Genomic DNA, 57198 nt, shown 5'->3' on the forward strand with positions numbered 1-57198 from the left:
GAACAGCTCCGGGATCTCCTTGACGACGTCCCACGGCAGGTACGACGTCGCGGTCTCGACCGGCGTGCCGTTGCGGAAGTAGAGACGCCGGCGGGCGAGGACCTGAGTGCCAACGGGCACGCCCAGACGGCGGGCGGCATCCTCAGGGGCCTCCATCGGCCCGACGTAGAGGACGCTCACCTTGGCAGAGGCGCCGGACTGCTCGGACTCCGCGAGATACGCGGCCTTACCCCCCTGACGGAGAGAGCGCCGGAAGCGATCGGAGGAGCGGTGCCGCACGGGCGGCCGGTCCTTCACGATGGAGCCCTTGCCGTGCCGGGTCTCGACGAGGCCGCTCGCGCGCACCTCGACCATGGCCTTACGGATGGTGCCGCCAGAGACGCCGTAGCGGTCGACCAACTCGGACTCACTCGGCACCATGTCGCCAGGTTCGAGGACGCCTGCCCGGATCTGCTGAACGATCTCGTTCGCGATCTGCACGTACCGAGGTACGGCCTTGTCTCCTCCTACCGCGGTTCCCATAGTCCTTCTCTTCCTCCTATGCTCCTATACATGAGTCAATCACAGGAGGCAAGGCAGGCACCATCGCTGCACTCGGTATCCGTGGCCGGAGCCGTGGTGCGCGAGGACGGGCGCCTCCTGGCGATCCGCCGCGCCGACAACGGCACTTGGGAGCTCCCCGGCGGCGTACTCGAACTCGAAGAGACCCCTGAAGCGGGCGTCGCCCGCGAGGTCCTGGAGGAGACAGGCGTCCAGGTCGAGGTGGACGAACTCACCGGCGTCTACAAGAACACGACCCGAGGCATCGTGGCACTGGTCTTCCGCTGCAAGCCATCCGGCGGCGAGGAACGGACGTCCGACGAGTCGACGGCGGTTGCATGGCTCACGCCTGACGAGGTGGCGGAGCGCATGTCCGAGGTCTTCGCGATCAGGCTCTTGGATGCCTTGGACGGCAACGGACCCCACGTACGGAGCCACGACGGCCGGCACCTCATCACAGCGGGATAAGACTTTCTCTACTTCATCAAGCCCCGGCTGCGCTCCGCTCCGCCGGGCGCGCTTTCCGGCTCCGCTGCGGGCGACGCTCCTGCCTCCGGCCCGCTCCGCCCGCGCTGCGCCGACGCGCGCCCACACGTGGGTAGGACCGGTGGCCATGAGTCGATCACGGCACGGCGCGGCCACGGATAGAACGATGCCTCCGGCGGGGGATCGGCCGGCACCGGGATGGAGGGGCGCCGTTCGCGGCCGCGGGTCCGTAGGGGCGTGCGCGGGAGCTCCCATCCCGCACACCATCGACCCAGGCAGAGCCGAGCAGACGCGGCCCCTGGCGTCCAGGTCGTTCGTACAGTGGCGCGCTCCACCTGGACGCCAGGAACCACGCCTGCTCCACGGTGTGTGGGTCGACGGCGTACGGGATGGGAGCCGGGGAGAGTGGTGGGTGAGGTAGCAGCAGGTCCGCAGAGGATCTACGGGCGGGCGTACAGAGCCCATGCAGTCAGGTGTCCCGGGACCTTGAGTCTTCTCACAGCGAGGTAGGGTCCCACCACACTTCAGCAGATGGGGGCCCGGTGGCACAGACGATGGCATCTCCCCGGCGTCGGATACGCGCCGTGGTCGCTCTGGCCGGCGTGATGGCTGTTGGGGCTGTGCTGTGGGCGCGGCCCTTTGAGTGGTTTCGCACTCCGCCGCGGCCATTGCCCGAGGTACTGCACAGTTTTGGGCTCAAGATTCCCGAAGGTGCCCATGACGTGTCGTACAAGGACTTCGGTGCCTACCAGGGGGACGAAGCGATGTTCCGCTTCACCGTCACGAAGCAGCAGCTCACGCAGTTCACCTCAACGCTGCGGACTGGATCGGATGGGCCGGTCAAGCTCGAGGAGAAGGGATTTCGCTACATCGACACCGAAGTCGTGAAGAGGGCCGGGTGGCATCTTGACCAGCTGAGCAAGTACTCAAGCGCCTATGCGTATTCAGGTGAGAGTGGCAATTACTACGGCGGGCAGGTCTCGGTGCTCGTCGATGAGCGCGAAGGTCCCTCACGTCTGGTGGTCTACCTCTGGGCGCTCAAGTCGTCGTGAGCGTCTGACATCAACGGTTGACACCAACAGCGGCGAACGCAACCGCACGCAAGCGGCCCCCAACGGGCGATAAACCGTCGACAGGCCAGGAACCATCCACCCCCCAGGGCTCCGCGATCGACCTGATAAGGATGAGGCCAGACCTCAAAGCTTTGACCTCGTACGGGCGCCGTCCTCGCTGTTAGGCGACGCCCGTCGCCTTGACTCGGTCATTGAAACTCCAGCCCACAGCCGCTACACCGACCGGGCGGGCAGGCACCCTTGAAGGATGGCGTGAGCACCTGAAAGGGTCGTCGCTCTGTTGAACGTTCATGAATCGATCGGGAGACGCGCGTGGGGTCCGAACCCCTGGGTTCCGCCGTACCCGGTGAGACGGAGCGCGCACGCCCCAGAAGGAGTCCCACTGATGCGAGTCAGACTTTCTCTCCCACGTGACGCCGACATGCCGACGCGGCCGCGGTTGCTGCCGTTGTCCTCGGTGATGGTCATGGTCGTGGCCGTGCTGACGGCCGCCTGTTCAGCGCAGGGCGGTGGCGGGGAGGCCGAAGGGGATTGCGCGATCGTGGCCACGTATGGGGACCGTACCTATACGGAGGTGGCCAACGTCGACTTCCGGATAGGCGACGCACTCGGCACCGCCGAGTTCCCGCCCTGCAACGACACACCGAGCGTCGACGACGATACGGCAGGGCACGAAGCGACGGCCTATGCCGTCGACGGCTTGGATCCACGTATCGCCATCGCGATGCGGTACACCCCGGACGAGGTCATGCTGCTCGCCATCCAAGCCGGTGGCAGCCTTCCTCCGGAGGTCAAGAACCTGACCAGGCACTAGCCTCGCCGTCCCCAAGTGAAACGGCGAGGTTAGCCAGCCACTTTGGCGCGAGCCTCGAAGGTCATGGCCCCAACGTCGTGCTTTACCGGGCAGGTCCACAGACTGCCCGACGCGCCGGAAGCTTACGGGGCGATGATCACTCGCGCCAAAGCAGCTCCCGGCCAAAGTCGCTCCGCCGACCCTTGTGCGCACCACCGCTCTATTGAACTGAACGCTCTGAGCACTGCATTAAGCAACGCAACTTCACCAAGCGACTCCCTTGTCAAGATCATCAAGAGTGTCCTAAGATCCCGCCGGATACACGAACTAGGCCACATCGAAACTTCACTGGAGGGGGAATCGTGACAAACAGGCGTGCGGTAACGGCGATTACATCCGCAATTGCGGCAGTCGCTCTCGTGCCTCTCGCAGCGTCACCCGCTGAAGCTGCGACGAGTTCGGAATGCACCACCACGGGGGCTTATGGATACTGGTGGGGGGAATGGGCGGATCCGACGCGTATTGACCCGCTTGACCTCTACGTATGGGACCAGGCCGCGGATGGTCATCATGTCGGCGTGCGACTCCAGACCATTAATGGAAACGGAACGCTGAAGTCGTGGTCTTGGCATGAGATTTATGGCGGAAAAGGCGATGGTGGCGCCTGGCACACCTATGCGGATGACGCAAACTTGATCACGCAAGCACGTGTCCAGGTTGCTGTGATGGAAGGTGACGCCATCGTTCGGTCTTGCGTTGGTCCCTGGCGCAACTACTGAGCTAGAAGCAAAAGGGCGGAAAGCCCCGCTGCGGTCAGCAGTGAAGTACAGCAACTACCTCAACCGGCCTCGTCCGGTAGCGTCCTCACTCGGGCAAAGTGGGACGGGTGTGACCGTCAGTGACCGATACATCCAGAGCTACGGACCAGAAGGCTTCTGACATCCACGGCTGACATCAACGACGCCGGACGGGGGCGTACACCAACGTCTCCGTCCGGCCGTCGCACCAATCGCCGACAGCAGCCGGAGCAGGCTCGGATCGAACTCCTAAAGCGGGTGTCGCAGGTTCGAATCCTGCCGGGGGCACAGAGCAAAGGGCCAGCTCAGGAGGGTTTCCCTCCCAGGCTGGCCCTTCGTCGTGTTCGTGGTTGTGCCACACGCCTGCCACCACTGCCATGCGGTCGGCAGAGACGTCGAGCGGGTGCGACCTTTGGTCCAATTGCTCAGCTGCACCTTGTGCCAGGCGGCGGTGAGGGGCCTCAGCCACACGCTGGTGATCGCTTTGTTGGCACTTACGCGTTCATCAGATCCTTCGACTTCGCGCGGTGGCGACCCTTCGGTAGAGCCGTCTTGGCTGTCAGCCCTCGGGACTGCCACGCGTTGTCACGGAGCTTGAACAGGGCCCAGTAGCGGGTGGGGCACAGGAGCACGATGTTCATGAAGACGGCCGTCGGAGTTCCGACGAGCCACGAGCGCCACCGCTGGCGCGTGGTCATGTCCGGACGCATGAGTACGTACAGACCTGACTGGCCGTACCGGACCACGAGGTAGACCCCGAGGTAGACCAGGGCCACGCCGGGGTTGTGGTAGCGGCCGCCCAGGGTCATCAGCGTCATCACGAGAGTCCAGGCCAGCATCACGGGGGTGATGACAAGCTGGAGCAGACCAAAGGTTGGCGATATGAGTTGCTTCAGGGACAGCCGGGAGTAGACGAACGGCAGCATCCACCACCACGACCGAGCCCAGCGGAGACGCTGACGGTAGGTCTTCTTCAGCGTGGTCGGCATGTCGGTGATCACGCCGGCCTCGTTGACGGCCACGACCTCACCGCGCATGAGGGCTCGCAGCGCCAGCCAGCGATCGTCGCCCGTTCCGCACTCCACCTCGTAGGCGTCCAAGTGGTCGTAGAGCAGCTCGGCGCGGTAGAGAGCAAGTGCGCCCGAGGTGGTTTCCAGCGCTCCGAGCATGGAACGCGAGGACCGCATCATCACGCACGAGGTGCCGATGTCGATGTCTGCGGCCCTGGAGACCCAGGTCTCCTCGAAGTTGCGGATGTAGATCATCCCGGTGGTTGCCTGGATCTTCGGATTGCTCATGGCCCGCAGCTGCTGCTCCAGCGCATCCGGGAAGGGCTCGCCGTCCGAGTCGATGGTGAGAACGAAGTCGAAGTGCTTGCCCTGCGCCTGAAGATGGCGGAGCACCGTGACTTGCGCTCCACGCTTGCCCTTGTTCTCCTGCCGGTGCCAGAAGACCTGGGGGTGTTCGAAGGGCTCCACGGGGTATTGCTTGGAGCCGTCATCGATGACGTGGATCTCGTCGACCGGATGTGTCTGGGCCAGCAGCGACCACACCGTTCGGTGCAGGTTTTCCGTGGGCTCCTCGAAAGCGGGGATGATCGCCACCGTTCGGCCAGGAGCCACGGGCAGGTGCGTGAAGGACCGGCCTTTCAGGAACGAGACCAGGCAGAGCACGATCACCATCATGCCCAGCCACCAGTAGAACGTCAGGATCGGGCTCTTGGACTGGAGGTGCACCACCACGGTGGCAGCGGCCAGAGCCGCCACCACCACAGCGGTCACCACGGAGAATCTGGCCCGTGATGAAGTGCTCAAGCGGTCACCCGCTTACCGCGGGTCGCCAGGCGGAAGACCGCCACGCCGCCGATCACAAAGAGCATGGCCCCCAGCACGATCCACCCCAGAGCTGTGCCGCCCGTAGCGGCCAATGCTGCTCCCCCCGTGGCTGTACCGATCGCGGCACCCACACCGTTCTGTCCGTACATGTTTGCCTCTTTCCCGGGCGTCAGAGACGTCCGGCGTCGTCGCGGGCCGGCATGACACCGCGTATGTCCAGCACATGGGCCGCCTCGTCGGCGACCTTCGTGACGGCGAGTACGTCGTGGGCCGTCACCGGTCCCACGGCGTCCTGGTTCTCGACCGGGATGGGGTCTCGTTCCCTCATCCCCGTCTTCCGGATGGAGTCCGGGCGTTCGCGACGCCCTTCTGATTCCCCGGCGACGGCCGTAGCTGCCAGCCGTGAAGCTCGACGGCACGCCACTGTCCGTGCACACGCCTGGCTACGGCGTTGCTCTATGCGTGCTCTAGAGCCGCTCGACGTGCGGGGCGGCCGCCATGACGCCACGTGTGTCCAACACGTACGCCGCCTCGGCGGCGACCTGGGTGAGATCGAACTCGCCGTGCGGGGTGAGCAGGAGGACCGCATCGAAGTCGGCGACGCTCATGCCGTTCCCCGCGGTGGCAAAGGGAATCTCCCTGGAGCCGCCGTCCGGCAGGTAGGGGTCTACGACAGTGACGTCGGCTCCCATAGTGCGCAACCGGTCGATGACCTGGACGGCCGGCGACTGGCGGGCGTCCGCGGTGCCCGGCTTGTATGCGGCACCCAGGGCGAGGATGCGAGCGCCGTGCACGCTGCGGCGGAAGCGGCGGCTGAGCGAGTCCTGCAATCGGCGCACCACGTAGTCGGGCTGACTTTCGTTGATGTCCTGAGCCAGCTCAATGAGCCGGAAGGTCTGCCCGTGCCGTGCTTTGACGTGATGGCTGAGGTAGACAGGGTCGATGGGCAGGCAGTGCCCGCCGACGCCCGGTCCAGGCAGGAACTTGGTGAACCCGAACGGCTTGGTCGCGGCCAACTCCAGGGTGTGCCACACGTCCACGCCAAGTGTGTGAGCCATCCGGGAGAGCTCGTTGACCAGGGCGATGTTGACATGCCGGTAGGTGTTCTCGAACACCTTGGCCAGCTCAGCCTCTTCCAGCCCCGATGCCGGGACGGTGACTTCGGTGACCGAGTCGTAGAAGGCCTTCACCTGGCGCAGGCAGGCATCCGTGAGCCCGGCGACGATCTTGGGCGTGTTCTCCAACCGCCAGTCCGCGTTGCCGGGATCGATGCGCTCGGGGCTGAAGCCGACATGAAAGTCCTGCCCGGCGACCAGGCCCGAGCCCTCCTCCAGCAATGGGATGAGCACCTCGCGCGTGGTGCCTGGATGCGTGGTCGACTCAAGCACCACGGAGGCACCCGGCTCCAGCCACTCAGCCAGCACGCCGCCGGCCTCTCGTACGCAACTGAGGTCCGGCGCACGGTCGGTCAGCGGCGTCGGCACGGTGATGACCGCAACGTCGAAGCCCTTGAGGTCTTTCGGATCCGAGCTGGCGGTGTAGGCGCCCGAACGTTGCACTTGTCGCAGGCGGGTGGAGTCGATGTCCTCGATGTAGGACGATCCGGCGGCCAGCTTCTCGCAGCGCTTCCGGTCGGGTTCGTAGCCGGTCACGGTGTGTCCGGCCTCGGCGGCCCTCAGGGCCAGGGGCAGGCCGACGTAGCCCTGCCCGAGCACACAAACATGCATGGTGGTTTCCTCCCCTTGAAACCAGTCCACGGACATGCGCGAACTGGCTGACGGCGCCCCTGAATTGCGACCTGCCTGTCCCTGAAGCAGGCAGTCGCGGCGTCGGATACTGCATGAAGCGGTGTGGGAGCGTCGGACTGAACATCCGGTTGCAGCAAACGTCTGCGTCGACCATCACCGCGTCACCGACCTGCCCAGGCCCCCTGCCTGAACGTGCACAAACTATGGTCGGTGATCTTCACAAAACCCCCTAATTTGCGGATCTCAAGAGTTCAGCAACAACCCGCTAGGCGGAACCCTCTTTGCCGATTCAAAACCTGTGAATCGCCCCTGAGGCCACCCGACAGCGTGGTGCCGAGTCGTCAGAACGCTTCCATTGAAGGGACATCGCAGCGATTGCGATGCGACCCCGGCTCGCCCTGAGGCATCTCGACAGCCGTCAGCCGCCCACGGCTTTGCGGCTACTGGCACCCCGGACCACCTTGAAAGGATCTTCACACTTCCCCCCGTCCTTGCTTGGTCAAGACTTCAAGGAATCACCGCCAAGTGGAAGGCCTGTTTCCATATCGCGACATTGAGGCCGATGCACTCGCGAACAGCGCGCGCCTCTGCGCGCGCCCCCATACCACCGCTCACATCTTCGCGCCGGGCACCTGAGGTTTCCCCAAGTCCCGGACTTAGGGACGCCTATTGGGCTGTGCTGTGTGTGGGCTCGGGTTCCCCCGTCGGGTCCGTCTGGCAGCAGCGCAGTTTGCCGATTCTGGGGGAATGATCCCCAGCGAGGCGAGCGCACCATAACCGCACCAGATCCTGCGGGGAGTGCCTCGGGTGATCGCAGCTTCCCAAGCTGATGGCTCCGAAGCTGTCGGCACGGGCCTGCCCTGCGGCTTGCACTGGTCCGCGAGCACAACGGTCACGCATCTCAAGCTCATCGGGGCGTTGCGCACTAGTCTCCGACCATGGCGAGCACGACATGCGGATGGTGCGGACGGCTGGCTCACAGTGGCGAGTGCGAAGATCGCGATCCGTCAAATGAGGGGTAGCCGTGGGTACCTGGGACATCGGTCCGTTCGACAACGATACGGCCGCAGACTTCGCCAACGACCTGGACGACGCCGCTGAGGGAGAGCGCGAACGTCTCGTCCGCGGGGCGCTGATGCGCGCCGTCGACAACCATGACTATCTGGAGGCGCCCGACGCCGAGGAGGCCGTAGCCGCTGCCGCCTTGATCGCCGCCCAGTGTCCGGGCGGCGAACCGGTCAGCCTCCACTACGGCCCGGAAAAGCCCATACCGAGGATGTCGGCGGACGTCAGGCGATTGGCCGCCGAGGCCCTGGACCGAGTCCTCGCCGACAAGTCCGAGCTGTCCGACCTCTGGGGAGCGGAAGAGGGCGGACGCTGGCGCGGCAGCGTTGCGCACCTGCGCCGGCTGCTCGATCCGGCATCGGGGGCGCAGGGAGACGCGCTGTTCGAGGTGTGACGCGTTCCAGCTACGACCACGCGCTCGGCTCTGGCTGCTTCGCTCGACGGCAATGACGTCCACTGCTGACATCAGCGTGGCCGGACGGCCACGTATGAACGAGGTGCCCAGGCAGCTCCATATGTTCGGCCTCGGATCCGGAGCGCCGCCAGTTGCGCACCGGACTGCCCTCGCGACCTCGCCGCGGTTCTCACGTAGACGGACCCGGACACGGGCTGCCTGCCCTCGCTGCCGTACGCGGCGCCTCCTGGCGGCTCAGTCGTCGGAGTGCCGGTGCCCTCCCTTTCCTTCCTTGCCGTCGTCGTGCTTGCCTGGCTTTTCGCCGCCCTTGTCACCACCGTGCTCCGGCCCGGGTGCCGTCCTGGCGGACGGAACGGCAGGCGATGGGGTCGTGGCCGGGGGCCCATCGGCGGGGGTCGATGCGGTGCGCGTGGGTGAGGGGGAGGTCGGAGACGGAGGCGCCGTGGCTCCGGAATTCAGCGATGCTCCGAGGGCCGCGGCCCCGGCGAACAGCGCGAGGCCGGCGCCGGCGAGAACGGCTTTGGAGGCCGGCTTGCGGCGACCGCTGGGGCGGGAGTGCGTGCCGGCGCGGGAATCACCGGCGTGCGGGGGCAGCGGCGAGGGGACGGCCGAGGTGGGCATGAGGGTGGTGCCGTCGTGCTCGGCCGGTCGTGGTGTCCCGTCCCGCGCGGCGAGCCAGTCGGCCGCCTGCTCGGCGGTAGGCCGGTGGGCCGGGTCCTTCGCGAGCATCCGCAGCACGTAGTCGGAGAGCGGCCGCGGGATGCCGGGGCGCAGGTGGTCGGGCTGTGCCGGTGTGGCACTGACGTGCTGCTGGACCACGGCCAGTGACGTGGCTCCCCTGAACGGAGGCCGCCCGGTGAGCAGTTCGTACAGGACGCAGCCGAGGGAGTAGACGTCGGACGCCGGCTGCGCGGGACGGCCCAACGCGCGTTCCGGAGCCAGGTAGTCGGCGGTCCCGATGATCTTGCCCGTGGCGGTCAGGTTGCTGGCGGCCTCCTCGGCGAAGCGTGCGATGCCGAAGTCGGCGATCTTCACCGTGCGGTCGGTGGTCAGCATGACGTTGGCGGGTTTGACGTCCCGGTGGACCACTCCCTGGCGGTGTGCCGCGGAGAGGCCGGCGGCCGCCTGGGCCGCGATGGCTGCCGCCTCGGCCGGGGCCAGGGCGCCGCGCAGGGAGCGTTCCTGGGCCAGGTTCCAGCCGTCGACGAGTTCCATGACCAGATGGGGCTGGTCATGGTGCGAGCCGAAGTCGTACATGCCCACGACGTTGGGGTGGTTGAGCCGGGCCGCGATCCGCGCCTCCAGGCGGAACCGCTCGGCGTCCGTCCCTTCCTCGGCGTGCAGCAGTTTGACGGCCACGGGTCGCCCGAGGAGGTGGTCGCAGGCCCGCCACACCTCGCCCATCGCGCCGCGTCCCAGCAGCTCCTGCAACTCGTAGCGGTCCGCCAGCAGACCCTGCACACGTACCCCGATCATCGCGTTGCTCGTGGTTCCCCGAGGCCCAGATGGTTCGGTTCGAGGGCGTTCGGGTCCCGGTCGACCGGCCGACGCACTCTCGCTCGGACCGGGCGCCGGGGTGCGCAGGGGGCGGGCAGACGACGGGGGGTTCACCTGCCTGTCCCTCATTGCGCGACCACCCGCCCGGACTGGGGTGCGAGCAGGTGCCACGAGGCCCCTGGGTCCTGAGCCCACTTCTACAGCGATCCGGAGTCCCTGGCCGTCACACCCCGGGGGCGCCCGGTGCCACACGGCTCTCCTCGCGCGCGGGCAGGCAGGGGCAGGCCCGGCACGGGGGAACCGAACCTGCCCCCCCGCACGTCGGCGCCTCGTTGGTCGTCGTCAGCAGCCCGGGTACGGCCATGGACACCGTGTCACAAGGGTCGATCCCCTCCCCCGGAGAGGTGCCCGCCCCCCTCCGCTCGGATTCACGCGACGGACCTGCCCTCCGGCCGCGTAGAGCAGACGACGGACTCACCCGAGGAGGGGACGGCACAGTGACAGCGACTGCACTCAAGGGGGCACTGCGGGGTGCCAGGGGTACGGCGATCGCGGCGGCGGCGATGGCCGTGCTGACCGCGTCGCAGGCGCCGGGGGCGGTGTCGGCCGAGGCCGCGGAGCCCGCGCGGAGGGCGGCACCCGCCGAGTACGGGCTCGGTGTGTCCGGCGACACCCCGTACCGCACCGAGCTCCCCCCGCTGCGGACGCGGAAGAAGGGCTCGGAGCAGGGAGCGACGGACGGCGGCGCGCTGCCCGCGAGCGTGTTCGCCGCGTACCGGCGTGCCGAGGAGGAGCTGGCACGCAGCGCGCCGCGCTGCCGGCTGCGCTGGCAGCTGCTGGCCGCGATCGGCCAGGTGGAGTCCGGGCACGCACGGGGCGGCAGGGTGACCCGGGACGGTACGACCGTGACACCCGTCCTCGGCCCGCGGCTGGCCGGCGGCGCCTACGCCGTCGTACGGGACACCGACGGCGGCGCGTACGACGGGGACACGGTGTACGACCGCGCGGTGGGCCCGATGCAGTTCATCCCGTCCACCTGGGCCCGCTGGGGAGCGGACGGCAACGGCGACGGACGGGCGGACCCGGACAACGTCTACGACGCGGCGCTCGCCGCCGGCCGCTACCTGTGCGCCGGCGGCCGGGACCTGGCGAACCCGGCCGACCTGGACCGGGCGATCCTGGGCTACAACCACTCGGACGCCTATCTGAGCACCGTCAAGGCGTGGTACGCGTACTACCTGACCGGACACCGCGTGGTGCCGGACGTGTCCAGCGGATCTGGGTCGGGGCGGCCGAAGCCGTCCCGCTCGGAAAAGCCGAAGCCCTCGTCGCCGAAGTCGCCGAAGTCGCCGGACGACCGGAAGCCGGGCCCTGGTCCTTCGCACGCGTCGTCGCCGCCGCCTCCCTCGCCCTCCCCCAGCCCGTCCCCCGAGGCCGGCGTCCCCGAGGAGTCCGGGACGCCGCTCGTTCCCGTCCCCGAACCCACCCTCACACCGCCCGGCGTCGGCGTGCTGCGCGACGCGGGGCCGCTGACCACGGGCAACGACTGAGACATGAGGGGTGTCTCCCCCTCCACAACGGCCACTACCCGGGGGTAATGTCGCCACCCGCCGGATGCACAGGACCGGCGGGTGAGTGCGAAGGGGCCCTCATGGCGACGGACATGCCGGCGGACACAGCGGCCGCCGACGAGCGTTGGCAGCACATGTGGAGCCACCGTGAGCAGCTGCTCAAGGTGGCCCGGCGGCGGTCCATGAGCCAGGAGGACGCCGAGGACGCCGTCCACGAGGCGATGCTGCGGGCCGCGGAGCGCCCGGAGCTCGACGACGAGCGGCTCGGCGCCTGGCTGACGACGGTGACGATGCGGCTGTGCGTCGACCGGCACCGGCAGGTCAGCCGGGAGGCCGAGGTGGGGACCCGCCCCACACTCGTCGCGCCTGGCCCGGTACCCGTCGAGGAGGCGGTGTGCGACCGGGCTGAGGCGAAGTGGCTCGCCGTGCGCAGCGGTGAGCTGCCGGCCCGGCAGGCGGAGGCACTTCGGCTCAGGTCCCAGGACCTGGACGTGAGCCAGGTCGCGGTGCGGATGGGGCTCAGCTACCGGACCGTCGAGTCGCTGCTCGCCCGGGCCCGGCGGACGCTGCGCGCCTCGCTGGCCGGGACGCTCGGGCTGGTGTTGTTCCTGATCGGGCGCGGGCGGCTGCGCGGGGGCGTCAACGCGCAGGCGGTCGTGGTCACTTCGACGGCGGTGACCCTGGCGGTGGCGGGGTTCGTGCTGCCGTACGCACTCGACGCGGGCGGAAGCGGGAACGGTCCGACGCCACGCCCGGCCCTGCCCGGCGACGTGCAGATCGTGGGCAGCGAAGCCGCGGGCCGGGGGCGTGCCGCGAGAACGCCCACCCCCTCGCCCTCCGTGCCCGGGGTCTGGGGCGGGACGCCCTCGCCCACCGGGTCCCTGCCGGTGCCGTCCCTGCCGGACGTGTCCGCGTCCCTGCTCCCGGAGCTGTCGGCGCCGCAGGTACCCGAGGTCCCGAAGGTGCTCGAGGTGCCGCAGGTACCGGGGGTGCCGGCGGTCCCGAAGGTGCCCGACGTGCCCGACGTGCCCACCGTGCCGAAGGTGCCCGACGTGCCCACGGTGCCGAAGGTGCCCGAGGTCCCGAAGGTCCCGGGCCTGTCGACCGCCGTGCCGGACCTGCCCACGACGTCGGCCGCCTCGTCGGTCCCGTCGCTTCCCCCGGCCACGGCCGTACCGGCCGCTCCGCTCTCCGTCCCCGCTCCGGGAACGCCTTCGCCACAGCTGCCGTAGCCCCCTTAGGCCCCGTACGCCCCGTACGCCCCGTACACGCGTCCGCAAAAAATCCTTCGTCCGCCGCGACGGACACCCGTCCCCTCCCCGTAGAGCAGATGTCGGAGCTGCTCCACGGACGAAGGGTGGACACGGATGGGTGTCGAGATCTGTGTGGAAGGGCTCACCAAGTCCTTCGGCCACCAGGTCATCTGGCAGGACGTCTCGCTGACGCTGCCCGCCGGGGAGATCTCGGTGATGCTCGGCCCCTCGGGGACGGGAAAGTCGGTGTTCCTCAAGACGCTCGTGGGGTTGCTGAAGCCCGAGCGGGGCTCCGTGAAGGTCGCGGGCCGGGACATCACCCGCTTGCGCGAGCGCGACCTGTACGAGGTGCGACGGCTGTTCGGCGTGCTGTTCCAGGACGGCGCGCTCTTCGGCTCGATGAACCTCTACGACAACATCGCCTTCCCGCTGCGCGAGCACACCCGCAAGTCCGAGAGCGAGATCAAGCGGATCGTCCTCGAAAAGATGGACATGGTCGGACTGATCGGCGCCGAGGAGAAGCTGCCCGGCGAGATCTCCGGCGGTATGCGCAAACGGGCCGGGCTCGCCCGTGCCCTGGTCCTCGACCCGGAGATCATCCTGTTCGACGAGCCGGACTCGGGCCTCGACCCGGTCCGCGTGGCCTACCTCAACCAGCTCATCGTCGACCTGAACGCACAGATCGACGCGACCTTCCTGATCGTCACCCACGACATCGCCTCGGCCGGCCAGGTCCCGGACAACATCGGGCTGCTGTTCCGGCGCGAGCTCGTGATGTTCGGGCCCCGCGAGAAGTTGCTGGCCAGTGACGAGCCCGTCGTACGGCAGTTCCTGAACGGCCGGATGCAGGGGCCGATCGGCATGGCGGAGGAGAAGGACGCGGCCCAGGTCGAGCAGGAGCTGGCCCGGCTCGACGACGGCGGCCCGGCCGACGCGCCGGCCCCCCGACTGCTCCCCGGCCCCGGCATCGTCCGCCCGCCTCGCTGGGAGGCGATCGCGAGACGCGAGGCACAACTGCACGGGACGGAGGTGAGAGGCGCATGAGGCTCTCCCCGACGGGCGCGCTCCGGCAGTCGGGCAACCTCTTCGCGATGGCGCTGGACGTCGTGCGGACCCTCCCCCGGCGGCCCTTCCAGACGCGGGAGTTCATCCAGCAGGCGTGGTTCGTCGCGAGCGTCACGATCCTGCCGACGGCTCTGGTCTCGATCCCCTTCGGGGCGGTCATCGCGCTGCAGATCGGCAGCCTGACCCGGCAGTTGGGCGCGCAGTCCTTCTCCGGTGCCGCGTCCGTGCTCGCCGTGCTCCGGGAGGCCTCGCCGATCGTCACCGCGCTGCTGATCGCGGGCGCGGGCGGCACGGCGATCTGCGCGGACCTCGGGGCGCGCAAGATCCGGGACGAGATCGACGCGATGCAGGTGCTCGGCATCGACCCGATCCACCGGCTCGTCGTACCGCGGGTGCTGGCATCGATGGTCGTGGCCGTTCTGCTCAACGGCCTGGTCTCGGTGGTCGGTGTCGCGGGCGGCTACTTCTTCAACGTCGTCCTCCAGGGCGGGACGCCGGGCGCCTACCTGGCGTCCTTCACCACCCTCGCCCAGCTGTCCGACCTGTGGGCGGCCGAGCTGAAGGCGCTGGTGTTCGGGGCGATCGCCGCGATCGTCGCCTCCTACAAGGGGCTGACCGCGCGGGGCGGGCCGAAGGGCGTGGGCGACGCGGTCAACCAGTCGGTGGTGATCACCTTCATGTTGCTGTTCGTGACCAACTTCGTGATGACCGCGGTGTACTTCCAAGTCGTCCCGCAGAGGGGTTAGCCCATGCGACTTCTCAGCCGTCCACTGAACGCTCTCGAAGAGCTCGGGTCCCAGCTCTCCTTCTACGGTCGTTCCTTGGCCTGGACGGGCCGCACCGTGCGCCGCTACAAGAAGGAGATCCTGCGGCTGCTCGCCGAGGTGAGCTTCGGCCGGGGCGCCCTCGCCGTCGTCGGCGGCACGGTCGGGGTGATCGCCTTCCTCTCCTTCTTCACCGGGACCGAGGTCGGCCTGCAGGGCTACGCGGCCCTCAACCAGCTCGGCACCTCGAACTTCGTGGCGTTCCTTTCGGCGTACTTCAACACCCGGGAGATCGCCCCGCTGGTGGCCGGACTCGCCCTGTCCGCGACGGTCGGCGCAGGGTTCACCGCGCAGCTCGGTGCGATGCGGATCAGCGAGGAGACCGACGCGCTGGAGGTGATGGGGGTCCCGTCGCTGCCGTTCCTGGTGACGACGCGGATGATCGCCGGCTTCGTCGCGGTGATCCCGCTGTACGTGGTCGGGCTGCTGTCCTCGTACCTCGCCGCCCGCACCATCACGACCGTCTACTACGGGCAGTCGACGGGCACGTACGACCACTACTTCCACCAGTACCTGCCACCGGTCGACGTCTTCTGGTCCTTCGGCAAGGTGATCGTCTTCGCCGTCCTGATCATCCTGGTGCACTGCTACTACGGCTACCACGCGACCGGCGGCCCGGCGGGCGTCGGCGTCGCCGTCGGCCGGGCGGTGCGGACCTCGATCGTCGCCATCAACGTCCTGGACTTCTTCCTGAGCCTCGCGATCTGGGGCGCCAACACGACCGTACGGATCGCGGGGTGAGGCCGATGAGAGCACTGAGACTCAGGTTGTACGGCGTCGCGTTCCTCGTCGTGCTCGCGCTGCTGCTGTCGCTCGCCGTGGCCGTCTACGAGCAGGCGTTCACGCCGGTCGTGCGCATCACGCTGCGGGCCGACACGCTCGGCAACCAGCTCGAGCCGCGCGCCGACGTCAAGCTGCGCGGGCTGCTGGTCGGCGAGGTCCGGGCGACGCACGCGGACGGGACGAGGGCCACGCTCGACATCGCGCTCAAGCCGGAGTACGTCGCGCACATCCCCTCGGACGTGCACGCCCGGCTGCTGCCCAAGACCCTCTTCGGCGAGAAGTACGTCGACCTGGTGCCGCCCGCCGGGCCGGCGGCTCGGCCCATCCGCGCCGGGGACGTCATCACGCAGGACCGCACCACGGTCGGCATCGAGGTACAGCAGCTGATGAACGACCTGCTGCCGCTGCTTCGGACGGTCCAGCCGGGCGAACTCAACGCCACGCTCTCGGCGTTCGCCACCGCTCTGGAGGGCCGCGGCGACCGGATCGGCGACAACCTCACCCGGGTCGACGGCTATCTGCGCCGCCTCAACCCGCACATGCCCTCCCTCAAGGAGGACATCGCGCGGTTCGCGGACGTCGCCGAGGTGTACGGCGACGCCGCGCCCGACCTGATGCGGATCCTGCGCAACACGGTCACCACCAGCCGGACGATCGTCGAGAAGAGGGACCGGCTGGCCGCGGCTCTGCGAACGACCGCGTCCGTGGCGGGCACGGCGAACGGCTTCCTGTCCGAGAACGGCGACCGGCTGATCACCCTGGGCCGGGTCTCCCGCCCCACGCTGGCGCTGTTCGCCCGCTACTCCCCGGAGTACCCGTGCCTGTTCCAGGGCCTGGTCCGGCAGGGGAAGGCGTCGGAGGACGCGTTCCGGGGCGGCGAGATGCGGATCACCCTGGAGGTCGTCCGGCCGCAGGGGGCGTACCGGCCCGGTGAGGAGCCGGTGTACGGCGAACGGTCCGGCCCGAACTGCCGCGGCCTGCCGCATCCGCCGGTGCCCGGGCCGAAGCCCCGTCTCGACGACGGTACGTCGGCCGGAGGTTCCGGCGGCGACGCAACCCCCGGAGGTGTCGACGTGTCCGCCACCCGGGCCGAGCAGCGGGCCGTCGGCTCGCTCGTGGCCCCCGCCCTGGGCGTCCCCGCGGACCAGGTGCCGTCCGTGGCGACCCTGCTGTTCGGGCCGCTCGCACGCGGAACGGCGGTGAGTGTCGCATGAGCAGGTCGGGAGCCCGGCAGACCGCCGCCCCGCTGGTCAAGTTCAGCCTCTTCGCGCTGGTCACGATCGCGGCGACGGCGCTGCTCGCCGCCACCATCGTCAACTTCTCCTTCACCGCCAAGGAGACCTATCACGCGGTGTTCACCGACGTCACCGGGCTGGAGACCGGCGACGACATCCGGGTGGCCGGAGTGCGGGTGGGAGAGGTCGACGGCATCCGCATCAAGGACCGGACCCTGGCGGAGGTCACGTTCACCGTCAGCGCGGACCGGCCGCTGCACGCCGGGACCCACGCGGTCGTCCGCTACCGCAACCTGGTCGGGCAGCGGTACATCGCGCTGACCGAGGGCACGGGTGACGTCACCGCCCGGCTGCGGCCGGGCGGCACCATCCCGCTGTCCCGGACCCAGCCGGCACTGGACCTCAACGACCTGCTCAACGGCTTCAAGCCGCTGTTCGCCGCACTCAGCCCGAGCGACGTCAACCAGCTCGCCACCGAGATCGTCCGGACCCTCCAGGGCGAGGGCGGCACGGTGAACAGCCTGCTCGCGCACACCGCCTCGCTCACCAGCACCCTCGCCGACCGCGACGAGCTGATCGGATCGGTGATCGACAACCTCAACACCGTCCTGGAGACGCTCGACAAACGCGGCTCCCGCTTCTCCGGGCTGCTCACGCAGCTGCGCCGGGTGGTCTCGGGGCTGTCGGCCGACCGCAGGCCCATCGGGGAGTCGCTGGTGAGCATCGGCGACCTCACGGACGTCACGTCGGGGCTGCTGAAGGACGCGCGTCCTCCGCTGAAGGACGACATCGCCGAGCTCGGCGATCTCACCGGAACGCTGAACAAGAACGAGAACACCGTGGAGGGCGTCCTGAAGCGGCTGCCGAACAAGCTCGAGAAGCTGACGGGGACCGCCTCGTACGGCTCGTGGTTCAACTTCTACCTCTGCGACTTCGACGGCCGGATCGTGCTGCCGAGGACCAACCAGGTGATCAGCCCGGAGCTGCATGTGGCGCAGGCGAGGTGTGGCGGATGAGCATGCGCATCGGGCGGCGCGACGTCCGCCGCCCCGAGCCGCTGGTGAAGGTCAAGGTCCTGCCGCCGAGGCTGCCGGGACTCCCCCGACTGCTGCCCAAGCGCAAACCGCCCCGCCCCGAACCCCTCGTGAAGGTCAAGGTCCTGCCGCCGAGGCTGCCCGGGATCCGGCTCAGGCGCCCCCACCTGAAGCCCTTCCGCGAGCGGAATCCGGTCGGTGTGGGCGCCGTCGGCCTCACCGTTCTCGCGCTGCTCACCGTTGCCGCCTTCAACGCCGACAGCCTGCCGCTGATCGGCGGCGGCGACACCTACAGCGCGGCCTTCTCCGAGGCCGGCGGGCTCAAGCCGGGCGACGAGGTACGGATCGCCGGGGTCAAGGTCGGCAAGGTCGAGGACGTCGACCTGGACGGCGACCACGTCAAGGTGACCTTCAAGGTGAAGGGCCGTCCGGCGTTCGGTACCGACACGGGTGCGTCGATCCGGGTCAAGACGATCCTCGGCGCGAAGTACCTGGCCCTGCACCCGAAGGGGCCCGGCCAGTTGCAGCCGGGCCGCGAGATCCCCCTCCGGCGGACCGTGTCGGCGTACGACGTCGTCCAGGCCTTCAGCGACCTGACGACCACCACCGAGGAGGTCGACACGGACCGGCTCGCGAAGGCACTGGACACGATCTCCGTCACCTTCGAGGACTCCCCCGCGGAAGTGCGGGCGTCGATCAAGGGGCTGTCCCGGATCTCCCGGACCGTCGCCACCCGTGACCAGGCCCTGCGCGGGCTCCTCGACCACGCGAACGGAGTCACCGAGGTGCTGGCCGCTCACACGAAGGACTTCTCCGCGCTGGTGAAGGACGGTGACGCCCTGTTCAAGGAGATCGGCAAGCGGCGCGCGGCGATCCACAAGCTGCTCAAGAGCTCCGCTCTGCTCGGCATCGAGCTGTCCGGCCTGGTCGACGACAACAGCAAGGAGATCGGGCCCGCGCTGAAGAACCTCAACACCTTCGTGACGATGCTCGAACGCAACCAGACGAGTCTCGACCGCAGCGTCCGGCTGCTCGCCCCCTATGTACGGCTCTTCACCAACACCCTCGGCAACGGCCGCTGGTTCGACTCCTACATCCAGAACCTGGTCGCCGCCCCGGTCACCCCACGGGCGGGAGGCACCCGATGACCCGCAGAACCCTGGCCCTGTTCACCGCGCTCGCGATCGTCGTCGGCCTCGCCGTCGTCCTCTGGCCGCGGCCCGGCCCCGTCCACGTGACGGCGTACTTCCCGCGCACCGTCGGCATCTATCCCGGCTCCGACGTCCGGGTCCTCGGCGTCCGCATCGGCGAGGTCAAGGAGATCACGCCGGAGGGCGACCGGGTACGGGTGGAGCTGGCATACGACCGGGGCCGCAAGGTCCCTGCGGACGCACAGGCCGCCATCGTCAACTCATCGGTGGTGAGCGACCGTTACGTGCAGCTGCTGCCTGTGTACCGCAAGGGCGCGGTGCTGCGGGACGGAGCCGTCATCCCCGAGTCCCGTACGGCCGTCCCCGTCGAGCTGGACCGGATGTTCGACAGCCTGCACACCACCGCGGAGGCGCTCGGCCCGAACGGCGCCAACGAGAAGGGCTCGCTGTCCCGGCTCCTCGGGGTGAGCGCGGACAACCTCCACGGGCAGGGCGGGAACCTCAACCAGACGGTGGAGAACCTGTCCCAGGCGGTCACCACGCTGTCCGACGGGCGGGGCGACCTGTTCGGGACCGTGCGGAACCTTCAGGTGTTCACGGCCGCACTGGCGGCGGACGACGCCGGCGTCCGGTCGTTCAACACCGACCTCGCCGACGTGGCCGAGCAGCTCGCCGGGGAGCGCAAGGATCTCGCGGCCGCGCTGAAGTACCTGGCCGCCGCGCTCGGCGACGTGTCCGGCTTCGTGAAGGGCAACAAGAAGGCCCTGACCGCGGACGTGAAGAGCCTGGCCAAGGTCACCAAAGTCCTCGTCACCCAGCGGGACGCTCTGGAGGAGCTGTTGACCGTCGCCCCCACGGGTCTGTCGAACCTGCAGAACGCCTACAACCCCGCCGCAGGCACCCTCGACACCCGCAACAACCCGCAAGGCCCGCAGGATCCGTCATCCCTTCTCTGCTCGATCCTGAGGACGACCGGCGAGGACCACGACAACTGTGCCGGGCTGAAGAAGCTCCTCGACTCCCTGCCCGAGGTCCCGTCGGCCCCGGCGTCGACGGGCACGGTCGACAGGACCCTCGGCGGAATCCTGGGGGCACCGGCATGAGCGTGCGGCGCAAGGGGCGGGTGGCCGCCTGGACGGCGGTCGGCACGCTGCTGCTGACCGGCTGCGAGTTCAACGGCTGGTACGACGTCCCGCTTCCCGGCGGTGCCGCCTCGGACGGTCACGCCTACCACGTCACCGTCGACTTCCGGGACGTCCTGGACCTGGTGCCGCAGTCGGCGGTCAAGGTCGACAACGTCACCGTCGGCGCCGTCGAGAAGGTCGAACTGGACGGCTGGCACGCCCGCGTGCGGCTCAGGATCGCCGACTCGGTGAAGCTGCCCGGCAACGCGGTCGCCGATCTGCGGCAGACCAGCATGCTCGGCGAGAAGTACGTCGCGCTGTCCCCGCCGGCCGGGACGCGGCCCGTCGGACGGCTCCGCGACGGCGACCGCATCCCGCTGTCCCGCAGCGGCCGCAACCCGGAGGTCGAGGAGGTGCTGTCGGCCCTCTCGGCGCTGCTCAACGGCGGCGGGGTGGCCCAGCTCAAGACGATCACCGTCGAGCTGAACAAGGCCCTCGACGGCCGCGAGGACCGGGTCAGGTCCCTGCTGAAGCAGCTCGACACCTTCCTCGGCGGCCTCGACGACCAGCGGGCGGAGATCGTGCGCGCGCTGAACGGCGTCGACCGGCTCGCCAAGCGGCTGAAGAAGGAGAGGAAGACGATCGCCCTGGCCGTCGACACCCTGCCGCCCGCCCTGAAGATCCTCGCCGACCAGCGCAAGGACCTGACGAAGATGCTCACCGCCCTGTCGACACTCGGCAAGACCGGCACCAGGGTGGTGAACGCCTCCCGCGACGACACCGTCGCCAACCTGAAGAAGCTCCGGCCCATCCTGCGGCAGCTGAACGAGGCGGGCGACGACCTGCCCGACTCCCTGGAGATCCTGACCACCTACCCGTTCCCGCGCAACGCGACCGACGCGGTGAAGGGCGACTACGTCAACTTGAAGATCACTGCCGACCTCGACCTGGCGGACCTGTACGGCAACGCCACCGGCAAGCCGGGCGACGACGGGAAGTCCCCGGCCCCCGACACCCCGCCCCTTCCCGACGTCCCCACCCCCACCCCGCTCCCGTCCGTCCCGTCCCTGCCGGGCACCCCGTCCGTGCCCCCCGTGCCTCCCGCGCCCTCCGCGCCCTCCGTGCCCTCGACACCCTCCGACGGCAGCACCCTGCTGTGCCCGCCGGTGTGCACCGCTGCCTACGGCACCGGGGACGGCTCGCGGCGCCTCCCGCCGGGGGTCGATCTCGGCCTCGCCGAGCTGATGCTGAAGGGGATACTGCCGTGATCACACGTACGGTCAGGGCCCAGCTGCTCGCCTTCGCGACCGTCACCGCCCTCGGGGTGTCGTTCGTCGGCGCCCGGTACACGGGCCTGGTGGACGACGTCCTGCACCGCGGCTACACCGTGCGTGCCGACTTCGCCGAGTCCGGGGGTGTCTTCTCCGGCGCCGAGGTCACCTACCGGGGCGTACCGGTGGGCCGCGTGGGCGAGCTGCGGCCGACCGGGTCCGGGGTCTCGATGGCGCTGAAGATCGAGGACGGCGCCCCGGGGATCCCGGCCGACACGCTCGCGGTGGTCGCCAACCGCTCGGCGGTGGGCGAGCAGTACGTCGACCTCCAGCCACGGCGCTCGGGCGGGCCGTACCTCACGGACGGCAGCCCGATCCCGCGCAGCCGCACCCGGACCCCGCTGCCGGTCACCGACCTGGTCCTCAGCCTCGACCGGCTGGTCAACTCCGTCCGCAAGGACGATCTGCGGGTCACCGTGGACGAGTTGGGCAAGGCGTTCGCCGGCACCGGACCGAACCTGAGCCGGCTGGTGGACTCCGGCAATGCGCTGGTGGAGTCGGCATCCGAGTCGCTCCCCCAGACGATCTCGCTGATCGAGGACTCGCGGAAGGTGCTCAGGACACAGGCCGACCAGGGCTCGGCCATCAAGTCGTTCTCCCGCGACCTGGCCGCGCTCACCGAGCAGCTCAAGTCGAGCGACGGCGATCTGCGCAGGCTGATCGGCAACACCCCGCCCGCCGCCCGGCAGGTGAACTCCCTGCTGAGGTCCACCCGGCCGCACGTGCCGGTCCTGCTGACCAACCTCATCAGCGGCGGCCGGATCACCGTGGCCCGGCTGCCCGGCGTCGAACAGGCCCTGGTCACGCTCCCGCTCACTGTCGCGGGCAGCTACACGGTCATCCCCGGCGACGGCACCACCCACTTCGGGATGGTCGTGAACGCCGACGACCCTCCCGCCTGCACCCAGGGCTACGGCACCCAGCGGCGCGACCCCGCCGACACCGGCACGCGCCCGCCGAACACCGACGCGCGCTGCACGGCACCGCGCGGCAGCAAGACCTCGGTGCGCGGAGCGCAGAACGCGCCCGGCGCGACGACCGGTCGGCACAGCTCCGACCAGGCCGCGTTCGTGGCCCCCTACGACCCGGAGACCGGCACCTCCCCCAAGCTCTCGGCTGCGCTCGAGCAGGGAGGGACCCCCATCGGCCCGGACGGAACGCCCTTCGAGATCGGCTCGACGGGCGGGGAACAGACCGTGTTCGGAAAGGAGTCGTGGCAATGGCTGCTCGTGGGACCGATGGTGTGAGAGGCGGAGGCATGAGGCTGCTCTCCGCGGGGCTCGTCGCCGCGACCGTGGTGACGGTCGTGCCGTGTGTCTGGCTGGGCCTGAAGCTGTCCGACCAGCGCGCGGCGGAACAGCGCCGGCAGGACATCCTGGCGGCGGCCCGCCAGTCCGCGCTGAGCTTCACGTCGCTCGACTACCGCCACTACGACCGGGACAGCGGCAATGTGCTGAAGGGTGCCACCGGCGCGTTCAAGAAGGAGTTCGCCGCGCAGACCGAAGAGCTGACGAAGCTGGTGGCGCAGAACAAGTCGGTGTCCGAGGGCCAGGTCCTGGAAGCGGGCATCGTGCGGTCCGACGCCCGCTCGGCCCGGGTCCTGGTCGTGGCCGACAGCAAGGTGACCAACACCGCCGCGCCCGAGGGCCAGGCGCGCACCTACCGGCTCCAGCTCGACCTGACGCGCGTGGCAGGCCGCTGGCTGACCTCCGACGTCGCGTTCGTCGGCTGACCCACCCGTGAGGCCATCGATGAGAAGAGACACCGTGGCGAACCCGACCTCCCGCACCCGCGGCACCGGCTCACCGGCCCGCCGCACCATGACCGCGGCCGCCCGCGCGGCGGCCAAACGCGCCGGGCGGCCCGCGCGCGCCGAGCACGTCGCCCGCCAGGAGGAGCGGACTGCCTCCGGGCGCACCCTGCTCGTGGAGCCCCCGGCCCACGGCTGGGAGGACCCGCCGGAGCCCGGGTCGCTCGAGTCCTTCGACTCCTTCGAATCGTTCGGGGAGGAGCCGGAGGACGGCGCGCCCCCGCGCAAGGCCGGGCGGAGCGTCCTCATCGCGGTGCTGGGCGTCGTCCTCGTGGCGGCCCTGGTCGCGGCCGCCGTACTCGGGTGGCAGTACCGGCAGGGGCGGCAGGCGGAACAGGCTCGCGGCGAGGCCGTCGCGGCCGCGCGGAAGGCGGCGCCGGTGGTGCTGTCGTACGACTACCGGCATCTGGACCGGGACTTCTCCCGGGCCCGCGCCCTGCTGACCGGGCACTTCCGCGACCAGTACGGCAAGACCACGAAGGCGGTGGTCGCGCCGACCGCGACGAAGTACCACGGTGTGGTGAAGGCGACCGTGGCCACACCCGCCGACGGCGGCGCCCCGGCGGTCTCCATCGTGTCGGCCACACCGGACCGGGCCGTCGTCCTGCTCTTCGTCAACCAGCTCACCCGGAGCACCCAGGTTCCGGCGCCCCGGCTGGACCTGAACCGGGTGCGCATGACGCTCACCCGCACCTCCGACGGCTGGAAGGTGAGCGGCGTCGACGCCCTCTGACCGGTGACAGGGCCACGGACCAGGACGAGGCTGCCACCGGATCCCGCCCCGTCGGGCTTCGGCCCGGACTCGTCCAGGCAGGTCCACCAGGGCCGCCCGGCTTGACCTGTCAGGCCGAGACAGTCGCTCAGGGCTGCGGCTACGGTCGGGGGGAAGAGCGGATTGCCACCGGAGGAGGAACGACGATGGCCGGCACCGAAACGCTCGACCGCAGCACCTGGGAGACCACGCTCAACCAGATGACCGAGGAACACCAGGGGGAGTTCGTCACCATCGAGGTACTGGACCCCGAGGTCGGGCACCAGTACGAAGCCAACCGGCTGCCCTTCGCCAGCATCGTGTACGACCCGAAGGACGACGTGGTGGCCGTCTCGGTCGGCGGGCAGTCGCCGGGCTACCCCGTCGTCCTGCGGCACCTCGTGTGGCACCCCACGGAGATCGACGTGGCCACGCAGGACATTCCCGAGCCGGCGGTCCGGGTGGTCGACAAGGACGGCACCGCCACGCTGATCACCTTCTTCTCCAAGGAGTCCGGCACGGAGTCCTGACCCCTGGGGCGCACCCGCCGCGGGCAGCCGTCACGGCACCTCGTAGCGGGCTGTCCGGCAGGCGGTCAGGGAAGCAGAAAGTGCCTCTGAGCAGCGAGAACGGGAATTGCCGAGGTCCTGTTCCTGCCACCGCCGGAGGCACTTTCACCCTTGTTCGGGTCCAGGACGACGGCCGCTGATGTGTCGCGCGGCCTCGACCGTGCACCCTTCAACGAGCCAGGGACGCGCAGCGCACGCAGGTCTTCGCCGCCGGGCGGACTTCGAGGCGCTCCGTCGGGATCTGCTCACCGCACTGCTCGCAGCGTCCGTAGTCGCCTCTCTCCAGCCGCTCCAGGGCGTGGTCGAGATCGTTCAGATGCTCGCGCGTTTGGGACAGCAGGGCGGCGACGTGCGCCCGCTCGAAGGCCGTGCTCGCCCCTTCCGGGTCGTGCTCGTCGTCGATGGCCACCAGGGCGTTCGCCTGGACGATCCCTTCGTATTCACGGGTCAGAGCGGATATCTGCCGCAGCGTGCCGTCACGGTCGGCCGCGAGCAGCGCACGCATCGACTCGCTCTGAGATGCGGGAAAAACGGCATTACTGCCTCGATCGCTCATAACGGAGGAAACCTCCGCGTCGTGCGTCACATTCCCGGGTCCCCGGGCGACGGCAGCCTCAGGAACGACGCGGGCGGCCCCGCTGGTACTGCTTCGGCCACGGGACGTCGTCCCCCAGCACGCGGGCCGCGCGGAGCGGCCAGGTCGGATTGCGCAGCAGTTCGCGCGCGAGCATGATCGCGTCGGCCGAACGGTCCACGAGGATCTGGTCGGCCTGCTCCGGTGCGGTGATCAGGCCCACCGCGGAGACGGGCAGGGCCGCGCCCTCGCGGACGGTCCGGGCGAAGGGCACCTGGTAGCCGGGCTCCACTTCGATACGGGCGTTGTGGACGAGCCCGCCGCTGGTGATGTCCACCAGATCGACGCCATGGGCCACCAGGTGCCGCGACAGTTCGACCGTCTCCTCCGGAGTCCAGCCGCCGTCGGCCCAGTCCGTGGCCGAGAAGCGCACGAACAGCGGGCGGTCCTCCGGCCACTGCGCCCGTACGGCGTCGGTTACCTGGACGAGGAAACGGCTGCGCCCGTCGAGATCGCCTCCGTACTCGTCGCCGCGATGATTGGACAGGGGTGACAGGAACTGGTGCAGCAGATAGCCGTGCGCGGCGTGGATCTCCAGGACGTCGAAGCCGGCGGACAGCGCCCGCGTGGCGGCCTCACCGAAAGCCCGGACCAGAGCGCGGATGTCGTCCACGCCGAGCTCCCGCGGGGCCGGCCAGTCGCCGAACGGCAGCGGTGACGGTGCCACCGTCTGCCATCCTCCGGCCTCCGGTTCGACGTACACGTCACCCACCCAGGGCGGTGCCGTCGACGCCTTGCGGCCGGCATGGGAGATCTGGATGCCGGCGACGGCTCCCTGCCCGCGGACGAAGTCGGTGATCCGCTTGTACGCGGCGGCGTGCCCGTCATCCCAGATGCCGGCGTCGGAAGGGGTGATCCGGCCCTCGGGTACCACTGCCGTGGCCTCTTGCATGACCAGGCCGGACCCGCCGCGTGCCAGGGAGCCGAGATGGACCAGATGCCAGTCCTGCGGATAGCCGTCGACCGAGCTGTACTGGCACATGGGGGCCACCCAGGACCGGTTCGGGAAGGTCGTGCCGCGCAGGGTGAGCGGTGAGAAGAGACGGCTCATGGGAGGCCTCGCAGGGATGGGGGAGGACGGGTGCCCCGCAGCCGTCGAGCCGTGACGGCCTGGGCTCCTGCGGAGCGCCCCTCACGGTGGGTGCGTCCGAGTACCCGGCCGCTCGTGACCACACACCACACACCACACACCACCGGTCAGCGTGTCCCCCAGGCGGTGTCCCGGCGCGTGGCGGTCCCGGGCCGTGGTGGTGGGGCCGTGGTGGTGGGGCGCAGCACCGGCGACGACGTCGGCGCGCGGCGCCGCGGGATCGCCGCCGTCGTCGTCGGGCCGTCCGTCGGCGTGATCACCAGCAGATCCGGTCGATGAGTTCCCGCAGGTCAGCGCGTCCGTCCTCGGAGGGGAAGACCTGCCGGTTGCTGCCGCATGACCGGCGGGGTCCACTGGGGTAGAGGGCCTCATCCGGAAAGGGGCTGTTCCATGGAACGGCAGGCAAAGGACATCAGGACGCATGTGACTGCCCGCGGCCGAGCACTCCCGGCGGTGATGTCGTGACCGCCCGGGTCGAGTGCGTGGTGACGATCGGCGTCGTGCCGGGGCCGGACGCCGACACCACGCCGATGAGGAACAATGTGTGGATCGTCGGCGACGACGAGCAGGTGATGGTGGTCGACGCCGCACACGAGCCGGACGTCATCGCCACGGCGCTCGGCGACCGCCGCGTGGCGGCGATCGCGTGCACCCACGCACACAGCGGCCACGTCGACGCGGCGGTGGCTCTGTCGGACCGCACCGGGGCTCCGATCATGCTGCACCCGGACGACCTGGAGCTGTGGCGTCGCAGCTATCCCAGCCGTGTCCCCGACGAGGAACTCGTCGACGGCCGGGTGATCGACGTCGCCGGAACCGCTCTGACGGTGCGTCACACTCCAGGGCACACGCCGGGATCCGTAAGTCTGTACGATCCGGCCCTGCACAGCGTCTTCACCGGGGACATGCTGTTCTCGCGCGGCCCTGGAACCATCGGGCCGGAGGACTCCGACTTCCAGGCGATGATCCACTCGATCCGCGAGCGCCTCGTCACCCTGCCCCCCGACACGGTGGTGTGCCCAGGGCACGGCGACATCACCACGGTCGGCGAGGTGGGCGAGCGCGTGGAGGACTGGCTCCGCGGCATCACGTGAGAGCGGGAGCTGGGCCGACGACGTGGTGAAGCCCCTGGATGGATGGGTTCTCCACCAAGAGAACCTTCTCCACCAGAGGCTTCACGTGCCCGTTGCGTCCGTCCGGCGTCGACGTGGCAAGGGCGCCCGGTCTTCAGAGCCGGCCCCGGGCCCTCGGGCCCGTCCGATCCGGCTCTGCTTGTCGCCGTGCTCCCGGACCGCTGCGGGATCCCCGCCCTTCGCCGTCATTCGGACGGCGCGGACATCGGACCCCGCGGCCGTCCGACTCAGGCGTTGGGGCGCTTGCCGTGATTGGCCTTCTTCTTCTTACGGCCACGTCGCTTGTTGCCTCGTTTGGCCACGGTGCACATCTCCCTCATTCGGAACTTTCTACGCGCTGGTCAGTCTAGATCCGGCCCGTAATGTCCGCATCAGCGCTGCCGCGGGCGGGTTCTTCCTCTCCGGTACCGCCTGCCTCGTACTCGGCGCGCTGGGCGTCCTCGGCCCCTGACGACAGGCTCGGCGAGAGCCACGCCGGCTTCAGGGCCGCAAGCCGGACTCGGCCGGGCAGGCGTCCGTCACGGTGCGGTGAACAATGCGGGGAAACCGGGCGCGAGCCAGGGCCTGCGCCCCCAGGCGAGGACCTTGCCGCGGGCGATGGCACCGGTGGCACTGCGCCGGCCCAGCGCGAGCAGGAAGAACGTGACCGGTTCGATCATGATCGTGCAGTCGGGACGGCGCGGGGGCTCGGCGTGCACGGTCACCGTGCCGTTGGTGAACGCCACGGTGAGCCGGGAGAGGCCGCGCACCCTCAGCTCGTAACAGGCACTGTGCCCGGCAGCCGCTCGTGCGTCGACGACACGGGGCATCGCGGTGATCAGGAACGGCATCGCCAGATCGACCCTGTCGCGGTCGATCATGTGGGGTCGGCCGAGTGCCGCCGCGATGTCGTAGCCGTGCCCGAGCATGTGGGTCAGCAGGTAGGAGCTCAGGGTCTCCAGGTCCATGGGCCCCAGCGGTGTCACCGTCGGTGTGTCCGCCGACCGCAGGCCGGCCGCCTCGGTGAAGGCCCGCGCATGCCGGACGATGCCGTCCGCCAGGACGGAGGTGTCGCGTTCGGGGAAGGAGACCAGCGAGGCGGCGTTGGCCGCCGCGAGTCCCCCTGGTGTGCCGTCGCCATATTCCTGCTCATGCCCGGCGGCGAGGGCAGCCATCAATTCGTTGGCCAGGACCAGATGCGCCGCAGCCTCTCCAACCGTCCACTCGGCACCGGGAATGAGCACCGTGGCATCGGTACACGACCGGAGCAACCGGGCTATCTCGTCGGCTACGGCACATATGGCTTCGGACAGCCGCGATCGCGCGGCGGCCTCACGCTGAGGGATGGTCATGGGAGTGAAGGGTGGACCAGCCCTCCGCATCTGTCCATCGTCCAGTTGTCCAGGCACACCGGTCGACCTGCGAGGCAGTCAGGATGAGGGCGGCCGCTTGACGACCGGCTGCCGCCCCTTCAGGAACGAGTGGGCCGACGTGTTCGGTGCGGACGTGTCCAGGGTGCGGTCACTGCCGCGGTCAGGGAGACGGCGGAGAGGAGCGCGAACAGGTGGACGTAGCCGCCGAGGGGCGCGGAGAGCGCGGCTCCGGCGAGCGGGGCCAGGGCGGCGGCGGTGGTCACGGGGGCGGCCATCAGCCCTGACAGGCGGCCGTAGTGGGTGGTGCCCCATCTGTCGGTGACGGCGGTCGCTTGCAACAGGGTGAGGTTTCCGCGGACCATGCCGGCCGCGACCGATACGGCTGCGACCAGTGCGTAGGGGCCGGGGATCGCGGCGAAGCCCGCGGTGGTGAGGCCGCCGAGCGCGATCAGGATCGCCGTGCGCGCCGTGGTGCCGGTGCGGCGGGCGAACGTGGCGTACAGAGTGCGCCCGAGGGTCTGTCCGGCACCGCCCAGGCCGAGCGCCCAGGCGGCCTCGGCCGTGGTGTATCCCCGCTCGAGAAGCAGCGGCACCAACGCGACGACGACCGCGTACATCGCCAGTGAGGACAGGGTGAACGCGGCCGAGAGCATCCAGAACGATCTGCCGCGTGCCACGGTGGCGGCGTCCCCGACGGTGCCGCCGGCTGCCGACGGGGCCTCCGGCCACGGAGCGCGCAGCGCCGACGCGTGGGCGGGAACGGTGATCAGGGCGAGGATCCCGGCCAGCACGAGGTAGGTGCCGCGCCAGGTGAGGTGGTCGGCGAGGAGGGCCGTCAGTGGCGCGAAGATCGTGGACGCGAGGCCGCCGGCGAGGGTGACCGTGGTGAGGGCGCGTATGTGGTCGGGAGCCCACCAGCGGGTGAGCGCGGCGAAGGCCGGCTGGTAGAAGGTCGAGGCCATCGCGAGCCCGGCCAGTGCCCAACCGGCGGCGAAGGCCCACTGGTTCGGGGCGCTGGCGATGACGACGAGGCTGGTGGTGCCGAGCACCGATCCGGCGGTCATGACCGTGCGCGGGCCGCGCCGGTCGAGCGCGCGGCCGACGGGGATTCCAGCGAGCGCGGAGACGATCAGGGCGAGGGAGAAGGCCGCCGTGGTCGCGCTGGTGGGCCAGCCGGTGTCCGCGTTGATCTGCGGGTTCAGGACGGGGAAGGCGTAGTAGACGATGCCCCAGCTGGCGATCTGGGTGACGCAGAGGGCGGGCAGGACCGCGCGGGGCCGCGACCGGTCCCCTGTTCCGGTCGCGGCCCCGCCGCCGCGGGCGTGGAGGCTGGTCACGAGCCGCAGCAGCCGCCCGCCGGGGCCTCATCGGCAGGGGCCTTCACGCCGAGCTGGACCAGTCGCGGCGCCGGGGCGCAGCAACCGCCGTCGCCCTGGTCCGCTTCGGGGGCGTCGAACAGCCCCGCTCCACCGCACACCCCGGTTTCCGGGAGGGTGAGTTCGACGCGGTCGGCCGAGTCGATGTCACCGGCGATGGCGGCCGCGACGGAGCGGACCTGCTCATAGCCGGTCATCGCCAGGAACGTCGGTGCGCGGCCGTAGGACTTCATGCCGACCAGGTAGATGCCCTGCTCCGGGTGGGCCAGTTCACGGTGGCCGTGCGGGTAGACGGTGCCACAGGAGTGCTGGTTGGGGTCGATCAGCGGAGCCAGCGCGACCGGGGCCTGGAGCCGCTCGTCCAGGCCGAGCCGGATCTCCGAGAGGAACGACAGGTCCGGCCGGAAGCCGGTCAGCACGATCACCTCGTCCACCGGCTCCAGACGGCGGCCGTCCTCGGCGACCAGGACCAGACGGCCGTCGCTGTCGCGCTCGATCGCCTCGGTGCGGAAGCCGGTGACCGCGTCCGCGTGACCGTCGTCCACGGCGGCCTTCGCCGCGAGCCCGAGCGCGCCGCGGGCCGGGAGCTGATCGGCGGTGCCGCCACCGAAGGTCGAGCCGGAGATGCCGCGACGCAGGATCCACACCGCGTGGGTGCCGGTGCCGTCGTCGGCCTCGGCCAGGCCGGCGAGGTAGGCCAGTGCGGTGAAGGCGGAGGCGCCGGAGCCGATGACGGCGGTGCGCCTGCCCGCGTAGCGGGCCCGTACGGCCGGGTCCTGGAGGGCGGGCACTCGGTAGGTGATCCTGTCGGCGGCCGCGCGCTCGCCCAGTGCGGGCAGTCCGCTGCCGCCGGCCGGGCCGGGGATCGTCCAGGTGCCGGAGGCGTCGATGACCGCCCGGGCGAACACCTTCTCTTCCCGGCCGTCGGCATGGGCGACGTGGACGACGAAGGGCTGCGCCGCGCGGTCGGCGTCGACCATCCGGTCACGACCGGTGCGGGAGACGCCGGTCACCCGGACGCCGGTGCGCACGCGGTCCCCCAGGACATCGGCGAGCGGCTGCAGGTACAGGTCGGCCCACTCGCCACCGGAGGGACAGGAGGCCGGGTCGGGCTTGACCCAACCGGTCGGGGCGAGCAGCTTCTCGGCGGCGGGGTCCGTGAGCTCGCTCCACGTGGAGAACAGCCGGACGTGGCTCCACTCGCGTACGGCGCTGCCCGCGGCGGTGCCGGCTTCCAGCACGAGCGGTCGGATGCCACGCGCGACCAGGTGAGCGGCGGCTGCCAGGCCGGCCGGTCCGGCTCCGATGACGACGACGGGCAGGTTCTGCGTTTCCATGACGGCTGTTCCTCGGTGTCGTTGCGGCGCGTGCGGGTCAGCGGAGGGGGGCGTGGGCGGCGAGCGCGAGCTGGGCGCCGGCCGCCTGCCGAGCGGTGGAGCGGGCCAGGACGCCCCGGATCCAGGCGACATGCGAACTGCCTGTTTCGATTGTTGTCGATGCCCTGCGCGATCAGGATGGCACCTGTATCGATGAACGTCAACATAGACGCTTGTCGAATTCAGACCACGTCGCCCGCCACCCGTCGGCCCACCTCGGGCGCCGACGGGCCTGGCCCGCCTGGTTCGACATGTGTCAACATAGACATATGTCGAATACCGAGGCGCTGCCGCTGCTCGAACCCGACGGCCGGAGCGCGGCGCCATGCTGCCCGCCGCTGACCGAGCGGCCCCTGGACGCCGCGGAGGCCGAGACGGCCGCCCGCATGTTCAAGGCGCTCGGCGACCCGGTACGGCTCCGGCTGTTCTCCTCGGTCGCCTCGCACGAGGGCGGCGAGGCGTGCGTATGCGACATCTCCGACGTCGGCGTCTCCCAGCCGACCGTCTCCCACCACCTGAAGAAGCTCAAGGAGGCCGGTCTCCTGACCTCCGAGCGACGCGGTACGTGGGTCTACTACCGGGTGGAGCCGTCCGTCCTGGCCGCCATGGGGCAGTTGCTGGTCAAGGCGTCGACCGCAGTCTGACCCGGCGGTCCTGGCGGTAGCGGATGCGGCGAGGGGTCGCGGCGTACTGGCCGTATGCGTCGAGGTAGCCGTCGAGGAGTTCGCGCAACGTGCCGGCCTCCGAAGGGAGCACCGCCGAGAAGGCGTCCCATCCGGTGAAGGTGAGTTCGGGCGGCAGTTCGACGAGGCCGGTGATCGCGTCCCAGAAGGCGTCCCAGTTCCGGCCGTAGAAATCGGGGAACATCAGTTCCCGCTGAAGGAGCCGCTGGAGGCCCTCGGCGTCCCGTACCTCGGACAGGTCGACGACCAGTGAGTCGGGGACCGTGGGCTCCGCCTCGTTCGTTCCGTCCGCCTCGTCCGCCATCGTGGCCCGGCCTTTCAGTAGGTGCCGACGAAATGGAGCAGTCGCGCTCCCGGCCGCATGCACCGCTTGATGGTATTGGTCGCGCCGACATGGGCCTCGTGCCGTCCAGGTCTCCCGGAACGTCCCGGCCCGTGTCCGCCAGGTCGGGTGGGACGCGTCGATGTCGAGAGGGGGGCCGGTGCGACGCGGGGGCGGCGTTCGAACAATATCTGTGGTGGCCGCATGAGAAATTGATGTAGGGGGCGGGACAGGATTTCTTACCCTTCCGCCGGTTCCAGGATATTGACACCGCACCGGCCGCTTCGGCGTGCTACTGTCGTTATCAGTTGCAGGTGTGGTTGCCAGAGGAATTGTTTTCCGACGGGGTGATCATCACGGCGACATGGAATGCGCACACGGCGTTTTCCTGCCACCGCCTCCGAAGGAGAAACAAAATGGCTACCGGTACCGTGAAGTGGTTCAACGCGGAAAAGGGCTTCGGCTTCATCGAGCAGGACGGCGGCGGCGCCGACGTCTTCGCCCACTACTCCAACATCGCCAGCCAGGGCTTCCGCGAGCTGCAGGAGGGCCAGAAGGTGTCGTTCGACATCGCGCAGGGCCAGAAGGGCCCGACGGCGGAGAACATCGTCACCGCCTGACGTCGGCCACCGACGCGTACTTCGCAGCTGGGGCCCGCACCTCTGGGGTGCGGGCCCCAGCTCGCCGTTTTCCCGTAGTTTTTTTCTCATCTCGCTTTTCGGCGACCGCCGTTCGATGGGCCCGTATTGCGCCCGTCCGGCTCGCCCTCTCGACTTTCGGCTCGTTTCGAGATTCTCTGCGCCGCTCCTCTGCTGCGGGAATTCCTTGCTGCGTGCCCCGATGGAAGGTTCCGCATGCAGCGTGCCCGCACGTCCAGCACACCCCGCACATCCCGCACCCCCGACCGTTTCCGGCGTGGCTCCGGTTCCCGGCGCCCCACCGGGCGTCCGCACGGCGAGTTCGCGGTGCCGGTGACGAAGACGCCCGCCCTGCCCGCCGTCACGTCGTTCGGCGACCTCGACATGCCCGGACAGCTGGTGGCCACGCTCAGCCGCGAGGGGGTGTCCGTGCCGTTCCCGATCCAGGCGGCCACCCTGCCGAACTCCCTCGCCGGTCGTGACGTCCTCGGCCGGGGCCGCACCGGCTCCGGCAAGACGCTCGCGTTCGGACTCGCCCTCCTGGCCCGCACGGCCGGACGGCGGGCCGAGCCGCGGCGGCCGCTCGCCCTGGTCCTCGTCCCCACCCGTGAGCTCGCCCAGCAGGTCACGGACGCCCTCGCCCCGTACGCCCGCTCCGTGGGCCTGCGCCTGGCGGCGGTCGTCGGCGGGATGTCCATCGGCCGGCAGGCCGGCGCGCTGCGCAGCGGCGCCGAGGTCGTCGTCGCGACGCCCGGACGGCTCAAGGACCTCATCGACCGGGGTGCCTGCCGCCTGGACGACGTCGGCATCACGGTCCTCGATGAAGCCGACCAGATGGCGGACATGGGCTTCATGCCCCAGGTCACCGCACTGCTCGACCAGGTGCGCCCGGACGGGCAGCGGCTGCTGTTCTCGGCCACCCTGGACCGCAACGTCGATCTGCTGGTCCGCCGCTATCTGAGCGACCCCGTCGTCCACTCCGTCGACCCGTCCGCCGGCGCGGTCACCACGATGGAGCACCACGTCCTCCATGTGCACGACGCGGACAAGCACCGGACGACCACGGAGATCGCGGCACGCGACGGCCGCGTCATCATGTTCCTCGACACCAAGCACGCCGTGGACAAGCTGACACGGCACCTGCTGAGCAGCGGTGTGCGTGCCGCGGCGCTGCACGGCGGCAAGTCCCAGCCGCAGCGCACCCGGACCCTGGCCCAGTTCAAGAACGGGCAGGTGACCGTGCTGGTCGCGACCAACGTCGCGGCGCGCGGCATCCACGTGGACAACCTCGACCTGGTCGTCAACGTCGATCCGCCCAGCGACCACAAGGACTATCTGCACCGCGGCGGACGTACGGCCCGTGCCGGCGAGTCCGGCAGCGTCGTCACCCTGGTGACGCCCGGCCAGCGCCGGAGCATGAGCCGGCTGATGGACGCGGCGGGCATCAGCCCCCGGATCGCGCAGGTGCGCTCGGGCGAGGCGGAGCTGAGCCGGATCACCGGGGCGCAGGCGCCTTCGGGTGTCCCCGTCGTCATCGCCGCGCCCGAAGCGTCGCGCCCGCGCGGTGCGTCCCCCTCGTCCCGCGGCCGACGGGGCCGTACCGGTCGGGGCGGGCCGGTGCGGGGCGAGGCCGTGCGCCGGGCGGCCTAGGTTCAGTCGCGGGAAAGGGCCCGGCGGGGCATCACCCAGCCCTGCCCGGCCAGCACCGCCTCAGCGCCCGGCGCCGTGACCGTCCGCCCGCCCCCCTCACCCGCAGGAGCAGCAATGACGACGGCCCAGCAGCAGTACCGGACAGCGCACCGCTCCCCCGTGACCGGGGCCGACCGGCGGGACACCGCCGGCCCCCGGGTCCGTGACGACATGACGGTCGAGGTCGCGCTGTCCCTCTTGGCCGGCGCCCGCGTCGACCACCTCGTCCTGTGCGACGCGGACGACCAGAGCACGGGCCTCGTCACCCTGGCCCGGCTCGCCGTCCTGCGGCGCAGCCCCGCCTACACGGACCAGGTCCGGCTGCGGGACGTCCTGGACACGCCGGTCGCCGCGTACGGACGGAGTCGTCGGGACCTCGGCGTCCTCGCGCCCTGACCCGTACGACCCGTACGCGGAGATCACCACCCCGGACCCGGTGAGGGCCTGCCGACGCGCGTCGGCAGGCCCTCACCGTCACGTCCCGGCACCGCCCCGCGGAAGGGTGGCGGAGCACCGGGGCGGGCCCATGGTGTTACATGTGTGCGGGGCCCTGGTGCCGGTCGGCGCCGGGCCCCGCGACGCGTTGCACATCGAGGTGACATGGCAGATATCCCGCTCAGCGACCGGCTGGACGACGACGACTACCCCGCGTACACCATGGGCCGGGCCGCCGAGATGCTCGGCACCACACCGGGTTTCCTGCGCGCGCTCGGCGAGGCGCGGCTGATCACTCCGCTGCGCTCGGAGGGCGGGCACCGCCGGTACTCGCGCTACCAGTTGCGGATCGCGGCCCGCGCCCGTGAACTCGTCGACCAGGGGACGCCGATCGAGGCCGCGTGCCGCATCATCATCCTCGAGGACCAGCTCGAGGAGGCGCAGCGCATCAACGCCGAGTACCGGCGCGCCGCCGAGGAGGAGTCCGGCGGCTCCGAGGCCTGACGCCCGGAAAAGGGGCGGTCAGCCCAGCGGGTTCGTCGTGGCGCGCAGGGTGGACAGGACCGGGCCGTACATACGGGCCTTGATGGTGCCGACGGTGTCGCCCGCCTTGTTCACCTGGGCCTGGGCGAGTTCGATGGCCGTGGAGCGTACGGCGTCCTCGGCGACCGCATGGTCGACGATGCCGGCCGCCGTCGCGTCGGCGCCTCCGTAGCGGCGGGCGGTGATCATCGCCTCGTGTGCCGTCCGGGGCGTGAGCCGGGACTGGATGAGGGCGGACATGCCGGGCGTGAAGGGGATGTTGATGTCCGCCTCGGGCAGGCACCAGAAGCCGCGGTCGGAGCGCATCACCCGGAAGTCGTGTGCGAGGGAGAGCATCGCGCCGGCGGCGAAGGTGTGGCCCTGGAGGGCGGCCACGGTCACCAGGGGCAGGGACAGCACGCGCGCGAACAGCTGGTGCACGGAGGCGACGTAGTCCTGGTGCTCGTCGGGGTGCGCGGTGAGCCACTCCAGGTCGAGCCCGTTGGACCAGAACTTGCCCGTGGCGGCGGTGACCAGGGCGCGCGGTCCGTCCGCCTTCTCCACCTCGTCGAGGGCGGTGCCCACGGCGGCGATCCATTCGGGGTGGAAGCGGTTCTCGCCGTCCCCGAGGTCGAGGACGAAGACGTTTTCCTGGCGGTCGAGCGACGGCATGGCGGCTCTCCTTCGAGGCGAGCGGGCGGGGTGAGAAAGGAACGACGACACGTGAGCGACCGCTTAGTAACTTATGACGGGCGGCATAGCGCGCGCAAGGGGCGAGACCCCGCACCGCCGACAGGCTCCGCAAGACCGCCGGCCCCCGAAGAACCGACCAGGGGCCCGGTCCGCTCGCGCGGGTCGGGCCCCTGGTCGGTTCTTCGGGGGTGGTCGTGGAGCTGGTCGGCCGCGGGCGCTGTCACGCCCTCTCGGCTGAACCGGCGCTGGGCCGGATGTTCCTCACGGCCGCGCTCCACCGGCCGGTCTCACCCCGGGGCGCCGGGACGCCTCCCTGTCGACGGGTGTCCCGTCCGGGTGGGCGCCGAGCGACCTGAGGCATGGCGCGGAACGCCGCTCCTGCGGGCGGACCTCAGAACGCGCTGTTGTCGCAGCCCATGGACGAGCCGAGGTGGGTCGCCTGCGCGCCCGGGTCGCCCTCGCCGTTGAGCGCGCTGCCCAGGGCGCCGTTCAGGATGCCGACCTCACCGAGGACGTCGACGTTCAGGTCGTGCGACCGGCAGTTGGAGCTCTGCAGGACGCTGACCTTGTCCCCGCCCTTCTTGCCGCCGTGCCCGTCGAGACCCTGGGCGGTGGCCGTGCCGCTGGCGAGGATTCCGGCGCTGCCGAGGGCGACGACCAGGACGGCAGCCTTGCGAAGCTTGTGCATGTCATCTCCAGAGAGGTGAGGAGGTGCGATCCACGAAAGATCGACTGCGTACAGTGACGAAGCTAATGTGAAGAAATTGGACATGTCAGTACGACTCGCCGATGATCGTCATGTTTCACACCGCCCGCCCGCTACTGGTCCAGATACGCCAGCACGGCCAGCACCCTGCGGTTGTCCCCGTCCGTCGGCAGGAGACCGAGCTTGGTGAAGATGTTGCCGATGTGCTTGGCGACGGCCTTCTCGGAGATGAACAGGCCCTGGGCGATCCCCGCGTTCGAGCGGCCCTGGGCCACCCATTCCAGGACCTCGCGCTCACGCTCGGAGAGGCTGCCCACGGCCTCGTCGCGCTCCTTGCGGACCAGGAGCTTGGAGATCACCTCGGGGTCCATCGCGGTGCCGCCCTCCGCCACCCGGCGGATGGAGTCGAGGAAGTGCCCGCCGTTGGTGACGCGGTCCTTCAGCATGTAGCCGACGCCCCGGCCGCCGCCGGCCAGCAACTCGCGCGCGTACAGCGGCTCGACGTACTGGGAGAGGAGCAGGACCGGCAGGTCCGGGATGCGTTCGCGGGCGGCCAGCACCGCGCGCAGGCCCTCGTCCGTGAACGTCGGCGGCAGCCGGACGTCGACGACCGCGACGTCCGGCTGCCGCTCGATGAGCGCGTCCAGCAGTTCCGTCCCGTTGTCCACGGCGGCGACGACCTCGTGGCCGTGGGCGCCGAGGAGACGGATCAGCCCGTCCCTCAGGAGGAAGTGGTCTTCGGCGAGGGCAATACGCACGGAAGCTCCATCGTCACCATGGTCGGGCCGTTCACGGGGCTGTTGACGGCGAGGACGCCGTCGAAGGTGGCGAGCCGGCGCTCGATGCCCCGCAGACCGGTTCCGCGCGAGACGTCCGCACCGCCCTGGCCGTCGTCCGTGACGGTGATGCGCAGCATCCCGCGATCGTAACGGATGTCGATCCAGGCCCGGTCGGCGCCGGAGTGCTTGGCGACGTTGGTCAGGATCTCGGAGATCGCGAAATAGGCCGCGGACTCGACGGGCATCTCGGGGCGGCCCGGCAGGTCGACGTGGACCTCGGTGCGGACCGGGCAGACCATCGCCAACGCCCTTACGGCGTCCGCGAGTCCACGGTCGGCGAGGACCGGAGGGTGGATGCCGCGCACGAGGTCGCGCAGCTCCTCCAGCGCCTTGGAGGAGGACTCACGGGCCTCGATGAGCAGGGCGCGCACGGCCTCCGGGTTGGTCTCCAGGAGGTGTTCGGCGGCGTCCAGGGTCATGCCCATCGCGACCAGGCGGGCCTGGGCGCCGTCGTGCAGGTCGCGTTCGATACGGCGGATCTCGGCCATCTGCGTGTCGACGGCGTCGGAGCGCGTGGTGGACAGGTGCTGGATGCGGCTGGCCATCAGCTCGCTCTCGCTGGGGGCGAGCATGGAGCGGGTGTACAGGGCGTGCCGGCGGACGGCGCGCGGTGCGACCCACAGGGCGAGCGGCAGTTGGAGGACGCCGAGGACACCGGCGAGGACGGCGGTGGCCTGGCCCTCGATCGGGATGAACTGGTACCACAGGCCGTCCCATTCGACGGACAGCGGGACCCCGAAGAAGGCGAGGAAGACGCCCCAGACGCCGCTGAGGATCAGGGCGAGCGGGAAGAACGCGAAGAACGCGCCGGCCAGCGGGTCGACGAGCACCCAGACCCACTCCCGGCGGGTCTGCGGATCGCTCATGATCCACCGGTAGCGGGCGGCGGCCCCGGAGGCTCCCTCGGGTGCGGGGGGCAGCGGGCCGGGCGGGCCGGGGATCTCGACCCCGGACCAGCGCAGGGCCAGCTCGCGCTGGCGGGCGGCGAGGTTGCGCACGCCCTCCATGGCGCGCGGCACCACGCCGAGGCCGGGCCCCACCAGCCAGATCGCCCCGGACACCGCCAGGGACCGGCCGAAGGCCGCCGACGCCATCCAGCACAGGGTCATCACCCTGCGCAGCCCGACCAGTCCGGCCGCGACCGAGAATCCCCTGATCTCGTCGGGCGCGCGGTTCACCCCGAGCTGCATCGTGCGGTCCATACGGCTCGCTCCTCTCTGCTGCCTGTGCGGTACGTGGGCCGAAGCGCCCGTGTCCTCATCATTCTGGCCACGGCCGGGGTGACGGCGCGGTGGGGAAAACTCCCCTCTTCGGCGGCTGGAAAGGGGTGTTGTCTCCACCCGCCGGGCCGATCAGGGGCCGATGAAGAGCGACAGGGTGTCCGCGACGCAGGCCGATCGCGGGCGTCCCTCGTCCTCCACCTCGACCGTCATCCGGACGGCCGCGAGGTGGCCGGCGGGGGTCTCGCGCACGCCGGTCAGCCGGGCGCCGCCGCGGACGCGGGAGCCCACCGGTACGGGCCGGGGGAAACGCACCTTGTCCAGGCCGAAGTTGACGCCCATCTCGATCTTCTCGATGTCGAAGATGGCGCGCATCATCTCGGGCAGCAGGGCCAGGGTCATATAGCCGTGCAGGATGGTCCCGCCGAAGGGGCTGCGCGCCGCCCGTGCGGGGTCCACGTGGATCCACTGGAGGTCGCCGGTGGCCTCGGCGAACCGGTCGACCCGGTCCTGGGTGACCCGCTGCCACTCGCTGTACCCCAGGTGTTCGCCGGTGGCGGCGGCAAAGTCGGCCAGACTGGCGAAAGATCTCATGACATCGATTCTGTTGGGCCGTTCGGGACAGGGACAAGGCGCGCCCCGGCCAGGAAGCCCCGGCCGTCAGCGCGCCGTCAGTCGTTCGTCAGCGGTGGCTCAGCCGTACCGCTTGAGCTCGTGGAAGAACCCGGGCACGGTGTGCAGCTCCCCGGCGGCTGCGACCCGGTCGTAGACGTGCTTGGCGACGGCCAGGTCCAGGACGCCGAGGCCGAACGGGGAGAAGATCACCGTGCGGTCGGAGGGCGGGGTGAGCTCCCCGGTGAGCACGTCGTACAGGGCCCCGGCCACGAAGTCCCGGTTGCCCAGGCGCTGTTCGGCCAGGTGCGGGGAGGTGCCGGCCTTCAGGCAGTGCTCGACGTCGTCGACGGCGTTCCAGGAGTCGAGGACGATCTCGGGCGACAGGTCGCGCAGGGAGACGTGCAGCACCAGCGGATGGTGGGTGAACCACTGCGGGTCCGTGACGTGGGGTTCCCCGGCGACGGTGGCGAAGACGACGAGGTCGCTGGAGCGGATCAGGTCCTCGGCCTTGTCGTGGACGGTGATCTCCACTCCGTCGCCCTCGGCGCGCCGCAGATAGCCCCGGAAGCCCTCGGCGTGCTCGGCGGACAGGTCGTGCACGCCGATCGCCTCGAAGTCGAAGCCGCTCGCGGCGAGGTAGGTGTGCAGGTAGCGGGCGATCAGGCCGACGCCGACGAAGCCGACCCGGGTGGGCCGGGTGCCGCGGGCCGTGCCGAGCCGGTCGGCGGCCAGCGCCGCCGAGGCGGCGGTGCGGGCGGCGCTGATGATGGAGCTCTCCAGGCAGGCGAACGGGTAGCCGGTCTCGGCGTCGTTGAGGATCAGCACCGCCGAGGCACGCGGGATGCCCGCGGCGACGTTCTCCGGGAAGCTGGAGATCCACTTGATGCCGTGCACGCCGACGTCGCCCTTGACGGAGGCGGGCAGCGCGATGATCCGGGACGACGGACGGTCCGGGAACCGCAGGAAGTACGAGTCCGGGTTGACCGTCTGTCCCTCGCCGTGCAGCCGGTAGGCGGCCTCGACGGCCGCGACCACCTCGTTCTCGTGCCCGTCGAGCGCCTGGTGCACCTGGGCGCCGGAGACGACGGCGAAGGGGGGGACCTGAGTCATGGGGATGCTGCTCCTGAGAGGTGGAAGGGTCGTACGGGGGCGGGGGCCGGGTCAGCCGATCCGGGCGAGGCCCTTGGCGTCCTGCCGGGCCCGGCCCCGGGACACCAGCAGCGGGTCCCAGTCCGGATGCCGGTCGGGCAGCCGGGCGGGGTCGCCGAGGACCGTGCCGCCGTACACCTCGGCCAGCAGGGGGCGGCCGAGGATCTGGGAGGCCACGGCCATGCCACCGGTGGCGACGCCGCCGACGCCGCTGCCGTAGCGGACGTTCTGACCGACGACGTAGAGGCCTTCGACGTCCGTGCGCACGTCCGGGCGGCGGCCGTCGGAGCCCCAGCTGGCCATGCCGTACGGGGTGCCGCCGCTGGCGCGGATGTAGCGCTCGTTGGTGAGCGGGGTCGCGGTCTCCACGTGGGTGATGCGGTCCCGGACGGGCCCGAGGACGCGTTCGGCAGCGTCCAGGATCAGCTCGGTCACCTCGCGTTTGCGGGCCAGGTAGGCGGGGTTGCGGCGGTACGGTTCGCCGTCCGCGGGGCCGCCGCGCACCCCCCAGAAGGCGTGGCCGGGCGGACAGCCGGTCATGAGCTGGAAGTTGCTGTGCCCGGGCGGGCAGACCGCCTTCGATCCCCGGTCCTTCACGGAGGCGAAGGAGAACGCGAGTTGGGGGATCCGGTCGAAGACGCCGTCACGCTCGTAGCGGTCGAGCACGTCGGCGTGGGCGGCCTCCATGTCGTCGCTGTCGTGCCACCAGATGTTGGCGTTGGGCAGTCCGTCCAGCTCGGTGTCGAGGGCGACGTACACGGCGACGACCGCGCTGCGCATCGTCGCCGCGCGGGTGCGGGCGACCAGGTCGGCGGGGAAGGACTCCTCGCCGCCGCACAGGTCGAGGACGGTGCGCCGGTAGTCGGCGTTGGAGACGACCAGGGGCGCGAACACGCTCTGCCCGTCGGCGAGTTCCACGCCGGTGGCGCGTCCGCCGTCGATCAGGACGCGGCGCACCTCGGTGCGGGTGCGCAGCTCGCCGCCGTAGGACTCCAGGGCCTCCACGAAGGCGGCGACGAGGGTCTGGCCACCGCCCTCGGGGTAGTACGCGCCGCGCAGGTAGTGGTCCATGATGTTGACGTGCTCGGCGAAGCCGATGCCGTCGGGCATGGCGCCGTAGTTGCCGGCCTGCGCGGCGAGCAGGGTGCGGCCCTTCGGGGACAGTCCGCAGTGGTCGAGCGCCCTGCCGAGGGTGCGGCGGGTCCAGCGCATCGTCTGCGGGGAGCGGCGGAACAGCTCGACCATCGGCTCGCCCATCAGCCCGGCGCGGCTGGCGCCGGCCACGGCGACGGCGAGGTCGACGAACCGGTCGACCCGGTCGGCCTCGGCGGGCAGGGCCTGCTTGAGGCGGGCCCGGTACCGCTCCCAGCCGGCCGGCACGTCCACGGTGGCCGTGGGCGTCATGATCCGGTCGAAGCCGCCCTCGTTGTCCATGGGCCGGAACCGCACGCGGTCGCGCACGCCCAGGCCGGACAGCACGGCGGGCAGCAGTCCGCCCTCGCCGCAGTCGCCGAGGTAGTGGGTGCCGACGTCGAACTCGTACTTGCGGCGGCGCCGGAAGACGTGCGCGTTGCCGCCGGCCACGTCGTGCTGTTCCAGGACGAGGACCCGGCGGCCGTCGGCGGCCAGGTATCCGGCGCCGACGAGGCCGCCGATGCCGCTGCCGACGACGATCGCGTCGTAGTGCCGGCCGTCGAGGTCGCGGGCGCCGCGCTGCTGGGGTCGGGTTCCGCCGCTCATCAGAAGGTGCCGCCGCCGTGGATCTCGAGGACCGAGCCGGTGATGTACGCGGCCCGCTCGGACACCAGGAAGGAGACCAGGTCGGCGACCTCCTCGGGGCGGCCGAGGCGGCCCAGCGCCACGTTCCTCAGCTGTCGCTGCAGGACGGTCTCCGGCATGCCGCCGACCATGTCGGTCTCGATGAGGCCGGGCGCGACCACGTTGGCGCGGACCCCGCGGGGCCCGCACTCCTTGGCGAGGGACTTGGTGAACCCGATGATCCCGGCCTTGGAGGCGGCGTAGTTGGCCTGCCCGCTGTTGCCGTACACGCCGGCGACCGACGACAGGTTGACGATGGCGCCGGTCCGGCGCTTGCTCATGGAGAACGCGGCGGCCCGGCACACGTGGTAGACGCCGTCGAGGTTGGTGCGCAGCACCTGGTTCCAGTCCTCCTCGGGCATCAGCACCAGCGGCCGGTCCCGGGTGATGCCGGCGGAGGTGACGGCGGCGTCGACGGGGCCGAGCTCGCGCTCGGTGCGGGCGTACCAGTCGCGTACGCCGTCGGCGTCGGCGACGTCGCAGCGGGTGGCGGTGACCCGGGTGCCGTGCTCGGCGGCCTCCTTGGTGAGGCGTTCGGCGGCGTCCTCGTCGGAGCGGTAGCAGAAGGCGACGTCGTACCCGTCCTGGGCCAGGCGCGTCACGATCGCCCTGCCGATTCCCCGGGAGCCGCCGCTGACCAGTGCGATCACCGCTGCTCCCCCATCAGGCGCAGGACGGCCGCGGCCACCGCGCCGTCGCGGTCGACGGCGGTGACCAGGGCGGCATGGCCCCGGGAGCCGGGGTCGGCCTCGGCGACCGCGAGGACGGCCCCGATCTGGAAGGAGGCGGAGGCGGCGCTGGTGTCGCCGAGCAGTTCCATGGACGGCACGCGGGAGAGCGCGTCGGCGGGGACGAGGTCGGCGAGGGCCTCGTGCTCGGCGCGTCCGGCGGCGGTCGGCGCGGCGCACGGCACGGCGGCCCACAGGCCGGCGGCGTCGACGCCGGCCCGGTCGAGTGCGCGGCGGGCGCACGCGGTGACGGCGGCCTGCGGGTCGTCGTCGATGTCGACGCGGGTCTCCACGCTCAGCACGGCGGCCAGCGCGGGGCGTTCGGCGGTGTCCGCGGGTTCGAGGAGGAAGAGGCCGCAGCCCTCGCCGAGCAGCGGCGCCGGGTCGCCGGGGGCGGCGGCGGTGTGCTCGAACCAGGCGTGCGCGGCGGAGAACTCCTCGGCGGAGCCCACCAGGTACTTCGTGGCCCGGCCCTGGTGCATCAGGCGGCGCGCGTAGTTCAGGGCGAGCAGGCCGCTGACCCGGCCGCCGGCGACGGTGGTGTTGGGGCCCTTCAGGCCGTGCCGGATGGCGGTGGCGCCGGCGGCGTGGTTGAGGCTGCCGAACGGGATGCGTCCCGCGTCGACGTAGAAGGGGCGCTCGTTGGTGTAGGACTGGCGCAGGAAGTCGGTGACGTTCTCCAGGCTGCCCATGGTGATGCCGAGGACGACGCCGGTCAGGTCGTCGGTCTCCACGACGCGGTTGCCGTCGCCGTCCAGCAGGAGGCCGTCCGAGGCGACCAGGGCCAGCGCGGTGAGCCGGTCCATCTTGGCGGTGCCGCGTTTGCCGAGCACCTCCTGGATGTCGAAGCCGGGCACCACGCAGACGTCGGAGGACGGCAGGGAGCCGAGCCCGGCGTCCGCCTTCACGGCCGTCTTGGCGCCGGCGCGGACCCCGGCGGCGAAGCGTTCACGGCCGACGCCGTACGGCGAGACGGCCGACCAGCCGGTGATGACGGGTGTGCCGGGCGGCAACGTGGCCTCCGGACTGGCGGTTGCGGTGCTCATGGTCGTCACTCACTCCCCGTACGTGCCGAGTATCAGGACGGCGTTGTTGCCGGCGAAGGCGCTGGAGTTGTTCTGCACGATCCGTACGTCCGCCTCGACGGCCCGGTTGGGCACGACGTCGAGCGGGCAGTCCGGGTCGGTCTCGCGGTGGTTGATGGTGGGCGGGATGAAGCCCTCCTCGATGGCGATGCCGCAGGCGATCGCGCCGAGCGCGCTGGCGGCGCCCATCGAGTGGCCGAGCATCGACTTCACGGCGACGGTGCGCGGCGGGGTGTCGCCGTACACGTCGACGATGGCGGCCGACTCGGTCTTGTCGTTGGCCTTGGTGCCGGTGCCGTGCGCGGAGATGAAGTCGACCTCCCCTTGCTCGACGCCGGCGTCGCCGAGGGCGAGGCGGATGCCGCGCGCGATGCCGTCGCGGTTGGGCGCGGTGGGGTGGGCGGCGTCGCAGCTGAGGCCGTAGCCGAGGACCTCGGCGTGGATGCGGGCGCCGCGGGCGAGCGCGGACTCCAGGCTCTCCAGGACGAGGATGCCGGCGCCCTCGCCGGTGAGGATGCCCTGACGGTCCTTGTCGAAGGGCCGCACCACGTCGGGGGTGAGCGCGCCGAACCGCTTGAACAGGGCGAACGCCTTGCGGCACACGGCGTCGGCGCCGCCGCACAGCGCGAGGTCGACCTCGCCGGAGCGGATCGCGTCCAGGCCGTAGCCGATGGAGTAGTTCCCGGCGGCGCAGGCGGTGGTGACGGTGGTGGCCTCCACGTTCGGCATGCGCAGTTCGCGGGCGATGACGGTGGACAGCCGGCCCGCGTTGATGCGGCGGGACAGCACCGGGTCCATCGCCTCGGGGTCGCCGGCGGCGAGTTCCTGCTCCAGCAGCAGCGCGATGTCGTGGGATTCGCCGTCGGTGGTGCCGACGGTGACGACGGCCGGCCGCTCGCCGAGGTCGGCCTCGGTGAGCCCGGCGTCCTCGACGGCCATCCGCGCGGCGGCGACCGCGTACTGGCCGGCGCGGCCCATGTCGTCCAGGGGGACGTTGCGGATCCACCGCCCGGGCTCGAAGTCGGGGACCTCGCAGGCGATGTCCTGGCCGAAGCCCTCGGTGTTGAACCGGGTGATGGGCCGTGCGCCGGAGCGGCCGGCCCGCAGCCCCGCCGTGTACTCCTCGACACCCGTGCCGATGCTGGAGATCACCCCGTAGCCGGTGAGGACGACCCGGCGGCGTGCTGGTGCGGTGGACATGGGACTCCTTCGGAGGGACGGACGCTCGGGACGGGGGGTGCCGGTCACCAGCCGGCGGCCGCCGCGGTCACCTGGTAGGTGGCCTCGACGTTGACCATCCTGGGGAGTTCGTTCATGTCGATGACGATGGAGTACTCCATCTCCAGGGCGCTGAGGACGTCGATGAGCTTCAGCGAGTCGGCGCCGAGTTCGTCGATGAACAGGGCCGTGTCGGAAAGGGAGCCGAGGTCGACGTCGATGTTCTCGGCGATGATTTCCCGGATTCGGCTGAGGCGTTCGGGAGCGACCGTCGTCATTGCTGTTTCCTCCGTTTATGACGGTTGAGATCTGCTGTCGCGGAAAAACGTAGTGAGCGCCGGTGACTGCGCGCTGACGTCCAGCTGATGGACCGCTGACGGGCGTCGCCGGTCAGCGCCCGACGGCCCGCCGGAAGCCGCGTACGCTGCCCAGCACGGCCACGACCAGCAGCGCGGTCAGCGTGATGGCGGTGACGGCCCCGGGGTGCTGGGCGGGGAAACCGGTCCCGGCGGCGCCCGCCGGATCGTTGCCCCACAGCCGCCGGCAGGTGGTGATGACGGACGTCACCGGATTCCATTCCGCGACCGGGCGCAGCCAGCCGGGCAGTCCGCTCACGGAGACGTAGGCGTTGGACAGGAAACTGAACACGACGAGGACGAGAGCGCCGGTGCCGTCGATGGCCTCGACGTTCTTCTGGGTCGTGCCGAGCAGAATTCCCACCCAGAGCATCACGTAGACGAAGGCGAGCAGGACGGCGAATCCGGCGGCGGTGCGCAGGGCGCCCTCGTGCGGGCGCCAGCCGACGGCGAGGCCGGCCAGGGACACCGCGGTGAGGCTGACCGCGCCGACGAACAGGTCGGACAGGGTGCGTCCGACGAGCACGGACGCCGGGGAGATCGGCAGGGAGCGGAACCGGTCGACGAGGCCGTGCCGCAGGTCGAGGGCGACCCCGATGGCGGTGGGGCCCACGCTGGTCAGACCGACCTGGATGGCGATGCCGGCCATGATGAAGTCCTCGTAGGCCACGTGCCCGGGGACCTGCATGGAGTTGCGGAACAGGTAGCCGACGGCGATCAGCATGACCAGCGGGTTCATCGTGACGAGGATCAGCCGGCCGGGCGAGCGCCGCAGATGGGTGAGGTGCCGGCCCGCCAGCGTCAGGGTGTCCGCCAGATGCCCGGCGAGGGCGCCGCCGGAGTGCGCGGGGCGGGTCGTCGTGGCCGTGGCCGTCACTGGGTCTCCTCTTTCCGGCCGGTGCCCGTGAGGTCGAAGAAGACGTCGTCGAGCGTGGGCCTGCGCAGTTCGAAGTCGGCGAGGGGCACGCCCTTCTCGCGCAGGGCGAGCGCGGCGCGGGCCACCTCGTCCAGGCCGTCCGGACCGAGCTGCACCGACACCCGGCGGGCGCCCTCGTCGACGGCCGGGGCCCGGCCGCCGAGCCCGGACAGGGCGGCCACCGCGTCGCCCAGGTTCTCCGGGCGGGCCACGGTGACCTCCAGGAACTCGCTGCCGACCTGCCGTTTGAGGGACTGCGGCGTGCCCTCGGCGATGACGCGGCCGGCGTCGATCACGGCGATCCGGTCGGTGAGTTCGTCGGCCTCCTCCAGGTACTGGGTGGTGAGCAGGATGGTCACCCCGCCGGCGACGAGGTCGCGCACGATGTCCCACAGCACGGCCCGGCTGGTCGGGTCGAGGCCGGTGGTGGGTTCGTCGAGGAACAGCACCTCGGGCTCGCCGATGACGCAGGTGGCCAGGTCGAGGCGGCGGCGCATCCCGCCCGAGTAGGTGCCGACGGGCCGGTCGGCGGCCTCGGTGAGCTCGAAGCGTTCGAGCAGTTCGGTGGCGCGCCGGGCGGCGCCGCGCCGCCCGAACCGCAGCAGCCGGGCGAGCAGCACGATGTTCTCGCGTCCGGTGAGCAGTTCGTCGACGGCCGCGTACTGGCCGGCCAGGCCGATGCGCCGGCGCACCTCGCGGCTGTCCCGGACGACGTCGTGCCCGGCGACCGTGGCCCGGCCGGCGGACGGCTGGACGAGGGTGGCGAGGATGCGCACGGTGGTCGTCTTGCCGGCGCCGTTGGGCCCGAGCACGCCGAGGACGGTGCCGGCCGGCACCGACAGGTCGATGCCGTGCAGCGCCGTGTGGGAGCGGTAGGTCTTGCCCAGGCCCTCGGCGAGGACGGCGATGTCGGACGAGGACACGCTCAGCCCGCCTGCCGCTGGAGGCTGAGCGGACGCATGTCGGTCCAGTTGCTCTCCACATGGGCGACGGCGGTGGCCCGGTCGGTCGCGTCGAGCACGACCCGCCAGCCGTCGGGCACGGCCGCGAAGGACGGCCACAGGGAGTGCTGCCCCTCGTCGTTGACGAGGACGAGGAAGGTGCCGTCTTCGTTGTCGAAGGGGTTGGCCATGGGGTTCTCCTGATCTGTGCGGAAGGGTCGGACGTTCGGGTGCCGCGTCAGCGGGCGGCCGTCAGGGCGGCGAGATCGTGTTCGACGCGGCGGCCGATGACGGCCGCCGGGCCCGGGGCGAGCATCCGCTGGTGGCCGCAGTCGACGTCGTACGTCTTCGGGGCGGCCGCGAGGTGCGGCTCCCAGCGTTTGGCCCGCAGGGCGCGTTCCTCCCCGGTGACGCCTTCGGCGGCCAGGAAGAGCGTCATCGGGCAGCCGTCGAGACGGCCGGGTGTGAAGCGCCGGAACAGGTCGAGGTGGTTGCGCATGACGCCGAGCAACCGCTCCAGGGTGGCCGCGCCCAGACCGGCGAGCGGGCCGCCGAGCCGGTCGAGGTGGGCGGCGACGGCGGCCGGGGTGAGTGTGCCGAGCCCGGTGGTGCCGACGCCCGCCTCGGTGAGGAAGTCGGCGAGGAACTCCTCGTCGGTGGGCGCGGCGCCGTCCGCGTCGCCCGGGAAGGCGTCCAGGTTGGCCAGGTAGGCCACCTCCTGGCCGGCGGCGCGCAGCCGGATCGCCATCTCGTGGGCGACGACTCCGCCGAAGGACCAGCCGAGCAGGTGGTACGGCCCCTCGGGCTGGACGGCGCGGACGCGCCGGACGTAGTCGTCGGCGACCTCGCTGAGGTCCCGGGGCAGGGGTTCGCCGGCGGCGAGGCCGCGGGCCTGGAGGGCGTACACCGGCCGGCCGGGGTCGAGATGTTCGGCGAGCGTGGCGAACGGGATGCCGAAGCCGAGGCCGCCGTGGACGCAGAACAGCGGGGGCCGGGTGCCGGTGGACCGGATGGGCAGCATCGGGCCGAGCGGGTCGACGCCTTCGCCGAGGGTCGCGGAGGCGGCCGCGAGCGACTCCAGGGTCCGGTGCTCGAAGACGGCGGCGAGGCTGATCCGCAGTCCGGCCCAGGCGGCGGCGTTGACCACCAGGATCGCCTTGAGGCTGTCGCCGCCGAGGGCGAAGAACCCGTCGTCGGGACCGACCGGTCCGGTGCCGAGCACCTCGGCGACGGCCGCGCAGAGGACTCGTTCCGCGTCGGTGCGCGGCGGCCGTACGGTCCGGTCGGCGGGGGCGGTGTCGGCGGCGGGCAGGGCGCGGACGTCGAGCTTGCCGTTCGGGGTGAGCGGCAGGTCCGGCAGTGCGACGTAGGCCGCGGGCACCATGTAGCCGGGCAGGGAGCGGGCCAGGTGGGCGCGCAGCTCGGTGGCGTCCGGCGCGGGCCGGCCGGGGGCGGGGACGACGTAGGCGACGAGCCGGCGCTGTCCGCCGGGTCCGGCGGGGGCGAGGACGGCGGCCCGGGCGACGGCCGGGTGGCCGGTCAGCCGGCGTTCGATCTCGCCGGGTTCGATACGGAAGCCGCGGATCTTCACCTGCTGGTCGGCGCGCCCCACGTAGTCGATACGGCCGCGCGCGTCCCAGCGCACCAGGTCCCCGGTGCGGTACATCCGCTGCCCCGGCGCGCCGAACGGGCAGGCGACGAACCGCTCCGCGCTCGCGCCGGGCCTTCCCAGGTAGCCGAGCGCCAGGCCCGGTCCCGCCAGGTACAGCTCGCCGACCACGCCGCGCGGCACCGGCCGCAGCGCCTCGTCCAGCACATAGGCGTGGGTGTCGCCGATGGGCAGTCCGATGGGCACGCCGGCCGGGGCGTCCACCGCCTCGGCGCAGTCCTGGAGGGTGGCGAAGGTGGTGGCCTCCGTGGGGCCGTACACGTTGTACACGCGGGTGCCGGGCAGGGCGGCGCGCAGCCGGTCGAGGTGGTCGCGGGAGTGTGTCTCGCCGCCGGTCAGCAGCACCCGCAGCGGGGTGAGCGCGTCGGGCCCGGTGTCGGCGACGGCGTTGACGAACTGGGTGGTCAGGAAGGCCACGCTCACCCCGGCCGACCGGCAGAAGTCGCCCAGCGCCCGCGGGTCGGCGGGTCCCGGCGGGCAGATCGCGAGCCGGGCGCCGTGGGTGAGCGGCGTCCAGATCTCGAAGGTGGACGCGTCGAAGGCGACGGGCGCGAAGTACAGGAAGGTGTCGCCGGCGGTGAGGGCCAGTTCGGGCAGGCCCTGGACGAGCCGTACGGCGGCGCGGTGGGTGACGGCGACGCCCTTCGGGCGGCCGGTGGAGCCGGAGGTGTAGATGACGTAGAGGAGGTCGTCCGGGCGGGGCGGGGCGACGTCCGGCGGGGTGACCGGGAGATGGGCGAGGGTGCCCCGCACGTCGGGCGCGTCCAGGACGACGACGTCGGCCGGGGCTCCGGTCGCGGTGTCCGCCAGCGCCTCCTCGGTGAGCAGCAGCCGGGCCCCGCTGTCGGCCAGCATGCCGTGCGTCCGCTCCACCGGATGGGCGGGGTCGAGCGGCAGGTACGCCGCCCCGGTCCTGGCGATGGCCAGCAGGGCGGTGACGGTGGCCGGGCCCCGCTCCAGCCGCAGCGCCACCAGGTCGCCGCGCCCGACGCCGCGTCCGGTGAGCAGGTGGGCGAGGCGGTTCGCGGCGGCGTCCAGGTCCCCGTACGTGGTCTCGGCCGTGCGGCCGTCGCCGCCGATGTGGACCAGGGCGACGGCGTCCGGTGCGGCGGCGGCGCGCCGGGCCACGAGTTCCGTGACGGTGGTCCGGTCGGTGCCGGTGTGGCGGGTGCCCCGCTCCAGCAGGTACGCGCCCTCGGCCGGGTCGAGGACGTCGAGGCGGGACAGCGGTGCGCCGGGGTCGGCCAGCGCGGCGCCGAGCAGCCGCAGATAGGCGTCGGCGATCCGGCGGGCGGTGGCCGGTTCGAAGAGGTCGGTGCGGTACTCCAGCGCGACGGACAGACCGTCGGCGCCCTCCTCGGTGAGCTGGAGGAACAGATCCCACTTCGCCGTGGACCCGGGCACCTCCCGGGGCCGTACGGTCAGGCCGCCGGTGCCGCCGCGGGGCGGCTCCGCCTCCTGCTGCAGGCTCAGCATGACCTGGAACAGGGGGTGCCGGGACATCGACCGCTCCGGGTTGAGCGCCTCGACGAGCTTCTCGAAGGGCACGTCCTGGTTGCGGTACGCGGACAGGGTGAACTCCCGCACCCTCTCGAGCAGTCGGCGGAAGTCCGGGTCGCCGCCGGTGTCGGTGCGCAGCACGAGGGTGTTGACGAACATGCCGACGACGTCGTCGAGGCGTTCGTCGGAGCGTCCCGCCACCGGGGTGCCGAGCGGGATATCGGTGCCCGCGCCGAGCCGGGTGAGCAGGGCGGCGAGCGCGGCCTGCAGGACCATGAAGACGCTGGCGCCGGATCGCGCGGCGAACGCGCGCAGTGCGCGGACCAGTTCCGGCGGGGCGTCGGCGCGGACGAGACCACCGTGGTGCCCGGCGCGGGTGCCGCGCGGGAAGTCGTAGGGCAGCCGGAGTTCTTCGGGCAGCCCGTCGAGGGCCCGCGTCCAGTGCGCGAGCTGGCGGCCGAGCTCGCTGCCGGGGTCGTGTTCGTCGCCGAGGAGCTCGCGCTGCCACAGCGTGTAGTCGGCGTACTGCACGGGCAGCGGGCGCGGGGCGGGGGCGCGGCCGACGCGGCGCGCCTCGTAGGCGGTGGTGAGGTCGCGGGTGAGGGGCGCCAGGGACCAGCGGTCGCCCGCGATGTGGTGCAGGACGAGCAGCAGGACGTGCTCGCCGGGCCCGACCGCGAACAGCCGGGCCCGCAGCGGGATCTCCCGCTGCAGGTCGAAGCCGCGGCCGGCCTCGGCGGCCAGGGCGGCGTCCAGGCCCGCCTCGTCGACGGCGGTCACCGGCAGCGGGACGGGGGCGTCGGCCGGGGCGAGCACCCGCTGCTCGGCCGGGCCGACGCCCCCGGTGGGGCGGGCACCGGGTACGGGGGAGGCCCCGGTGCCCGCCGGCTCGGCGGAGGCGGGCAGGGCGCGGGCCGGGAACACCGTCCGCAGCGCCTCGTGCCGGGCGACGACGTCACCGAGCGCCGTCTCCAGCGCGGCTGTGTCCAGGGGTCCGGTGAGCCGGACGGCCAGCGGGATGTTGTAGAGGCCGCCGGGGGCGCCGAGCCGTTCGATGAACCACAGCCTCTGCTGGGCGTACGACAGGGGCAGCGTGGCCGGGCGGGGGCGTGCGGTGAGCGGGGGCCTGCCGGGTCCGGCGGCGGGCAGGCGGGCGGCGAGCGCGGCGGCCGTCGGGGCCTCGAACAGGTCCCGCAGGCCCAGTTCGGCGCCGAGTTGGGCGCGGATCCGGTTGACGACGCGGGTCGCGAGCAGCGAGTGCCCGCCGAGCGCGAAGAAGTCGTCGTCCACGCCGACGCGTTCGAGGCCGAGCACGTCGGCGAGGACCGCGCACAGCGTCTCCTCGGCGGGGGTGCGCGGGGCGCGGTCGGAGGTGGCGTAGGTCGGGGCGGGCAGGGCGCGGCGGTCGAGTTTGCCGTTGGCGGTCAGGGGCAGCGCGGGGACCCGGACGACGGCGGCGGGGACCATGTGCTCGGGCAGCCGGGAGGCCGCGAAGTCCCGCAGGGAGGCCGTCAGTTCGCGGCCGGAGAAGTCGTCGTCCGTCACGACGTACGCGACCAGCCGCTGGTCCCCGGGGCGGTCCTCGCGGGCGACGACGGCCGCCTCGGCGACGCGCGGGTGCCGGCCGAGGACGGTCGCGATCTCGCCGGGCTCGACGCGGAAGCCGCGCAGCTGCACCTGCTGGTCGGCGCGGCCCAGGTAGACGAGGGTGCCGTCGTCCCGCCACCGGGCCAGGTCGCCGGTGCGGTACATGCGCGCGCCCGGCGGTCCGAACGGGCAGGCCACGAACCGGTCGGCGGTCAGCCCCGGGCGTCCCAGGTAGCCGCGCGCGAGACCCGGACCGGCCACGTACAGCTCGCCGGGCACTCCGGCGGGCACGGGGCGCAGCGCGCCGTCCAGGACGTACACCCGCAGGTCGGGGATGGCGCGCCCGATCACGCTGCCCCCGCCGGCGGCGGCCGTCGCGGCGTCCAGCTCCTGGTAGGAGACATGGACCGTGGTCTCGGTGATGCCGTACATGTTGACCAGGCGCGGGGCGTCGTCGGCGTGCCGTGCGTACCAGTCGGCGAGCCGGCCGAGGTCGAGGGCCTCGCCGCCGAACACGACGTGCCGCAGGGACAGTTCGCTCCACGCCTCGGCGTCCGCGCGCATCAGCTGGTAGAAGGCCGACGGGGTCTGGTTGAGGACGGTGACCCGTTCGCGGGCGAGCAGGTCCCGGAAGGCGTCGGGCGAGCGGGAGACGTCGTGCGGGACCACGACCAGGCGTCCGCCGTACAGCAGGGCGCCCCACAGCTCCCACACGGTGAAGTCGAAGGCGATGGAGTGGAACAGCGTCCACACGTCGTCGGGTCCGAAGCCGAACCAGGCGTCGGTGGAGTCGAGCAGCCGGACGACGTTCCGGTGCGGCACCACCACGCCCTTGGGGCGGCCGGTGGAGCCGGAGGTGTAGATGACGTAGGCCGCGTGGCCGGGGGTGACGGCGGGCCGGGGCGCGGTGTCCGGGTGGGTGGCGAGCTCGGCGGCGGTCCCGGCCGTGTCGAGGTCGACGCGGGCGGTGCCGGGGTGGGCGGGCAGGTCGGTGCCGGTACGGGTCAGCAGGAGGACGGGGCGGGCGTCGCGCAGGGTGTGGGCGACGCGCTCGGCCGGGTGGGCGGGCTCCAGCGGAAGGTACGCGGCGCCCGCCTTCAGCACGGCGAGGACGGCGACGACCAGATCGGCGCCGCGCGGCAGCGACACCGCCACGAAGGTCTCCGGTCGGGCACCCCGGGCGGCGAGGAGGTGCGCGAGCCGGTTGGCCCGCCGGTCCAGTTCCCGGTAGGTGAGGCTCTCGGCGCCGGCGGTCACCGCCACCGCGCCGGGGGTGCGGGCGGCCTGCGCGGCGAACAGGTCCGGGACGGTCGCCCGGCGGGCGGTGTCCGGGCCGGACGCGGGGGTGCCGCTCCACTCGGTGAGGATGCGCCGCTCGTCCTCGGGGGCGAGCCCGCCGAGGTCGGCGAGGAGGACGTCCGGGTTCTCGGCGACCTGGCGCAGGACGCGCACGAGCCGGCCGAGCACCTTCCCGCCGTCCGGCACGGACGGCCGGTACGCCAGCTGGAGCTCCAGCCGGTCGCCCGGTACGACGGTGAGGTGGAGGGGGTAGTGGGTGGCCGCGTGCACCCGGGCCGCGCTCACCGTGCCGCCGGTCTCCCGGCGCAGGCCCTCCTCGTCCAGCGGGTAGCTCTGAAAGGCGAGCACGGTGTCGAAGAGGTCGCCCTGGACTGCGCTCGCGGACTGCACCTCGGCGAGCGGCAGATGCTCGTGCGGCATCATCTCCAGCTGCTGCCGGGCCAGTTCCCCGAACAGCTCGCTCGCCCGCCGCAGCGGTCGTACGTCGGCCCGCACCGGCAGGGTGTTGGCGAACAGCCCGATCATCGACTCGACGCCGGGCACCTCGGCGGGCCGGCCGGAGGTGACGGCCCCCAGGACCACGTCGTCGCGTCCGGTGAGCCGGCCCAGCAGCACCGCCCAGCAGCCCTGCACCACGGAGTTGAGGGTCAGCCCGCGTCCGCGCGCCCAGGCCGTGAGCGCGGCGGTGTGCTCCTCGGACAGCAGGGCGTGGTCCGTCTCGGGGAGCCCGGTGTCCGCTCCGGCCGTCTCCGGGGCGACCCGTACGGGCCCGTCGAGCCCTTCCAGCAGGCCCGCCCAGGCCGTGCGGGCCGCGGCACGGTCGCGGGTGCCGAGCCAGCCGAGGAAGGACCGGTAGGCCGCGGGCTCGGGCAGGGAGGCGGCGCCCCGCTCGTCGGCGAGGAGGGTCAGCTCGCGCACCGCGAGCGGCAGGGACCAGCCGTCGACGAGGATGTGGTGCACGGACCACACCAGCCGGCAGCGGTGCGCGCCGAGCCGCAGCAGGGCGAACCGCATGAGGGGCGGGCGGGCCGGGTCGATGCGCCGCAGCCGGTCCTCGCGCGCGATCCGCGCGGCCTCCGCCTCCCGCTCCTCCTCGGGCAGGTCCGCGAGGTCGTGCACGGACCACGGCGGGCGTACCTCGTCCTCGTGCGGGACGACCTGCACCGGCTCACCGTTGCGGCGGCTGCGGAAGCAGGCCCGCAGATTGGGGTGGCGGCGCAGCAGGGCGGCGGACGCGGCGCGCAGCCGGCGCTCCACGTCCACCGGGTCGCCGTCGATGTCCGCGACGAACTGGAGCGTGTAGAGGTCCGGGCCGGTGCGGTCGTAGGAGGACAGGAAGAGCAGGCCCTGCTGGAGCGGGGAGAGCGGGAGGACCTCGCTGATCCTGGTCCTGGTTCTCGGCTCGGTCACGACAGATCCTCACTCAGCTCGAATTCGAGGTCGGCCAGTTCGTCGTCGGTCAGGGAGATCAGGTCGCCGTCGGGCTCGGGCGCCGGCGGTGCGGCCTCGGCGCCGGCCGCGGCGCGGGCGAGCGCGGCGGCCGTGCGGTGCGTGAAGACGTCCCGGGTGGTGAGGGCGAGCCCGGCGGTGCGGGCGCGGCCGACGACCTGGATGGAGCGGATGCTGTCGCCGCCGAGCGCGAAGAAGTCCTCGTCGACGCCGACGGCAGGCATGCCGAGCACCTCGGCGAGGATGCCGCAGAGGATCTCCTCGCGCTCGTCGCGCGGGCCCCGTGCGGGCCGCGTGGCGTCCGTGTGGTCCGGCCGGGGCAGGGCCTTGCGGTCGAGCTTGCCGTTCGGGGTGAGCGGCATGGCGTCCAGGACGAGCCAGGTGGACGGGATCATGTATGCGGGCAGCAGCCGCGCCAGGTCCTCCCGTACGGCGTCGGGGGTCGCGGCCGGCCCGGTCAGGTAGCCGACCAGGCGCGGGTTGCCGGAGGCGTCGGGGACGACGGCCACGGCCGCGTCGGTGACCTGGTCGAGCCCTCGGACGGTGGCTTCGATCTCGCCCAGTTCGACGCGTCGTCCGCGGATCTTGACCTGGTGGTCACGGCGCTCGATGAACTCCAGCTGCCCGTCCACACGCTGCACCACCCGGTCACCCGTCCGGTACATCCGCGCCCCCGGACCCGCGAACGGGTCGGCCACGAACGTCCCCGCGGTACGCCCCGGATCATCCAGATAACCCCGGCCCACACCCGCACCACCGACATACAACTCCCCCGGCACCCCGGCCGGCACCGGCTGCAACTCGTCACTCAGCACATACAGCCGCGTATGACGGACCGCACCACCGATCGGCACCCGGCCACCCAGCACGTCACCGGACCGGATCACCCCGTGCGTCACATCGTCCGAACACTCCGTCGGACCGTACGCGTTCATCAACGGCACCAGCGGATAACGCCCATGCCAGCGCTCACACAGATCAGCGGGCAACGCCTCACCCGTCACCATCAGCCACCGCAGATCCGGCAACTCAGGCGCACAGCCCTCCACGTCGAACGCGTCCAGCGCCGCCCGCAACAACGACGGCACCACCTCCAGCACCGCCACCCGCTCATCACGCACCACCGCGAACAGACCCACCGGATCCGCCGCCAACTCCGTGCCCGACACCCGCACCCGGCCCCCCACCAGCAAAGGCGCCAGCATCTGCCACACCGACACGTCGAACGTCAGCGGAGCGTTCTGCACCACCACCTCACCCGCGACCAGCTCCAGATCCGCGACCTTCGCCCACAGGTGGTTCACCATCCCCGACCGCTGGACCATCGCCCCCTTCGGACGCCCCGTCGACCCCGACGTGAACATCACATACGCCAGATCCAGACCACCGCCGGCGGTGGGCGGCAGGGCG

General features: G+C 71.4%; 53 protein-coding genes (2 of these 53 cut by a window edge). 26 read left to right on the plus strand and 27 right to left on the minus strand.

The annotated features are described in order from the left end of the window. Positions 1–522: the 5' portion of a GntR family transcriptional regulator gene (locus ABZ899_RS05510; protein WP_361341074.1), read on the minus strand. It extends 258 nt beyond the left edge of the window; only the first 522 of its 780 coding nucleotides appear in the window; the start codon lies at positions 520–522; its stop codon lies beyond the left edge, outside the window. A gap of 18 nt (positions 523–540) precedes the next feature. On the opposite strand from ABZ899_RS05510, the gene ABZ899_RS05515 reads away from it, so the two are divergent. From ABZ899_RS05515 to ABZ899_RS05530, 4 genes are all read left to right on the plus strand, one after another. Beyond that, positions 541–1008: an NUDIX domain-containing protein gene (locus ABZ899_RS05515; protein WP_361341076.1), complete on the plus strand. Its 468-nt coding sequence runs from the start codon at positions 541–543 to the stop codon at positions 1006–1008. Between the two features lie 602 nt (positions 1009–1610). Further along, the gene (locus ABZ899_RS05520; protein WP_361341079.1) at positions 1611–2078 is read left to right on the plus strand and encodes a hypothetical protein; all 468 of its coding nucleotides are present in this window, start codon (positions 1611–1613) and stop codon (positions 2076–2078) included. Positions 2079–2484: 406 nt separating this feature from the next. After that, a complete protein-coding gene (locus ABZ899_RS05525; RefSeq protein WP_361341081.1) occupies positions 2485–2913 on the plus strand; it encodes a DUF6281 family protein in 429 nt (142 codons plus the stop codon). A 557-nt stretch (positions 2914–3470) separates the two neighbouring features. Beyond that, complete coding sequence (locus ABZ899_RS05530) at positions 3471–3671, plus strand: hypothetical protein (RefSeq protein ID WP_361341084.1); 201 nt, start codon at positions 3471–3473, stop codon at positions 3669–3671. 512 nt (positions 3672–4183) lie between these two features. Here the strand turns inward: ABZ899_RS05530 and ABZ899_RS05535 are convergent. From ABZ899_RS05535 to ABZ899_RS05545, 3 genes are all read right to left on the minus strand, one after another. After that, positions 4184–5470: a glycosyltransferase gene (locus tag ABZ899_RS05535; RefSeq protein ID WP_361341086.1), complete on the minus strand. Its 1287-nt coding sequence runs from the start codon at positions 5468–5470 to the stop codon at positions 4184–4186. Between the two features lie 223 nt (positions 5471–5693). After that, positions 5694–5852 carry a hypothetical protein gene (locus tag ABZ899_RS05540; protein ID WP_361341087.1) on the minus strand — a complete coding sequence of 53 codons (159 nt, stop codon included), beginning with the start codon at positions 5850–5852 and terminating at the stop codon, positions 5694–5696. Positions 5853–5991: 139 nt separating this feature from the next. Continuing rightward, positions 5992–7251 (minus strand): nucleotide sugar dehydrogenase, encoded by a 1260-nt coding sequence (locus tag ABZ899_RS05545; RefSeq protein ID WP_361341564.1) that lies wholly within the window; start codon positions 7249–7251, stop codon positions 5992–5994. 1045 nt (positions 7252–8296) lie between these two features. On the opposite strand from ABZ899_RS05545, the gene ABZ899_RS05550 reads away from it, so the two are divergent. Beyond that, positions 8297–8731 carry a DUF4259 domain-containing protein gene (locus ABZ899_RS05550; RefSeq protein WP_361341089.1) on the plus strand — a complete coding sequence of 145 codons (435 nt, stop codon included), beginning with the start codon at positions 8297–8299 and terminating at the stop codon, positions 8729–8731. 255 nt (positions 8732–8986) lie between these two features. On the opposite strand, the gene ABZ899_RS05555 is transcribed toward ABZ899_RS05550, so the two are convergent. Next, positions 8987–10228, minus strand: coding sequence for a protein kinase (locus tag ABZ899_RS05555; RefSeq protein ID WP_361341092.1), 1242 nt, complete (start codon positions 10226–10228; stop codon positions 8987–8989). A 584-nt stretch (positions 10229–10812) separates the two neighbouring features. Between ABZ899_RS05555 and ABZ899_RS05560 the strand changes: the two genes are divergently transcribed. The 14 genes from ABZ899_RS05560 to ABZ899_RS05625 all read left to right on the plus strand — a co-directional run bounded on the left by ABZ899_RS05560 (position 10813) and on the right by ABZ899_RS05625 (position 24711). Next, the gene (locus ABZ899_RS05560) at positions 10813–11799 is read left to right on the plus strand and encodes a lytic transglycosylase domain-containing protein (protein ID WP_361341567.1); all 987 of its coding nucleotides are present in this window, start codon (positions 10813–10815) and stop codon (positions 11797–11799) included. A 101-nt stretch (positions 11800–11900) separates the two neighbouring features. After that, positions 11901–13052 (plus strand): sigma-70 family RNA polymerase sigma factor, encoded by a 1152-nt coding sequence (locus ABZ899_RS05565; RefSeq protein ID WP_361341095.1) that lies wholly within the window; start codon positions 11901–11903, stop codon positions 13050–13052. Positions 13053–13187: 135 nt separating this feature from the next. After that, on the plus strand, positions 13188–14117 hold the full coding sequence (locus ABZ899_RS05570; RefSeq protein ID WP_361341097.1) for an ABC transporter ATP-binding protein: 930 nt from the start codon (positions 13188–13190) through the stop codon (positions 14115–14117). Beyond that, on the plus strand, positions 14114–14884 hold the full coding sequence (locus ABZ899_RS05575; protein WP_361341100.1) for an ABC transporter permease: 771 nt from the start codon (positions 14114–14116) through the stop codon (positions 14882–14884). Before ABZ899_RS05570 ends, ABZ899_RS05575 begins: the two co-directional genes overlap by 4 nt. A gap of 3 nt (positions 14885–14887) precedes the next feature. After that, positions 14888–15703: an ABC transporter permease gene (locus ABZ899_RS05580; RefSeq protein ID WP_361341102.1), complete on the plus strand. Its 816-nt coding sequence runs from the start codon at positions 14888–14890 to the stop codon at positions 15701–15703. A 5-nt stretch (positions 15704–15708) separates the two neighbouring features. Beyond that, on the plus strand, positions 15709–16959 hold the full coding sequence (locus ABZ899_RS05585) for an MCE family protein (protein ID WP_361341104.1): 1251 nt from the start codon (positions 15709–15711) through the stop codon (positions 16957–16959). Further along, entirely contained in the window at positions 16956–17996 is a 1041-nt protein-coding gene (locus ABZ899_RS05590; protein WP_361341106.1) for an MCE family protein, read from the plus strand. The genes ABZ899_RS05585 and ABZ899_RS05590 overlap by 4 nt, the downstream gene beginning before the upstream one ends. Positions 17997–18181: 185 nt before the next feature. Continuing rightward, positions 18182–19162 (plus strand): MlaD family protein, encoded by a 981-nt coding sequence (locus tag ABZ899_RS05595; RefSeq protein ID WP_361341570.1) that lies wholly within the window; start codon positions 18182–18184, stop codon positions 19160–19162. Then, on the plus strand, positions 19159–20268 hold the full coding sequence (locus ABZ899_RS05600; protein WP_361341108.1) for an MCE family protein: 1110 nt from the start codon (positions 19159–19161) through the stop codon (positions 20266–20268). Before ABZ899_RS05595 ends, ABZ899_RS05600 begins: the two co-directional genes overlap by 4 nt. Then, positions 20265–21557 (plus strand): MCE family protein, encoded by a 1293-nt coding sequence (locus tag ABZ899_RS05605; RefSeq protein WP_361341110.1) that lies wholly within the window; start codon positions 20265–20267, stop codon positions 21555–21557. Before ABZ899_RS05600 ends, ABZ899_RS05605 begins: the two co-directional genes overlap by 4 nt. Further along, positions 21554–22867, plus strand: coding sequence for an MlaD family protein (locus ABZ899_RS05610; protein ID WP_361341112.1), 1314 nt, complete (start codon positions 21554–21556; stop codon positions 22865–22867). Before ABZ899_RS05605 ends, ABZ899_RS05610 begins: the two co-directional genes overlap by 4 nt. A gap of 11 nt (positions 22868–22878) precedes the next feature. After that, positions 22879–23352: a hypothetical protein gene (locus ABZ899_RS05615; protein ID WP_361341116.1), complete on the plus strand. Its 474-nt coding sequence runs from the start codon at positions 22879–22881 to the stop codon at positions 23350–23352. A gap of 34 nt (positions 23353–23386) precedes the next feature. Continuing rightward, the gene (locus ABZ899_RS05620; RefSeq protein ID WP_361341119.1) at positions 23387–24163 is read left to right on the plus strand and encodes a hypothetical protein; all 777 of its coding nucleotides are present in this window, start codon (positions 23387–23389) and stop codon (positions 24161–24163) included. Positions 24164–24348: 185 nt separating this feature from the next. Continuing rightward, entirely contained in the window at positions 24349–24711 is a 363-nt protein-coding gene (locus tag ABZ899_RS05625) for a DUF5335 family protein (protein WP_361341122.1), read from the plus strand. 208 nt (positions 24712–24919) lie between these two features. On the opposite strand, the gene ABZ899_RS05630 is transcribed toward ABZ899_RS05625, so the two are convergent. Both ABZ899_RS05630 and ABZ899_RS05635 read right to left on the minus strand, forming a co-directional pair. Beyond that, entirely contained in the window at positions 24920–25255 is a 336-nt protein-coding gene (locus ABZ899_RS05630; RefSeq protein WP_361341124.1) for a TraR/DksA C4-type zinc finger protein, read from the minus strand. Positions 25256–25364: 109 nt separating this feature from the next. Next, complete coding sequence (locus ABZ899_RS05635; RefSeq protein WP_361341127.1) at positions 25365–26435, minus strand: NADH:flavin oxidoreductase/NADH oxidase; 1071 nt, start codon at positions 26433–26435, stop codon at positions 25365–25367. A gap of 114 nt (positions 26436–26549) precedes the next feature. Here ABZ899_RS05635 and ABZ899_RS05640 point away from each other — a divergent pair, with 114 nt between their 5' ends. Both ABZ899_RS05640 and ABZ899_RS05645 read left to right on the plus strand, forming a co-directional pair. Continuing rightward, positions 26550–26753: a hypothetical protein gene (locus tag ABZ899_RS05640; RefSeq protein ID WP_361341130.1), complete on the plus strand. Its 204-nt coding sequence runs from the start codon at positions 26550–26552 to the stop codon at positions 26751–26753. 182 nt (positions 26754–26935) lie between these two features. Next, a complete protein-coding gene (locus ABZ899_RS05645) occupies positions 26936–27568 on the plus strand; it encodes an MBL fold metallo-hydrolase (RefSeq protein WP_361341132.1) in 633 nt (210 codons plus the stop codon). A 557-nt stretch (positions 27569–28125) separates the two neighbouring features. On the opposite strand, the gene ABZ899_RS05650 is transcribed toward ABZ899_RS05645, so the two are convergent. The 3 genes from ABZ899_RS05650 to ABZ899_RS05660 all read right to left on the minus strand — a co-directional run bounded on the left by ABZ899_RS05650 (position 28126) and on the right by ABZ899_RS05660 (position 31672). After that, positions 28126–28968 carry a maleylpyruvate isomerase family mycothiol-dependent enzyme gene (locus ABZ899_RS05650; RefSeq protein WP_361341135.1) on the minus strand — a complete coding sequence of 281 codons (843 nt, stop codon included), beginning with the start codon at positions 28966–28968 and terminating at the stop codon, positions 28126–28128. A gap of 89 nt (positions 28969–29057) precedes the next feature. Then, entirely contained in the window at positions 29058–30296 is a 1239-nt protein-coding gene (locus ABZ899_RS05655; RefSeq protein ID WP_361341138.1) for an MFS transporter, read from the minus strand. Beyond that, complete coding sequence (locus tag ABZ899_RS05660) at positions 30293–31672, minus strand: NAD(P)-binding domain-containing protein (protein WP_361341140.1); 1380 nt, start codon at positions 31670–31672, stop codon at positions 30293–30295. Before ABZ899_RS05660 ends, ABZ899_RS05655 begins: the two co-directional genes overlap by 4 nt. 308 nt (positions 31673–31980) lie before the next feature. Here ABZ899_RS05660 and ABZ899_RS05665 point away from each other — a divergent pair, with 308 nt between their 5' ends. Further along, positions 31981–32355 carry a metalloregulator ArsR/SmtB family transcription factor gene (locus ABZ899_RS05665; RefSeq protein WP_361341143.1) on the plus strand — a complete coding sequence of 125 codons (375 nt, stop codon included), beginning with the start codon at positions 31981–31983 and terminating at the stop codon, positions 32353–32355. Here ABZ899_RS05665 and ABZ899_RS05670 read toward each other — a convergent pair. Continuing rightward, on the minus strand, positions 32333–32698 hold the full coding sequence (locus ABZ899_RS05670; protein WP_361341145.1) for a barstar family protein: 366 nt from the start codon (positions 32696–32698) through the stop codon (positions 32333–32335). The two genes, ABZ899_RS05665 and ABZ899_RS05670, sit on opposite strands and share 23 nt — an antisense overlap. A 434-nt stretch (positions 32699–33132) precedes the next feature. Between ABZ899_RS05670 and ABZ899_RS05675 the strand changes: the two genes are divergently transcribed. From ABZ899_RS05675 to ABZ899_RS05690, 4 genes are all read left to right on the plus strand, one after another. Beyond that, positions 33133–33336 (plus strand): cold-shock protein, encoded by a 204-nt coding sequence (locus ABZ899_RS05675; RefSeq protein ID WP_361341148.1) that lies wholly within the window; start codon positions 33133–33135, stop codon positions 33334–33336. A gap of 234 nt (positions 33337–33570) precedes the next feature. Then, positions 33571–35004 (plus strand): DEAD/DEAH box helicase, encoded by a 1434-nt coding sequence (locus tag ABZ899_RS05680; protein WP_361341151.1) that lies wholly within the window; start codon positions 33571–33573, stop codon positions 35002–35004. A 114-nt stretch (positions 35005–35118) separates the two neighbouring features. Further along, complete coding sequence (locus ABZ899_RS05685) at positions 35119–35439, plus strand: CBS domain-containing protein (protein WP_361341154.1); 321 nt, start codon at positions 35119–35121, stop codon at positions 35437–35439. Between the two features lie 204 nt (positions 35440–35643). After that, positions 35644–35982, plus strand: coding sequence for a MerR family transcriptional regulator (locus ABZ899_RS05690; RefSeq protein ID WP_361341157.1), 339 nt, complete (start codon positions 35644–35646; stop codon positions 35980–35982). Between the two features lie 18 nt (positions 35983–36000). Here the strand turns inward: ABZ899_RS05690 and ABZ899_RS05695 are convergent, their stop codons facing one another. From ABZ899_RS05695 to ABZ899_RS05770, 16 genes are all read right to left on the minus strand, one after another. Then, positions 36001–36672, minus strand: a complete 672-nt coding sequence (locus tag ABZ899_RS05695) for an enoyl-CoA hydratase-related protein (RefSeq protein ID WP_361341159.1) — start codon at positions 36670–36672, stop codon at positions 36001–36003. Positions 36673–37084: 412 nt separating this feature from the next. Further along, entirely contained in the window at positions 37085–37381 is a 297-nt protein-coding gene (locus tag ABZ899_RS05700; RefSeq protein WP_361341160.1) for a hypothetical protein, read from the minus strand. Positions 37382–37512: 131 nt separating this feature from the next. Beyond that, on the minus strand, positions 37513–38157 hold the full coding sequence (locus tag ABZ899_RS05705) for a response regulator transcription factor (RefSeq protein ID WP_361341163.1): 645 nt from the start codon (positions 38155–38157) through the stop codon (positions 37513–37515). Continuing rightward, the gene (locus tag ABZ899_RS05710) at positions 38121–39440 is read right to left on the minus strand and encodes a sensor histidine kinase (protein WP_361341166.1); all 1320 of its coding nucleotides are present in this window, start codon (positions 39438–39440) and stop codon (positions 38121–38123) included. Before ABZ899_RS05710 ends, ABZ899_RS05705 begins: the two co-directional genes overlap by 37 nt. 150 nt (positions 39441–39590) lie before the next feature. Next, complete coding sequence (locus ABZ899_RS05715) at positions 39591–40052, minus strand: MaoC family dehydratase (protein ID WP_361341168.1); 462 nt, start codon at positions 40050–40052, stop codon at positions 39591–39593. A gap of 99 nt (positions 40053–40151) precedes the next feature. Further along, complete coding sequence (sbnB, locus tag ABZ899_RS05720; RefSeq protein ID WP_361341170.1) at positions 40152–41183, minus strand: 2,3-diaminopropionate biosynthesis protein SbnB; 1032 nt, start codon at positions 41181–41183, stop codon at positions 40152–40154. A gap of 51 nt (positions 41184–41234) precedes the next feature. Continuing rightward, the gene (locus ABZ899_RS05725; RefSeq protein WP_361341173.1) at positions 41235–42962 is read right to left on the minus strand and encodes an NAD(P)/FAD-dependent oxidoreductase; all 1728 of its coding nucleotides are present in this window, start codon (positions 42960–42962) and stop codon (positions 41235–41237) included. After that, the gene (gene fabG, locus ABZ899_RS05730; RefSeq protein WP_361341176.1) at positions 42962–43690 is read right to left on the minus strand and encodes a 3-oxoacyl-ACP reductase FabG; all 729 of its coding nucleotides are present in this window, start codon (positions 43688–43690) and stop codon (positions 42962–42964) included. The genes ABZ899_RS05725 and fabG overlap by 1 nt, the downstream gene beginning before the upstream one ends. Continuing rightward, positions 43687–44814 carry a beta-ketoacyl synthase N-terminal-like domain-containing protein gene (locus ABZ899_RS05735; protein ID WP_361341179.1) on the minus strand — a complete coding sequence of 376 codons (1128 nt, stop codon included), beginning with the start codon at positions 44812–44814 and terminating at the stop codon, positions 43687–43689. The genes fabG and ABZ899_RS05735 overlap by 4 nt, the downstream gene beginning before the upstream one ends. Positions 44815–44823: 9 nt before the next feature. Further along, complete coding sequence (locus ABZ899_RS05740; RefSeq protein WP_361341181.1) at positions 44824–46053, minus strand: beta-ketoacyl-[acyl-carrier-protein] synthase family protein; 1230 nt, start codon at positions 46051–46053, stop codon at positions 44824–44826. A gap of 44 nt (positions 46054–46097) precedes the next feature. After that, entirely contained in the window at positions 46098–46349 is a 252-nt protein-coding gene (locus ABZ899_RS05745; protein ID WP_361341184.1) for an acyl carrier protein, read from the minus strand. A 112-nt stretch (positions 46350–46461) separates the two neighbouring features. After that, entirely contained in the window at positions 46462–47304 is an 843-nt protein-coding gene (locus ABZ899_RS05750; protein WP_361341187.1) for an ABC transporter permease, read from the minus strand. Further along, positions 47301–48266, minus strand: coding sequence for an ATP-binding cassette domain-containing protein (locus ABZ899_RS05755; protein WP_361341190.1), 966 nt, complete (start codon positions 48264–48266; stop codon positions 47301–47303). The genes ABZ899_RS05750 and ABZ899_RS05755 overlap by 4 nt, the downstream gene beginning before the upstream one ends. A gap of 2 nt (positions 48267–48268) precedes the next feature. After that, on the minus strand, positions 48269–48475 hold the full coding sequence (locus tag ABZ899_RS05760) for an MbtH family protein (RefSeq protein ID WP_062668543.1): 207 nt from the start codon (positions 48473–48475) through the stop codon (positions 48269–48271). A 47-nt stretch (positions 48476–48522) separates the two neighbouring features. Beyond that, the gene (locus tag ABZ899_RS05765) at positions 48523–55749 is read right to left on the minus strand and encodes an amino acid adenylation domain-containing protein (protein WP_361341193.1); all 7227 of its coding nucleotides are present in this window, start codon (positions 55747–55749) and stop codon (positions 48523–48525) included. Next, a protein-coding gene (locus ABZ899_RS05770) for an amino acid adenylation domain-containing protein (protein WP_361341195.1) crosses the window boundary here: on the minus strand, positions 55746–57198 show its 3' portion. It continues 6449 nt past the right edge of the window; 1453 of the gene's 7902 nt are visible here — the last part of the coding sequence; its start codon lies beyond the right edge, outside the window; it ends in the stop codon at positions 55746–55748. Before ABZ899_RS05770 ends, ABZ899_RS05765 begins: the two co-directional genes overlap by 4 nt.

The organism is Streptomyces sp. NPDC046859 (assembly GCF_040645135.1).
In the GTDB taxonomy this organism is placed as follows: domain Bacteria; phylum Actinomycetota; class Actinomycetes; order Streptomycetales; family Streptomycetaceae; genus Streptomyces.

Coding starts and splice junctions, on each gene's coding strand:
- ABZ899_RS05515 (WP_361341076.1), top strand. CDS start 541: ATGCTCCTATACATGAGTCAATCACAGGAGGCAAGGCAGGCACCATCG.
- ABZ899_RS05525 (WP_361341081.1), top strand. CDS start 2,485: ATGCGAGTCAGACTTTCTCTCCCACGTGACGCCGACATGCCGACGCGG.
- ABZ899_RS05540 (WP_361341087.1), bottom strand. CDS start 5,852: ATGAGGGAACGAGACCCCATCCCGGTCGAGAACCAGGACGCCGTGGGA.
- ABZ899_RS05545 (WP_361341564.1), bottom strand. CDS start 7,251: ATGCATGTTTGTGTGCTCGGGCAGGGCTACGTCGGCCTGCCCCTGGCC.
- ABZ899_RS05555 (WP_361341092.1), bottom strand. CDS start 10,228: ATGATCGGGGTACGTGTGCAGGGTCTGCTGGCGGACCGCTACGAGTTG.
- ABZ899_RS05560 (WP_361341567.1), top strand. CDS start 10,813: ATGGCCGTGCTGACCGCGTCGCAGGCGCCGGGGGCGGTGTCGGCCGAG.
- ABZ899_RS05565 (WP_361341095.1), top strand. CDS start 11,901: ATGGCGACGGACATGCCGGCGGACACAGCGGCCGCCGACGAGCGTTGG.
- ABZ899_RS05570 (WP_361341097.1), top strand. CDS start 13,188: ATGGGTGTCGAGATCTGTGTGGAAGGGCTCACCAAGTCCTTCGGCCAC.
- ABZ899_RS05575 (WP_361341100.1), top strand. CDS start 14,114: ATGAGGCTCTCCCCGACGGGCGCGCTCCGGCAGTCGGGCAACCTCTTC.
- ABZ899_RS05580 (WP_361341102.1), top strand. CDS start 14,888: ATGCGACTTCTCAGCCGTCCACTGAACGCTCTCGAAGAGCTCGGGTCC.
- ABZ899_RS05585 (WP_361341104.1), top strand. CDS start 15,709: ATGAGAGCACTGAGACTCAGGTTGTACGGCGTCGCGTTCCTCGTCGTG.
- ABZ899_RS05590 (WP_361341106.1), top strand. CDS start 16,956: ATGAGCAGGTCGGGAGCCCGGCAGACCGCCGCCCCGCTGGTCAAGTTC.
- ABZ899_RS05600 (WP_361341108.1), top strand. CDS start 19,159: ATGACCCGCAGAACCCTGGCCCTGTTCACCGCGCTCGCGATCGTCGTC.
- ABZ899_RS05605 (WP_361341110.1), top strand. CDS start 20,265: ATGAGCGTGCGGCGCAAGGGGCGGGTGGCCGCCTGGACGGCGGTCGGC.
- ABZ899_RS05615 (WP_361341116.1), top strand. CDS start 22,879: ATGAGGCTGCTCTCCGCGGGGCTCGTCGCCGCGACCGTGGTGACGGTC.
- ABZ899_RS05625 (WP_361341122.1), top strand. CDS start 24,349: ATGGCCGGCACCGAAACGCTCGACCGCAGCACCTGGGAGACCACGCTC.
- ABZ899_RS05630 (WP_361341124.1), bottom strand. CDS start 25,255: ATGCGTGCGCTGCTCGCGGCCGACCGTGACGGCACGCTGCGGCAGATA.
- ABZ899_RS05635 (WP_361341127.1), bottom strand. CDS start 26,435: ATGAGCCGTCTCTTCTCACCGCTCACCCTGCGCGGCACGACCTTCCCG.
- ABZ899_RS05650 (WP_361341135.1), bottom strand. CDS start 28,968: ATGCGGAGGGCTGGTCCACCCTTCACTCCCATGACCATCCCTCAGCGT.
- ABZ899_RS05660 (WP_361341140.1), bottom strand. CDS start 31,672: ATGGAAACGCAGAACCTGCCCGTCGTCGTCATCGGAGCCGGACCGGCC.
- ABZ899_RS05665 (WP_361341143.1), top strand. CDS start 31,981: ATGTCGAATACCGAGGCGCTGCCGCTGCTCGAACCCGACGGCCGGAGC.
- ABZ899_RS05670 (WP_361341145.1), bottom strand. CDS start 32,698: ATGGCGGACGAGGCGGACGGAACGAACGAGGCGGAGCCCACGGTCCCC.
- ABZ899_RS05675 (WP_361341148.1), top strand. CDS start 33,133: ATGGCTACCGGTACCGTGAAGTGGTTCAACGCGGAAAAGGGCTTCGGC.
- ABZ899_RS05680 (WP_361341151.1), top strand. CDS start 33,571: ATGCAGCGTGCCCGCACGTCCAGCACACCCCGCACATCCCGCACCCCC.
- ABZ899_RS05685 (WP_361341154.1), top strand. CDS start 35,119: ATGACGACGGCCCAGCAGCAGTACCGGACAGCGCACCGCTCCCCCGTG.
- ABZ899_RS05690 (WP_361341157.1), top strand. CDS start 35,644: ATGGCAGATATCCCGCTCAGCGACCGGCTGGACGACGACGACTACCCC.
- ABZ899_RS05695 (WP_361341159.1), bottom strand. CDS start 36,672: ATGCCGTCGCTCGACCGCCAGGAAAACGTCTTCGTCCTCGACCTCGGG.
- ABZ899_RS05700 (WP_361341160.1), bottom strand. CDS start 37,381: ATGCACAAGCTTCGCAAGGCTGCCGTCCTGGTCGTCGCCCTCGGCAGC.
- ABZ899_RS05710 (WP_361341166.1), bottom strand. CDS start 39,440: ATGGACCGCACGATGCAGCTCGGGGTGAACCGCGCGCCCGACGAGATC.
- ABZ899_RS05715 (WP_361341168.1), bottom strand. CDS start 40,052: ATGAGATCTTTCGCCAGTCTGGCCGACTTTGCCGCCGCCACCGGCGAA.
- sbnB (WP_361341170.1), bottom strand. CDS start 41,183: ATGACTCAGGTCCCCCCCTTCGCCGTCGTCTCCGGCGCCCAGGTGCAC.
- ABZ899_RS05725 (WP_361341173.1), bottom strand. CDS start 42,962: ATGAGCGGCGGAACCCGACCCCAGCAGCGCGGCGCCCGCGACCTCGAC.
- ABZ899_RS05735 (WP_361341179.1), bottom strand. CDS start 44,814: ATGAGCACCGCAACCGCCAGTCCGGAGGCCACGTTGCCGCCCGGCACA.
- ABZ899_RS05740 (WP_361341181.1), bottom strand. CDS start 46,053: ATGTCCACCGCACCAGCACGCCGCCGGGTCGTCCTCACCGGCTACGGG.
- ABZ899_RS05745 (WP_361341184.1), bottom strand. CDS start 46,349: ATGACGACGGTCGCTCCCGAACGCCTCAGCCGAATCCGGGAAATCATC.
- ABZ899_RS05760 (WP_062668543.1), bottom strand. CDS start 48,475: ATGGCCAACCCCTTCGACAACGAAGACGGCACCTTCCTCGTCCTCGTC.